The organism is Streptomyces sp. NPDC048338 (genome assembly GCF_043201055.1).
Lineage (GTDB): Bacteria > Actinomycetota > Actinomycetes > Streptomycetales > Streptomycetaceae > Streptomyces.
Map to the genome: position 1 here is coordinate 57,672 of NZ_JBICYQ010000012.1, position 57,671 is coordinate 115,342.

Annotated in this window: 45 protein-coding genes and 1 tRNA gene (1 of these 46 only partly in view); 25 read left to right on the forward strand and 21 right to left on the reverse strand. The window is 73.1% G+C overall.

Annotation, left to right across the window (positions count from 1 at the left end; all coding sequences use genetic code 11):
- Positions 1 to 2,416, reverse strand: partial view of a ricin-type beta-trefoil lectin domain protein gene (locus tag ACGFZF_RS26355; RefSeq protein ID WP_393557976.1) — the beginning only. The gene continues 5,414 nt to the left of window position 1, outside the view; the window shows 2,416 of its 7,830 coding nt (coding positions 1–2,416); the start codon lies at positions 2,414 to 2,416; its stop codon lies off the left edge, out of view.
- Positions 2,417 to 3,023: 607 nt separating this feature from the next.
- Between ACGFZF_RS26355 and ACGFZF_RS26360 the strand changes: the two genes are divergently transcribed.
- The gene (locus tag ACGFZF_RS26360; RefSeq protein ID WP_393557978.1) at positions 3,024 to 6,152 is read left to right on the forward strand and encodes a DNRLRE domain-containing protein; all 3,129 of its coding nucleotides are present in this window, start codon (positions 3,024 to 3,026) and stop codon (positions 6,150 to 6,152) included.
- 94 nt (positions 6,153 to 6,246) lie between these two features.
- Here the strand turns inward: ACGFZF_RS26360 and ACGFZF_RS26365 are convergent, their stop codons facing one another.
- Together ACGFZF_RS26365 and ACGFZF_RS26370 are read right to left on the reverse strand one after the other, a co-directional pair.
- Complete coding sequence (locus ACGFZF_RS26365; RefSeq protein ID WP_393557980.1) at positions 6,247 to 7,053, reverse strand: hypothetical protein; 807 nt, start codon at positions 7,051 to 7,053, stop codon at positions 6,247 to 6,249.
- A gap of 155 nt (positions 7,054 to 7,208) precedes the next feature.
- The gene (locus tag ACGFZF_RS26370; protein WP_393557982.1) at positions 7,209 to 8,318 is read right to left on the reverse strand and encodes a ferritin-like domain-containing protein; all 1,110 of its coding nucleotides are present in this window, start codon (positions 8,316 to 8,318) and stop codon (positions 7,209 to 7,211) included.
- 184 nt (positions 8,319 to 8,502) lie between these two features.
- Between ACGFZF_RS26370 and ACGFZF_RS26375 the strand changes: the two genes are divergently transcribed.
- The 7 genes from ACGFZF_RS26375 to ACGFZF_RS26405 all read left to right on the forward strand — a co-directional run bounded on the left by ACGFZF_RS26375 (position 8,503) and on the right by ACGFZF_RS26405 (position 14,490).
- Positions 8,503 to 9,438 (forward strand): diiron oxygenase, encoded by a 936-nt coding sequence (locus ACGFZF_RS26375; protein WP_393557984.1) that lies wholly within the window; start codon positions 8,503 to 8,505, stop codon positions 9,436 to 9,438.
- Positions 9,439 to 9,467: 29 nt separating this feature from the next.
- Positions 9,468 to 10,241 carry a TetR/AcrR family transcriptional regulator gene (locus tag ACGFZF_RS26380; RefSeq protein ID WP_393557986.1) on the forward strand — a complete coding sequence of 258 codons (774 nt, stop codon included), beginning with the start codon at positions 9,468 to 9,470 and terminating at the stop codon, positions 10,239 to 10,241.
- 10 nt (positions 10,242 to 10,251) lie between these two features.
- Positions 10,252 to 10,569, forward strand: a complete 318-nt coding sequence (locus tag ACGFZF_RS26385; protein ID WP_393557988.1) for a hypothetical protein — start codon at positions 10,252 to 10,254, stop codon at positions 10,567 to 10,569.
- Between the two features lie 203 nt (positions 10,570 to 10,772).
- The gene (locus tag ACGFZF_RS26390; protein WP_393557990.1) at positions 10,773 to 12,137 is read left to right on the forward strand and encodes an NlpC/P60 family protein; all 1,365 of its coding nucleotides are present in this window, start codon (positions 10,773 to 10,775) and stop codon (positions 12,135 to 12,137) included.
- Between the two features lie 188 nt (positions 12,138 to 12,325).
- A complete protein-coding gene (locus ACGFZF_RS26395) occupies positions 12,326 to 12,691 on the forward strand; it encodes a hypothetical protein (protein ID WP_356608272.1) in 366 nt (121 codons plus the stop codon).
- 12 nt (positions 12,692 to 12,703) lie between these two features.
- Entirely contained in the window at positions 12,704 to 13,111 is a 408-nt protein-coding gene (locus ACGFZF_RS26400) for a DUF6233 domain-containing protein (protein WP_393557993.1), read from the forward strand.
- Positions 13,112 to 13,464: 353 nt separating this feature from the next.
- Positions 13,465 to 14,490 (forward strand): NlpC/P60 family protein, encoded by a 1,026-nt coding sequence (locus ACGFZF_RS26405; RefSeq protein WP_393557995.1) that lies wholly within the window; start codon positions 13,465 to 13,467, stop codon positions 14,488 to 14,490.
- Between the two features lie 67 nt (positions 14,491 to 14,557).
- Here the strand turns inward: ACGFZF_RS26405 and ACGFZF_RS26410 are convergent.
- From ACGFZF_RS26410 to ACGFZF_RS26435, 6 genes are all read right to left on the reverse strand, one after another.
- Positions 14,558 to 14,641 (reverse strand) — tRNA-OTHER (locus tag ACGFZF_RS26410).
- A gap of 160 nt (positions 14,642 to 14,801) precedes the next feature.
- Positions 14,802 to 16,037 carry a styrene monooxygenase/indole monooxygenase family protein gene (locus ACGFZF_RS26415; protein ID WP_393557997.1) on the reverse strand — a complete coding sequence of 412 codons (1,236 nt, stop codon included), beginning with the start codon at positions 16,035 to 16,037 and terminating at the stop codon, positions 14,802 to 14,804.
- A gap of 18 nt (positions 16,038 to 16,055) precedes the next feature.
- Positions 16,056 to 16,739, reverse strand: a complete 684-nt coding sequence (locus ACGFZF_RS26420) for an ATP/GTP-binding protein (RefSeq protein ID WP_393557999.1) — start codon at positions 16,737 to 16,739, stop codon at positions 16,056 to 16,058.
- Positions 16,720 to 17,145 (reverse strand): DUF742 domain-containing protein, encoded by a 426-nt coding sequence (locus ACGFZF_RS26425; RefSeq protein WP_393558001.1) that lies wholly within the window; start codon positions 17,143 to 17,145, stop codon positions 16,720 to 16,722. Before ACGFZF_RS26425 ends, ACGFZF_RS26420 begins: the two co-directional genes overlap by 20 nt.
- Complete coding sequence (locus ACGFZF_RS26430; protein WP_393558003.1) at positions 17,142 to 17,627, reverse strand: roadblock/LC7 domain-containing protein; 486 nt, start codon at positions 17,625 to 17,627, stop codon at positions 17,142 to 17,144. The genes ACGFZF_RS26425 and ACGFZF_RS26430 overlap by 4 nt, the downstream gene beginning before the upstream one ends.
- Complete coding sequence (locus tag ACGFZF_RS26435) at positions 17,624 to 20,587, reverse strand: nitrate- and nitrite sensing domain-containing protein (RefSeq protein ID WP_393558004.1); 2,964 nt, start codon at positions 20,585 to 20,587, stop codon at positions 17,624 to 17,626. Before ACGFZF_RS26435 ends, ACGFZF_RS26430 begins: the two co-directional genes overlap by 4 nt.
- 362 nt (positions 20,588 to 20,949) lie before the next feature.
- Here ACGFZF_RS26435 and ACGFZF_RS26440 point away from each other — a divergent pair, with 362 nt between their 5' ends.
- Positions 20,950 to 21,741 carry a hypothetical protein gene (locus ACGFZF_RS26440; protein ID WP_393558006.1) on the forward strand — a complete coding sequence of 264 codons (792 nt, stop codon included), beginning with the start codon at positions 20,950 to 20,952 and terminating at the stop codon, positions 21,739 to 21,741.
- A gap of 250 nt (positions 21,742 to 21,991) precedes the next feature.
- Here ACGFZF_RS26440 and ACGFZF_RS26445 read toward each other — a convergent pair whose 3' ends face one another.
- Complete coding sequence (locus ACGFZF_RS26445; RefSeq protein WP_393558008.1) at positions 21,992 to 22,474, reverse strand: MarR family winged helix-turn-helix transcriptional regulator; 483 nt, start codon at positions 22,472 to 22,474, stop codon at positions 21,992 to 21,994.
- 222 nt (positions 22,475 to 22,696) lie between these two features.
- Between ACGFZF_RS26445 and ACGFZF_RS26450 the strand changes: the two genes are divergently transcribed.
- Together ACGFZF_RS26450 and ACGFZF_RS26455 are read left to right on the forward strand one after the other, a co-directional pair.
- Positions 22,697 to 23,533, forward strand: a complete 837-nt coding sequence (locus ACGFZF_RS26450) for a lysozyme (protein ID WP_393558011.1) — start codon at positions 22,697 to 22,699, stop codon at positions 23,531 to 23,533.
- A gap of 281 nt (positions 23,534 to 23,814) precedes the next feature.
- Complete coding sequence (locus ACGFZF_RS26455; protein WP_393558013.1) at positions 23,815 to 24,693, forward strand: lytic polysaccharide monooxygenase; 879 nt, start codon at positions 23,815 to 23,817, stop codon at positions 24,691 to 24,693.
- A gap of 175 nt (positions 24,694 to 24,868) precedes the next feature.
- On the opposite strand, the gene lon is transcribed toward ACGFZF_RS26455, so the two are convergent.
- Positions 24,869 to 27,280: an endopeptidase La gene (gene lon, locus ACGFZF_RS26460; RefSeq protein ID WP_393558015.1), complete on the reverse strand. Its 2,412-nt coding sequence runs from the start codon at positions 27,278 to 27,280 to the stop codon at positions 24,869 to 24,871.
- A 136-nt stretch (positions 27,281 to 27,416) separates the two neighbouring features.
- On the opposite strand from lon, the gene ACGFZF_RS26465 reads away from it, so the two are divergent.
- The 11 genes from ACGFZF_RS26465 to ACGFZF_RS26515 all read left to right on the forward strand — a co-directional run bounded on the left by ACGFZF_RS26465 (position 27,417) and on the right by ACGFZF_RS26515 (position 40,215).
- Positions 27,417 to 28,052 carry a GNAT family N-acetyltransferase gene (locus ACGFZF_RS26465; protein ID WP_393558017.1) on the forward strand — a complete coding sequence of 212 codons (636 nt, stop codon included), beginning with the start codon at positions 27,417 to 27,419 and terminating at the stop codon, positions 28,050 to 28,052.
- A gap of 115 nt (positions 28,053 to 28,167) precedes the next feature.
- Positions 28,168 to 28,734, forward strand: a complete 567-nt coding sequence (locus tag ACGFZF_RS26470) for a hypothetical protein (RefSeq protein ID WP_393558019.1) — start codon at positions 28,168 to 28,170, stop codon at positions 28,732 to 28,734.
- A 44-nt stretch (positions 28,735 to 28,778) separates the two neighbouring features.
- On the forward strand, positions 28,779 to 29,351 hold the full coding sequence (locus ACGFZF_RS26475) for an RNA polymerase sigma factor (protein WP_393558021.1): 573 nt from the start codon (positions 28,779 to 28,781) through the stop codon (positions 29,349 to 29,351).
- On the forward strand, positions 29,348 to 30,550 hold the full coding sequence (locus ACGFZF_RS26480; protein WP_393558023.1) for a zf-HC2 domain-containing protein: 1,203 nt from the start codon (positions 29,348 to 29,350) through the stop codon (positions 30,548 to 30,550). Before ACGFZF_RS26475 ends, ACGFZF_RS26480 begins: the two co-directional genes overlap by 4 nt.
- Entirely contained in the window at positions 30,547 to 31,344 is a 798-nt protein-coding gene (locus tag ACGFZF_RS26485; RefSeq protein ID WP_393558025.1) for an ABC transporter ATP-binding protein, read from the forward strand. The genes ACGFZF_RS26480 and ACGFZF_RS26485 overlap by 4 nt, the downstream gene beginning before the upstream one ends.
- On the forward strand, positions 31,341 to 32,657 hold the full coding sequence (locus ACGFZF_RS26490; RefSeq protein WP_393558027.1) for a hypothetical protein: 1,317 nt from the start codon (positions 31,341 to 31,343) through the stop codon (positions 32,655 to 32,657). Before ACGFZF_RS26485 ends, ACGFZF_RS26490 begins: the two co-directional genes overlap by 4 nt.
- The gene (locus tag ACGFZF_RS26495) at positions 32,654 to 33,265 is read left to right on the forward strand and encodes a hypothetical protein (protein WP_393558029.1); all 612 of its coding nucleotides are present in this window, start codon (positions 32,654 to 32,656) and stop codon (positions 33,263 to 33,265) included. The genes ACGFZF_RS26490 and ACGFZF_RS26495 overlap by 4 nt, the downstream gene beginning before the upstream one ends.
- Before the next feature lie 293 nt (positions 33,266 to 33,558).
- Entirely contained in the window at positions 33,559 to 34,224 is a 666-nt protein-coding gene (locus ACGFZF_RS26500) for a spermidine synthase (protein ID WP_393558031.1), read from the forward strand.
- A gap of 59 nt (positions 34,225 to 34,283) precedes the next feature.
- Positions 34,284 to 35,021, forward strand: coding sequence for a response regulator transcription factor (locus tag ACGFZF_RS26505; protein ID WP_147981198.1), 738 nt, complete (start codon positions 34,284 to 34,286; stop codon positions 35,019 to 35,021).
- An 80-nt stretch (positions 35,022 to 35,101) separates the two neighbouring features.
- The gene (locus ACGFZF_RS26510) at positions 35,102 to 36,139 is read left to right on the forward strand and encodes an ATP-binding protein (RefSeq protein WP_393558034.1); all 1,038 of its coding nucleotides are present in this window, start codon (positions 35,102 to 35,104) and stop codon (positions 36,137 to 36,139) included.
- Positions 36,140 to 36,420: 281 nt separating this feature from the next.
- A complete protein-coding gene (locus ACGFZF_RS26515) occupies positions 36,421 to 40,215 on the forward strand; it encodes a multifunctional oxoglutarate decarboxylase/oxoglutarate dehydrogenase thiamine pyrophosphate-binding subunit/dihydrolipoyllysine-residue succinyltransferase subunit (RefSeq protein WP_393558036.1) in 3,795 nt (1,264 codons plus the stop codon).
- A 73-nt stretch (positions 40,216 to 40,288) separates the two neighbouring features.
- Here the strand turns inward: ACGFZF_RS26515 and fxsT are convergent, their stop codons facing one another.
- The 7 genes from fxsT to ACGFZF_RS26550 all read right to left on the reverse strand — a co-directional run bounded on the left by fxsT (position 40,289) and on the right by ACGFZF_RS26550 (position 51,959).
- A complete protein-coding gene (gene fxsT / locus ACGFZF_RS26520) occupies positions 40,289 to 43,315 on the reverse strand; it encodes an FxSxx-COOH system tetratricopeptide repeat protein (RefSeq protein ID WP_393558038.1) in 3,027 nt (1,008 codons plus the stop codon).
- A gap of 47 nt (positions 43,316 to 43,362) precedes the next feature.
- Entirely contained in the window at positions 43,363 to 44,658 is a 1,296-nt protein-coding gene (locus ACGFZF_RS26525) for an HEXXH motif domain-containing protein (protein WP_393558040.1), read from the reverse strand.
- Between the two features lie 78 nt (positions 44,659 to 44,736).
- Positions 44,737 to 44,946 carry a hypothetical protein gene (locus tag ACGFZF_RS26530; protein ID WP_393558042.1) on the reverse strand — a complete coding sequence of 70 codons (210 nt, stop codon included), beginning with the start codon at positions 44,944 to 44,946 and terminating at the stop codon, positions 44,737 to 44,739.
- Between the two features lie 139 nt (positions 44,947 to 45,085).
- Entirely contained in the window at positions 45,086 to 48,151 is a 3,066-nt protein-coding gene (locus tag ACGFZF_RS26535; protein ID WP_393558044.1) for an SAV_2336 N-terminal domain-related protein, read from the reverse strand.
- Positions 48,152 to 48,158: 7 nt separating this feature from the next.
- Positions 48,159 to 49,175: an AAA family ATPase gene (locus ACGFZF_RS26540; protein ID WP_393558046.1), complete on the reverse strand. Its 1,017-nt coding sequence runs from the start codon at positions 49,173 to 49,175 to the stop codon at positions 48,159 to 48,161.
- 283 nt (positions 49,176 to 49,458) lie between these two features.
- Positions 49,459 to 51,513 carry a trypsin-like peptidase domain-containing protein gene (locus ACGFZF_RS26545; protein WP_393558048.1) on the reverse strand — a complete coding sequence of 685 codons (2,055 nt, stop codon included), beginning with the start codon at positions 51,511 to 51,513 and terminating at the stop codon, positions 49,459 to 49,461.
- Positions 51,510 to 51,959 (reverse strand): CU044_2847 family protein, encoded by a 450-nt coding sequence (locus ACGFZF_RS26550; protein WP_393558050.1) that lies wholly within the window; start codon positions 51,957 to 51,959, stop codon positions 51,510 to 51,512. Before ACGFZF_RS26550 ends, ACGFZF_RS26545 begins: the two co-directional genes overlap by 4 nt.
- 96 nt (positions 51,960 to 52,055) lie before the next feature.
- Here ACGFZF_RS26550 and ACGFZF_RS26555 point away from each other — a divergent pair, with 96 nt between their 5' ends.
- Positions 52,056 to 52,238 (forward strand): DUF6104 family protein, encoded by a 183-nt coding sequence (locus ACGFZF_RS26555; RefSeq protein WP_037695221.1) that lies wholly within the window; start codon positions 52,056 to 52,058, stop codon positions 52,236 to 52,238.
- 48 nt (positions 52,239 to 52,286) lie between these two features.
- Here the strand turns inward: ACGFZF_RS26555 and ACGFZF_RS26560 are convergent, their stop codons facing one another.
- Positions 52,287 to 53,108, reverse strand: a complete 822-nt coding sequence (locus ACGFZF_RS26560) for a hypothetical protein (protein ID WP_393558053.1) — start codon at positions 53,106 to 53,108, stop codon at positions 52,287 to 52,289.
- 149 nt (positions 53,109 to 53,257) lie between these two features.
- Between ACGFZF_RS26560 and ACGFZF_RS26565 the strand changes: the two genes are divergently transcribed.
- Complete coding sequence (locus ACGFZF_RS26565) at positions 53,258 to 54,121, forward strand: DUF4097 domain-containing protein (protein ID WP_393558055.1); 864 nt, start codon at positions 53,258 to 53,260, stop codon at positions 54,119 to 54,121.
- A 1-nt stretch (position 54,122) separates the two neighbouring features.
- Positions 54,123 to 54,998, forward strand: a complete 876-nt coding sequence (locus ACGFZF_RS26570) for a helix-turn-helix transcriptional regulator (RefSeq protein ID WP_393558057.1) — start codon at positions 54,123 to 54,125, stop codon at positions 54,996 to 54,998.
- A gap of 142 nt (positions 54,999 to 55,140) precedes the next feature.
- On the opposite strand, the gene ACGFZF_RS26575 is transcribed toward ACGFZF_RS26570, so the two are convergent.
- Both ACGFZF_RS26575 and ACGFZF_RS26580 read right to left on the reverse strand, forming a co-directional pair.
- Positions 55,141 to 56,106 (reverse strand): zinc-binding dehydrogenase, encoded by a 966-nt coding sequence (locus ACGFZF_RS26575; RefSeq protein WP_393558059.1) that lies wholly within the window; start codon positions 56,104 to 56,106, stop codon positions 55,141 to 55,143.
- Positions 56,107 to 56,313: 207 nt separating this feature from the next.
- Entirely contained in the window at positions 56,314 to 57,525 is a 1,212-nt protein-coding gene (locus ACGFZF_RS26580; RefSeq protein ID WP_393558061.1) for an NADP-dependent malic enzyme, read from the reverse strand.
- Positions 57,526 to 57,671: the final 146 nt, after the last annotated feature.

Sequence of the window (57,671 nt, forward strand, 5' to 3'; positions counted from 1 at the left end):
TCTTGTACTCGTAGGCCGTCTTCGTGCCGAAGGATCCCTCGATGTTGGGGAGTTCCTCGATCGAGGCGACGACGTACTTGTGGAACCAGTCGATGTCCTCGACCTCGGGGTCGGGGTTCCAGAACGACGGGTAGCACAGCTCGGTGTTCGACTTCAGCGCTGCGGTGTCGGTCTTGCCGGGCAGGCCGCCGGTGGCGCACTTGCCGGTGATCGGCTTGTACTTGACGACCGTCTCGCCGCCGTACTCGTTGATCACACGCGCGATGCGCAGGCGGGAGAAGCCCGGGCGCTGCGGGTTGACCGCGAGGACGCGGTTGGGCATGTCGTCGCTGTTGGACTCGAAGCGGACCGAGTTCAGCTTGACGGACGCGTCGGTGGAGCCGTTGCGGGCGTAGCCGGTGCGCTGGATCGACTCCAGCCACAGGGCCGTGTTCGGGCCGGTCTTCAGCTCCGCGAAGCTCTGGTTGAGCTGGTACTCGTCGACGACCTGACGGGCGGTGGTGTCGGTGCGGCGCTGCGCGGACGTGGTGATCTTGTCCAGGCGCTTACGGGTCCAGAACGTCGGTCCGGCGTTCCAGCACTTCTTCCCCGACTCGCAGCGAAGGTCGGCCGGGGTGTCGAACCAGATCCGGTAGTCGCCCGGGTTCTTCGACTTGAAGTTCGTCTCGGTGCAGGTCACCGCGCCGACGTCGTAGCAGCGCTCCTTGACCTCGAAACCGATCCGCGCCGGCGCGGTGGCCGAGAAGATCGAGTCCTTGCGCTGCCCGTAGTAGATGTGCGACAGGTAGCCGTCACGGTCGTAGACGACGGGCGCCTTGAAGTTGAAGTTCCGCGCGTAGTAGTTCTGGTCCTTCTTCCACCACAGCGACATGGCGTTGCCGTGGACGTCCTCGACGTAGTCGAGGCTCCAGCGCCAGCCCTGCGTGCAGTAGGAGTGGGCCCAGTCGCCCGCCTTGTAGCAGGGCTCACCGGCGTGGTTGCCGTAGACGGGGACGGTCAGCACCGAATCCGTCGTCGGGTCGTCGGCGGCGGTGCCGTTGTCGGACCAGCCCGGCAGCTTGTTCAGGCCGAAGTGGTACTTCGTGCCGTCCTTGGTGGTGACGACCCAGTACTCGCCGTCCTTGGCGCCGTTGCCCGTGGCCTGGCCCGTGACGCGCTCGATCTTGGAGCCGTCGCCGTTGCCGGTGAACCACTTGCCCTTGGACTCGTCCCAGACCAGCTCGGTGGTCGTGCCGCCGAGCGAGAGGGTGGCGTTCTCCGAGCCGTAGCAGAGGTCCGCGGTGCGGTGGGTGGCGTTGTTGGAGCCGGCCTTCTTGGAGTCCTGGCGGCAGTTGACATACGTACGCGTGATGGAGCCCGCGTTGTAGTCCCAGCCGTCACCGATCCAGGAGGCCTGGTTGTTCGTCGACGACGTACGGCCGTCCACGGACTGCGAGGAGTAGGACAGCGCGACCTTCGGCATCAGACCGCCGGCGGTCTCCGGCGTCTGCACCTGGTACGAGTAGGTGAAGGCACCCGACGAGGAACCCGCCGACCACGAACCCGACGACAGCAGCGGGGACGCGGTGAAGTCACCCTGCACCGAGGAACCGGTGTCGAGGAGGCCGACGGAGTTGCCGCCGGAGGAGTCGGCGGCCTGGAGGGCACCGGTCCGCGCGGAGGCGCTGGTCGTGGTGGCCTGCGTGCCCTCGTCGAGCAGCTTGGCGACGGGGACCGTGCCGGTGAGGATCTTGCGGGCCTTGGCGTTCTTCGCCGCGGTGGTCCTGGTGGGGGCGTCCTTCGGAGCCACCATCGTGACCGTGCTGCGCAGCCGCTCGAAGGAGTCGGCTTCGTTCTTGCCGGCCATGGGCTCGACGCCGCCGTCGTCCGCGCACTCGCCCTCGGTCGGAGAGGAGTAGACGCACTCGGGCAGCAGGACCAGGCCGAAGCGGTCGGCGGCCTGCGGACCGTAGAGGTCGGCGAACGCCGTCGTGTCGACGCTCAGCGAGACCTGCGCGGCCGGGTCGACCGTCGCCGGCGGCGTGACCTTCATGACCAGGCCGGAGACGCCCGCGTCCTGGGAGACCTCGGGAGCGGCCAGGCCCACGGTCCACTCACCCGCGAGGGTGGCCGGGTCCGTTCCCTCGGGCACACCGATGGCGATGGGGAGGTTCTTGTCGAGCGGGACGGTGTCGCCCGGCTCGGTCTCCGCCGTCAGCGTGGCCTTGCCGGTGTCGCCCACCCACGGGGTGACGTTCTTCGGGTCGTACGGGTCGACCGGGACCTCGGGCGCCAGGGTCAGCGCCTTCTCGGCGGTCGAGTCCCCGTCGGCCTCCGTGGCCTCGGGCAGGTCCGGCAGGTCGACCTGCGCGTTCTCCTGCTCGCGGCTCATGCCCGGGCCGGGGATGGCGAGCGCCTGCCCGCCCAGGCTCGTCACGGTCAGCGTCGAGGACAGCAATAGGACGATCGCCGCGCGGCTTCGCCGCCGACTTCGTCGTTGTGACTCCGTCATGGCGAGGCGTCTGCGCCCCAACCATGACAGCGAACCTGAAGCACGCATATGCGTCGACTCCCACGCAGGCAAACAGACAACGGATGAGGTGCGAACACCGGGGTGCGGAAACACCAAAAAGCACGCACCTGTCTCAGGCGCATGCGTGCGCACTCTCCGTCATGGCAACCACACAAATCAATGCCGTAAAAAGGAGCGCTCCCACGTTCAAGTGAGTTGCCTCACGCCGTAGTTCGGGCCAGAGAGCGGCACAGTCGATCTTTGCGACGGAATACGGCATACCGACCCTTCGGGTCGATAGGGGTTCGCGAAATGCCTTAAGCAAACGCAAACATGGCCACGCGTCAAGGCTTTGCCGGGCATACGTAACGACTTCATAAAGTTCTCATGTGTGGACGGGTTGTAGCGAGTGTGTGATCGTGTGCGCGCCCCGCGGCATGCCGTACGGGGCTGTCTGTGCTGTCCCCCCATCCCCTGGTCCACACGGGAGTAGACCGCCGTGTCCGCGCCGCCTCGCCTTCTCAGCCCGTTCGTGCGCACGCGCACACGGCTGTCACTGACGCTCGGCCTTGTTCTGGCCGCGCTCACCGCTGCCCTGTTGCCCTGGTGGCAACCCGACACCCCGCCCACCGCCCATGGCGGTTCGGCTACCGAAGCGAAGCCGGCCTCGACCGGCCCCCGCGACGAGGCCACCGCGATGGCCGAGGCGCGACGTACCCGCAAGCAGGTGCTCGTCGACACGGCGACCACCGCCACCGAGCTCACCTGGGCACTGCCGAACGGGCAGTTGCGCACCCGGATCCACGCGCTGCCCCAGCGGGCCAAGAACACCAAGGGCCAGTGGGCCCCCATCGACAACAAGCTGACCCGGACGAAGAAGGCCCCCCGCGGCCTCGGCATCGCGCCGGCCAACCCGGCCGTCCCGGTCCGCTTCTCCAGCGGCAGCACCGACGCGACCCGGGCCGACCGTTCGTTCGCACGCGCACCGCAGCCCGGCGAGACGACGCTGGCCGAGGTCGACCTCGGCGGCCACACCATCGCCTACACCTGGCCCGGCACCCTGCCCGAGCCGGTGCTCGACGGCCCCCGTGCCCTCTACTCCGAGGTCATGCCCGGCGTCGACCTGCTGCTCGTCGCGCGTGAGGAAGGCGGCTTCGGCCAGCTCCTCATCGTCAAGAACCGCCAGGCCGCCCAGAACAAGGCGCTCGCCACGGTCTCCTACGGACTGACGTCGAAGACGGCCACGTTCCGCCACGACTCCAAGGCCAGCCGCGTCCAGGTCCTCGACAAGACGGGCAAGGAGGTCGGCACCATCCCGACCCCCTTCGGCTGGGACTCCAGCGGCCGCGACCCCGAGCTCCCGCCCGGCCAGTCCACCCCCCGCACCGCCACCGCCACCCCGGCCGACGTGCTCAAGCTCTCCGGCCTCACCGGCATCGAGCCCGGCGCGCACTCCGCCCCGCTCCCGATCCGGCTCGACGGCGAGAACACCGGCAACGCCCACCTGCGCCTGCGGACCGCCGAGACCACCCTCTTCACCGACGAGAAGGTGAAGTTCCCGGTCTTCATCGACCCGCCGCTGAACAGCGGGTACCAGGCGTGGACGACGGCCTACCGCCCGTACCCGAGCAGCAGCTTCTGGAACGGCACCAACTTCTCCTCCGGCACCTCCGACGCCCGCGTCGGCTACGAGTCGGACACCGGCGGCCTCGGCCGCTCCTTCTGGCGCATGGGCTTCTCCAGCAGCTTCGAGGGCGCGACGTTCACGCGTGCGACCTTCAAGGTGCTGAACAACCACTCGTGGTCGTGCACCACCCGTGAGTTCAGTTTCTGGCTGACCGGTGCGATCTCCTCCGGCACCACCTGGAACGCGCAGCCGAGCTGGTCGACGAAGCTGGACGCGCAGTCCTTCGCGCACGGCTGGTCCTCCAGCTCCTGCCCGGACGAGTACGAGGCGTTCGACGTGAAGGCGGCGGCCCAGAAGGGCGCCGACAACGGCTGGTCGAACATCACCTTCGGCATGCGGGCCACCTCCGAGTCCGACACCCAGACCTGGCGCAAGTTCCGCGCCACGTCCGCGGTCCTGGAGGGTGACTACAACCGCACGCCGACCGAGCCCACCGCAGGCACGACGTCGCCCGGTGGCGACTGCGTCGTCGGCTCCCCGGGCCGGACGGTCGGCAGGACCAACATCACCCTGAAGGCCAAGGCCACCGACGCGGACAACAACCTGAAGGGTCTGCGCTTCCGCATCTGGGAGGCCGGCACCACCGCGCCGGCCGGCACCCTGGCCACCAACCTGTCCAGCGGCTACGCGTCGACGGTCATCGCCCCCACCACCACGATGCTGGTGGACAAGAAGACCTACTACTGGGACGTGCGCGCGGAGGACACCGTCGGCGCCGTGTCCACGTACTTCCCGGCCGGCACCACGCCGTGCGCCATCACCATCGACGGCTCCGGTCCGCCGACGCCCGTCGTCGACGAGGACACCACCCCGTTCAAGCGGGCCACGTCCGACGGCGCGACCTGGGCGACGGTGAAGTTCGGCGGCACCGGTGCCATGACGTTCAGCTCGCCGGGCGCGGCCAAGTTCAGCTACGCCTTCGACGGTCTGGACATCAAGTACGTCAACGCCGTCAACGGCTCGGCCACCGTGCCCGACCTGCGGCCTCCGCACGCCGGCCCGAACTGGCTCCAGCTGTACGCCTACGACTCCCTGGGGAACCCCAGCGTCCGCGGGGACTACCTGACGTACGTCCAGCCCAAGGACAACGCCGACGGTCCCCACGACGTGGGCGGCGACAGCCAGCCGGACATCCTGGCCATCAACGCCAGCGGCAACCTGTTCTCCTACTCCGGAGGACCCGGCGGCGACCTGTACGGCAGCCTCGCCGGCTCGTACAGCACCGGCGGCAAGCTGCACCCGGCGGGCCACTGGTACGACTCGGCCACCGGCAAGGCCGCGCTGATCGCCCACTACGGGGACGTGTACCCCGGCGACGGCACGACCGACCTGTTCGCCCGTACCCCGGACGGCGGCTTCTGGCTGTACCCGGGTGACGGCTACGGCAGCTTCAACGTCGACGACCGGATCAAGGTCCGGCTGCCCGCGAACGCGCCCGCGCCGTCGACGTGGACGCAGCTCAAGGCCGTCGGCGACGTCACCGGCGACAAGCTGCCCGACCTGTTCCTGAAGGCCGGCCCCGCGTTCTGGGTGCTGTCCGGCTACACCGGCGCCACGTTCCACGCGGCCACGCTGATGAACGTGGACGCCTGGGAGCGCCGGGACATCGTCAACGTCGCCGACATCAACCTGGACAGCACGCCGGACCTGCTCTGGCGGAACCTGGACAACGGCAACATGTACGTCCGCCACGGCAAGCCGGGCTCCGTCGCCGGCAGCGTCGACCTCAACTCGCTCATGCTGGCGAACAACTCCCTCAACGGGGACGTCCAGTACGGAACGAGCTGGACCGAGGCGAACGTCTCGACGGCGATCGGCATCCCCGACGTCAACGGCGACGGCATCCCGGACATCTGGGCCCGTTCGGGCGTCGACGGTCAGATGCGGGTGTACTACCCGTCGACCACCAACACCAACCCGCCGGCCAAGACGGTCCTCACGTCCGACTGGCGCACGCTCAAGGCGCTGAGCTGACGGCGGTCCGCACGACAGGAGCCCTCCGCGGGCTCCGCACGGCAGGAGCCCCCGGCGCCACGCGCGCCGGGGGCTCCCGTCGTTCCGCCGGCCGTCAGCCGGCGATCGGCTTGCGCATCTCGGCGCGCACCTTGGCGGTGGTCTCGGCGAGCGCCGCCAGGTCGACCGTCTTGGGATCGGCGGTGGCCGACTCCGCGGTGACGACGGCGACGAAGGAGGCGGTGTTGTCGTCGCCCCAGGCGCACATGGGCAGCGTGGTGCTGCCCATGACGTCCTTGGACCGGGTCACCTGGCAGGTGACGGTCACGTCCGCCCCGGCCGGGGTGAAGTCCTTGGGCGGCACGGCGAGGGTGGACTGCTTGTCGACGGCGCCCTTGAGGATCGCGTCCTTGGCGCCCTCGGGGTCCCGCAGCCGGCCGGAGAAGCCGGAGACGACGAGGACGGCGTCGTCCTCGCCCGCGTATTGCGCGATGGCCGCCTTGGCGTCCTTCACGGAGGGGTCGTAGGTGTCCTCGACCTCCTTGCCCTCGGTCTGGGAGGCGTCCTTGGTGAGCTTGTACTCGCCGTCCACCAGAGTCTTGGGCACGACCAGGCGGTGCGTGGCCTCGGGGAACGATCCCAGGGAGCCGGCGCCGGACAGGACCCGGGAGCCGGCGAAGCCGAGCCCGGCGACCACGACCACGGACCCGAGCACGATGCCGACGATCGCCCCCGTCGACATCTTCTTCTTCGGCGGCGGCCCCCACGCCCCCTGTCCCTGCGGATACCCCTGCGGAGCTCCCGGGTACTGCTGCGGGAAGCCGTGCGGGGCCGGCGGCCCGTAGGGTCCGGGCTGCTGCGGCGGCACCTGGCCGGCGTACGGGTTGTGGGGCGGGGGGTTGTGCGGAGGCGGCATGGTCATGCCGGGCACGCTACGTCACGGCGAAGGGCTCCCTGGACGGCGGGTCGGGGGACGGAGCGCACCGGGAAAGCGGGGCGCGGGGCCGGTGGCCGTGTGGCGGAATGCCGGGGTGTCCCGGCGGTGGACACCCCGAAGTACAGGTCCGGGTGGCCCTCCTACGCGCCCGCCTCGCCCTGCGCGATCGCCTCCGCGACCTCCTCGACCCGTTCCCGCTCCTCCACCGCGAAGCGCTCCCGGTCCAGTCGCTCCGCGATCTCCTCGTCCTGGGTCATCAGCAGGTCCAGGTTGGAGTCGCCGAGGTCGAAGACGCCCATGTCCAGGTACGCCTTCTGCAGGCGCGGCCCCCAGAGTCCGATGTCCTTCACGCACGGCACGATCCGGCTGAACAGCAGCTTGCGGAAGAGGTGCAGGAACTCGCTCTCCTCGCTCAGCTGCTCGGCCTCCTGCCTGGGGATGCCGAAGTTCTCCAGGACCTCGACCCCGCGCAACCGGTCCCGCATCAGGTGGCAGCCCTCGATGACGAACTCCTCGCGCTCCCGCAGCTCCGCGTCCGACAACTGCCGGTAGTGGTCGCGCAGAGCCATCCGCCCGAAGGCGACGTGCCGGGCCTCGTCCTGCATGACGTAGGCCAGGATCTGCTTCGGCAGCGGCTTGTCGGTGGTGTCGCGGATCATGCCGAACGCGGCGAGCGCGAGGCCCTCGATCAGCACCTGCATGCCCAGGTACGGCATGTCCCAGCGCGAGTCCCTGAGGGTGTCGCCGAGGAGGCCCTGGAGGTTGTCGTTGATCGGGTAGAGCATCCCGATCTTCTCGTGCAGGAAGCGGCCGTAGATCTCGGCGTGCCGGGCCTCGTCCATCGTCTGCGTCGCGGAGTAGAACTTGGCGTCCAGGTCGGGAACGGACTCGACGATCCGGGCCGCGCAGACCATCGCGCCCTGCTCGCCGTGCAGGAACTGGCTGAACTGCCAGGCGGCGTAGTGCCGTCGCAGGTCGCCCTTGTCCTTCTCGGTCATGCGGTCCCAGTGGCGGGTGCCGTGCAGGGTCAGCACGTCGTCCGGGGTTCCCAGCGGGTCGTACGGGTCGACCTCCAGGTCCCAGTCGATGCGGGTGGCGCCGTCCCACTGCTTGTCCTTGCCCTTCTGGTAGAGCGCGAGGAGACGGTCGCGGCCGTCGTCGTACTCCCAGTTGAAGCGGGCCGAACCGGACGCCGGGACAGGCCAGATGGGGTCTTCCGGGGCTTTCGTGTAGAGGTCGCGCGTCGACACTGACGACTCCTTCGTTCACCGGAGGTGGTCCTGTCCGGCAGGCTGACACCTTGGTAGACAGTCGGTCAACAAGTCGCGCACAGGGGATTGACGGGCTTACTGACGAGCAGTCTCATAAGAGGCGACCGCCGGTGACGGCCTCCCGTCACGCGACCGCGAGCCCACAGCGAGGTGCTCTCCAGCCATGACCGCACTGTCCGAGCAGGACCTCACCCTCCTCAGGGACGCCCTCGGCCCCCTCCGCGACCGGGAGCAGGTCGCCGAGCGGCTCCTGGAGTCCTCCCTCAAGCACTCCTTCGACCCCGAGACCGAACTCGACTGGGAGGCGCCGGTCGAGGAGGGCAAGTGGTTCTGGCCGCCGGAGCTGGTGTCCCTCTACGACACCCCGATGTGGCGGCGGATGTCCGAGGAGCAGCGGATGGACCTCGCCCGCCACGAGGCGGCCTCGCTCGCCTCGCTCGGCATCTGGTTCGAGATCATCCTGATGCAGCTGCTCGTCCGGCACATCTACGACAAGTCCGTCACCAGCAAGCACGTGCGCTACGCGCTCACCGAGATCGCGGACGAGTGCCGGCACTCGATGATGTTCGCCCGGATGATCGAGAAGGGCGGCGCGCCCGCCTACCCCGTGCCGCGGATCTACCACAACCTCGCCCGCGTCCTGAAGACCGTCTCCACCACCCCCGGCTCCTTCGCCGCGACGCTCCTCGGCGAGGAGATCCTGGACTGGATGCAGCGGCTGACCTTCCCGGACGAGCGCGTGCAGACGCTGGTGCGCGGCGTGACCCGGATCCACGTGGTCGAGGAGGCCCGGCACGTCCGGTACGCCCGCGAGGAGCTGCGGCGCCAGATGGTGACCGCGCCCCGCTGGGAGCAGGAGTTCACCCGGCTCAGCTGCGGTGAGGCCGCCCGTGTCTTCTCGGTCTGCTTCGTGAACCCCCGGGTGTACGAGAACGTCGGCCTGGACCGTCGCGAGGCCGTGGCCCAGGTCAGGGCGAGCGGCCACCGTCGCGAGGTCATGCAGTCGGGCGCCCGGCGCCTGACGGACTTCCTCGACGACATCGGCGTCCTGCGGGGCCCGGGACGGCGGCTCTGGAAGTCCTCCGGACTCCTCGCCTGAGCGCCGCCCGGCGGAGTTACGCTGCGGGCATGACCAGGAGCCCCGTCCCGCCCGCGTCCCCCACCCCGGCCACGCCGACCGGGCCGGCGGCGACGACGCCCGCGTACCGCCGGCTCAGCGTCGAGGAGCGCAGGATCCAGCTCCTCGACGCGGCACTGACGCTCTTCGCGCACCACGCCCCGGACGCCGTCTCGCTCGACGACGTCGCCGAGGCGGCGGGAGTCTCCCGACCGCTCGTCTACCGCTACTTCCCCGGCGGCAAGCAGCAGCTGTACGAGGCGGCGCTGCGCTCCTCGGCCGACGCGCTGGAGCGGTGCTTCACCGAGCCGCCCGTCGGCCCGCCCACCGAGCGCCTCGCCCGCGTCCTGGACCGCTACCTGGCCTTCGTCGACCAGCACGACGCCGGGTTCAGCGCCCTGCTGCGCGGCGGCAGCGTCGCCGAGACCTCCCGGACCACCGCCATCGTCGACGAGGTGCGGCGGTCCGCGGCCGAGCAGATCCTCGTCCACCTGAGCGTGGGGCGGCCCGGACCCCGGCTGCGGATGATGGTCCGGACGTGGATCGCGGCCGTGGAGGCCGCCTCCCTGATCTGGCTCGACGAGGAGAAGCAGCCCCCGGCGGAGGAGCTGCGGAACTGGCTGGTCGACCACCTGGTGGCCCTGCTCGCCGCGACCGCCGCGACGGACGGGGAGACGACCGAGGTGGTCGGGCGGCTCCTGGCACTGGAGACGCCCGAGGGGCCGGTCGGTTCGCTGGCCCGTCGGGTGACCCCCGTGGTGGGCAAGGCCGCACACCTCATATGAGACTGGTGGGGTGAGAAGCGAGAACACCCCCTTTCGTGGCGGCCCCCTGGACGGCCAGGCGCTGCCCGTCCTCGTCGGACCGACCGGACATCCGCCCAAGTGGTACGAGGTGCCGGTCCCGGACGACGCCGGCGGCCCCCCGACGGTCCACGCCTACCGCCGGGAGCCGGCCGGTCACACCAAGCGGCTCGGTCTGCAGCGGGGCTGGGTGTACGAGTACGCCCCCGAGGGCCGCGCACGCCACGAGGTGAGGTGGCCGTGGTCCAAGCCGCGGACCGCGCCGCGCCCGGAGGCGGGACCCGGCGGAACGGAGTCGTCCGGGCCGTGACCGGCCGAACCGGAAGCGACTACCGGAAGCGACTGACCGGAGGCGGCTGACCGGAGGCGGCCGGCGGTGGTCGGGGGCGGGCGGGCCGGACGGGGCGCCGCCCCAGCCGAACGAGTGAGCCCCTTGAGCCGTCTCGCCCATTTGTGGGGTTATCTGCCGGATTGACCGGCCCTCTCCCTCATCATCTCGGTGGAGGTGATGACGTGTCAGGAAGGCTGCTGCGCACGGTCTGCACGGGGATGCTCGCGGCGACGACCGCCCTGACGGGCGCCCTCACAGGAGTGGGGCCTGCCGCCGCCGATCCGGGAGACCCACCGGTGGAGGCCGCGACGGACGGACCGATGCCCCGCTCAGACTTCCCGGACCCGGCCGGACAGGCTGACCCGACCGGACAGGCGGACCCCTCCCTCTCCGGCCGTCCCGCCCCCGACGGCACCACCGGGGGCGGGACGGCCGGCTCCACCGGCGACGCCGCGGAACTCGCGCCCTCCGGCGGGGACTCCGTGGCCACGCTCCTGACCCGGCTGCACACGCTCTACCGGCAGACCGAGCAGGCCACCGAGTCGTTCAACGCCACCGACGAGGCCCTGAGGACCCAGACCGCCGACACCCGGAAGATCACCGCCGGCCTCACGGCCGCCCGCAGGGCGCTGACCCAGGGCCGTGACGCGGCGGGCAGGATGGCGAGGGAGCAGTACCAGGGGCACTCGGAGTTGTCCTCGTACCTGGAACTGCTGCTCGCCCGCGACCCTCAGCACGCCCTGGACCAAGGGCATCTGCTGGCCCGCGCGGCACGCGACCGGGCGTCCGCCCTCACCCGGCTCGAGGACGCGGAGAGGAAGGCGGACGCCCTGGCGAGCGCCTCCCGCAAGGCGCTGGACCGGCAGCAGACGCTGGCCGCGCGGCAGCGGAAGCAGCGGGACGACGTCCGGATTCGGCTCGCCGAGGTCGAGCGGCTGCTCGCGACGCTGTCGGCGGACCAGCTCGCGCGCCTGGCCGAGCGTGAGCGGACGCAGACCGCGGGCGCGCAGCGCGAACTGCTCGACTCCGGCGTACTGGACGGGACGCGGACGCCGTCCGCGGAGGGCGGGGCGGCCCTGGACTTCGCCGTCCGCCAGATCGGCAAGCCCTACTCGTGGGGCGCCGAGGGCCCGGACGCGTACGACTGCTCGGGGCTGACCTCGCAGGCCTGGGCGAGCGCGGGCCGGGAGATCCCGCGGACGAGCCAGGAGCAGTGGCGGACGCTGCCGAAGGTGGGGCTGAGCGAACTGCGCCCCGGGGACCTGGTGGTCTACTTCCCCGAGGCGACCCATGTGGCGATCTATCTCGGCGGCGGCCTGGTCGTGCAGGCCCCGCGCCCGGGCGCCCGGGTCAAGGTCTCCCCCATCGCGGCGAACCCCCTGCTCGGCGCGGTCCGCCCGGACCCCTCCGGCGTCCCGCTGTCCTCGTTCACCCCACCCGACCTCCCGGCGGGTGCCCGGGACGGCTCGGACGACGGCTTCGACGCCGGCCTCGACGCCACCCCCGACCCTGCCACCGACACCGACACCGGTCCCGGCGCCGACTGAGCGCCTCTCCCCACCCGTGAGGCGCCCCGCCCCCAAGCCCTCGCCCGGCCCCGCGGGCGGGACGGCGTGCGGCGGCGACCGGTGCGGCCCGTCCGGCAGCCCGCCGCCTCCGCCGATCGGGTGAGCGGCGCCGCATGTGCGGCGGGTCTCACCGCCACCGGTATTCGAACAGGCGTATCATTTCAGTCGTGGCTGATTCCCCCTTCCCGCAGGACCTCGTCGACGCCCAGCTCCGCCTCCACCAGGCCCGGGCCGAGTACGCGGCGCTGTGCCGCGCGCTGCCGTGGTCGGTCGAGCCGGCCGACGGCTGGCCCGGCACGAAGCACCCCCACACCGGCGAGATCACCGGCGGCCGGGAGCCCAGCCCCGGCTACACCGACGAGCAGAAGGCGGAGGTCGCCCGCCTCATGACCCTGGTACGGGAGCTGACCGTCACCGTGTCCACCCACCCGCACTGGGCCACGCTGGACGCCGGCGAGCGCATGGGGGCGCGGATGGCACTGAAGGAGCACCGCGCGGCCGAGGCCGCGCCGGTCGCCGACGCCGCGGCGTAGCGGGGGCGGGCCGTGCTGTCGATATCCGAGCGCCTGGCGAAGCAGCGCACCCTGCGCGACTGGCTGCGCTGGCAGCTCACGCAGACCGACCGGACGATCCGGGAGCTGGAGGCCGAGGAGAAGGAGGAGAAGCGCCGGAGGGACGTCGCCCGCGCCGAGATGATGTGGAAGATCCAGCCCGCGCGCGCCGTGGAGGGCGAGCCGATGCTGCACCGCGGTGGCTGCGGCCTGTACACGGGCGCCGGTCTGCTCGGGGCGGAGGAGGTCGTCACCGCGCTCCGCGAGTTCCCCGGCATGACGATGTGCGAGATCTGCAACCCCTGGGGCAGCCTCGCCGGCCTCGGGATCGAGAAGCCGCCCCCTCGGCGGCTGCCCGGCGGTGGCGCCGTCCAGGGGAACGTTCAGGGGGACGGAAGCTGACGACGAAGCGAGAGCGAACCGAAGCCCACCACAATCCCCTTACATCTCAAGGCACTTGAGGTGATCTGGTGACAGTTGCCGTACTTGACGGCATATCAAGGAACGCACCGTCAGGGCACCACCACGCCGCGTGGGTCATGAGTAAAGAAGTGGCCCCCGTGTCGACATTCTTCTTGTGAAGATTGAACACATCACAGGATGGTCACTAAGGTCGGAGCTCGAACCTTCGCACGATCGATCACCCATCCGGGGTGACGGCGAAGGACCCGCCGCGTCCGTGACCTGCACGGAGCCGGGGATTCCCTTCCCCCCACAGCCCGGTAGGCGGCTCGAGGAAGAAGGAGCTCGCCTTCGTGGCGTCCCACCGTCGACCCAAGCAGCCGAGCCGCACCCGCGTGACCGTGCTCACCGCGACCGCCACAGCAGCGGTGGCGCTGTCCTCCCAAGCGGCCCACGCCGACCCCAAGCCGACCAAGAGCGAGGTCAAGGCGAAGGTCGACAAGCTCTACCACGAGGCCGAGGAAGCCACCGAGAAGTACAACGGGGCCAAGGAGCGGCAGGACAAGCTCAAGAAGCAGGTCGGCGCGCTCCAGGACCGGGTCGCCCGCAGCCAGGACGAGCTCAACACCCTGCGCGGCGAGCTCGGTCTGCTCGCGACGGCGCAGTACCGCTCCGGTGGGCTCGACCCGTCGGTCCAGCTGCTGCTCTCCTCGGACCCGGACAGCTTCCTCGACCAGGCCTCCGCGCTGGACCAGGTGACGGTCAAGCAGGCGGAGTCGCTGCAGAGGATCCAGGCGAAGCAGCGCACGCTCGCCCAGCAGCGCCGGGAGGCGCAGACGAAGATCGCGGACCTCGCCGAGGTCCGCGACACGCTCGGCAAGAACAAGCAGAAGTTCCAGGGCAAGCTCGCCGAGGCCCAGAAGCTGCTCAACACCCTGACGGTCGCCGAGCGGGCCAAGATCACCGAGGACGAGCAGCGCGCGAGCCGGGCGGCCGGCGACCGGGTCGACCTCGGCAACGAGGTCCCCGCGTCCGCCCTCGGCGCCGAGGCGCTCCGGCAGGCCGCCACGCGGGTGGGCAAGCCGTACGTCCGCACGGCCACGGGGCCCAACTCCTTCGACTGCTCGGGCCTGACCCAGTGGGCGTACGCCCAGGCCGGCGTCCAGATCACCCGCACCACGTACACCCAGATAACCCAGGGCACCCGCATCGCGCGCAGCCAACTGAAGCCGGGCGACCTGGTCTTCTTCAGCAACACCTCGCACGTGGGCCTGTACGCGGGCAACAACACCGTGCTGCACGCCCCGTACCCGGGCGCCTACGTCCGCTACGAGTCGATGGGCACGATCGGCAGCTACCAGACCGCGGTCCGCATCTGACGTCGCCCGAACGGGCGTGGCTCGGCACGACGTGCCCCTTCCGGCGCCGCCGGGAGGGGCAAGGGAGCAGCCGTCGCCGGGATTCGAACCCGGGTTTCCGGCTCCGGGCGAACCGGCGACCGGTGTCCTCGGCCGCTGAACGACGAGGGCTGCGGCATCACCCTGCGAGGCGGCATCGGGACGGCGCACCGGGATTCCGGCGTCGGCCGGGGCCGGCCGCAACGTCCGGGGCCTGCCCCGCCCGTGAACAGGGCGCCGCCGGTGGTCGATGACCAGCGGCGGCGCCCCGTCGACAGCGGGTGGGAGACCCGTCAGGCCCCCGTGACCGAGGCCAGGTAGGCGGACGTCTTCTCCGGGTCGAAGAAGAAGTTCTCGAAGTCCGCCGGGTTGTCGAAGCCGTTCGCGAAGCGGTCCGCGACCGGCTGGAGCTGGCCCGCGGCGCCGATCAGGTTGAGGACGTGCTCCGGCGGGACGCCCAGCATCGCGTTCGTCCACTTCGTGACGTGCTGCGCGGTGTCCCAGTAGCGGTCGAACGTGGCCTGCATCCACGTCTCGTCGAACGCCTTGTCGCCGTTCTCGACGATGGAGGCGAGGTACGCGGCCGCGCACTTGGACGCCGAGTTGGAGCCCTGGCCGGTGATCGGGTCGTTGGCCACGACCACGTCGGCCACGCCGAGGACGAGGCCGCCGCCGGGCAGCCGGCCGATCGGGTTGCGCACGGTCGGGGCGTAGCGGCCCGCCAGGGTGGCGTTGGCGTCGGTCAGTTCGACCTTGGTGGCCCGCGCGTACTCCCAGGGCGTGAACTTCTCCATCAGCTCCAGCGTGAGCGCCAGGTGCTCGGAGGGGTCCTTGACGCCCTGGAAGACGTCGAGCGGGCCGCCGGGGACGCCCTCCCAGAAGAGGATGTCCGCGCGGCCGCTGGTGGTCAGGGTCGGCATGACGAAGAGCTCGCCGACGCCCGGGACGAGGTTGCAGCGCACCGCGTCGAAGTCCGGGTGCTCGGGGCGCGGGCCCAGGCCGTGGACGTAGGCGACGGCCAGCGCGCGCTGCGGCTCGCTGTACGGGGAGCGGGCGGCGTCGCGGCCGAACATGGAGACCAGCTCGCCCTTGCCGGCCGAGACCAGCACCAGGTCGTAGCTGCGGGAGAAGTAGTCCAGGTCGGAGACGGCGGCGCCGTGGATGACGAGCTGGCCGCCGCGCTGGGCGAAGGTCTCCATCCAGCCGGCCATCTTCACGCGCTGGTCGACGGACTGGGCGTAGCCGTCCAGCCTGCCGACCCAGTCGATGACGCGGGAGGAGTCGGGTGCGGCGACGGAGACGCCGAGGCCCTTGATCTGCGGGGCCTGGGACTCCCAGAAGTTGATGCCGAGGTCACGCTCGTGCTGGAGAGCCGTGTCGAACATGCACTGGGTGGACATGACCCGGCCGGACCGGATCTCGTCCGCCGTGCGGTTGGACATGAGGGTGACCTCGTACCCCTGCGACTGCAGTCCGAGGGCGAGCTGGAGGCCGGACTGGCCGGCCCCGACGATGAGTATCTTCCGCATGGCGGGGTTCCTAACGGGTTATTCAGGGGTGACTTCGAGGGCGTGCGAGACCATCGCGAGCAGGGACTCCACCACGCTGTACCGCTTGCGCGCGTCCATGATCACGATCGGTACGTGCGGGGGCACCGTCAGGGCCTCGCGGACGTCCTCGGTCTCGAACAGCTCGGTTCCCTCGAAGTGGTTCACGGCGACGATGTACGGCAGTCCGCAGCTCTCGAAGTAGTCGAGGGCCGGGAAGCAGTCCGTCAGCCGGCGGGTGTCGGCGAGCACGACCGCGCCGATCGCGCCGCGCACCAGGTCGTCCCACATGAACCAGAAGCGCTGCTGCCCCGGCGTGCCGAAGACGTACAGCACCAGGTCGTCGTCGAGGGTGATGCGGCCGAAGTCCATGGCCACGGTCGTGGTGAGCTTGTCGGGCGTCGAGGTGAGGTCGTCGGTCTCCTCGCTCGCCTGCGTCATCAGCGCCTCGGTCTGCAGCGGAGTGATCTCCGAGACCGCGCGGACGAAGGTGGTCTTGCCGACGCCGAACCCGCCCGCGACGACGACCTTGGTCGCGATCGGGGCGCGGGTGTGGTCCAGCTGCCAGTCCCGGGCGCCGTCCTCGGCCGCCGGTGCCGGCGGGCCGGCCTGGGGCTGGGCGGGTATGCCGGTGGTGGCCGGCGGATCGGAGACGGCGGAGGCGTCAGAGACGACGGAGTCCACTCAGCACCCTTTCGAGGAGCGCGCGGTCGGGCTGGCCGGTGCCGTGACCGGTCCCGTACACACGGATCTTTCCCTGGTCGGCCAGGTCGCTCAGCAGCACCCGGACGACTCCCAGCGGCATCTTCAGGAGCGCAGAGATCTCCGCGACGGTGCGCATCCGGCGGCAGATCTCGACGATGGCCCGCATCTCCGGCATCAGGCCGCGCGCGGCGGGTCCGCCGTCCGTGAGCACCCTGCGCGCGGGCGCCGCTTCGAGGGCCGCCACGAACGTCTCGACCAGGAGCACGTGCCCGAAGCGGGTCCGGCCTCCGGTGAGCGAGTACGGGCGTACCCGCGCGGGGCGACGGGACGCCTCCCCGCGGACCGGCAGCTTGTGGGCATGGAACGCCGACGGCACAGACGTCACTGGGTGCTCTCCATCGATTTGCGCAGCTCGCTGCGGAGTTCGGGGGTGAGTACATGTCCGGCGCGACCGACGAAGAGCGCCATGTGGTACGCGACGACGCTCATGTCGCAGTCGGGCGTGGCGTGCACGCCGAGCAGCGAGCCGTCACTGATCGACATGACGAAGACGCTGCCCTCGTCCATGGCCACCATGGTCTGCTTCACACCGCCGCCGTCCATCAGCCGGGCCGCGCCGATGGTGAGGCTGCCGATGCCGGAGACGATGGTCGCCAGGTCGGCGCTCGATCCGCGGGGCCCGCCGGAGCGGCCTCCCGTGGGGGTGGCGGCGCTCTGCGCAGCCGGGTCGGAAGAGAGCAGGAGCAGCCCGTCGGACGACACCACGGCGACGGAGCGGACCCCTGGCACCTCCTCGACGAGATTGCCCAGCAGCCAGTGCAGGTTGCGGGCTTCCGTGCTCAGTCCGAATGTTCCGGTCGCAGTCAACTGCGTGCCTCCTCGACTGTGTCCCCCGTCTTCTCCTCGGTACGTGCTGTGGGTGCGGCTTCGTGCCGGTCGGGCGCGGTCCCCACCTCGGTCCCGGCCTCGATCTCGGCCTCCACGTCCTGGCGGCCCTGCTCGGCGCCACGGTGGAAACCGCCCAGTCGGCGGCGCAGGGCCTCGGCGTCGACACCGCCCGTGCGGGGGGTGACGGGGGCGTCCGCCTGCCGGACTATCTGCGGGGTCCGCTTGGGCAGTCCCTTGTCGGTGAGCCGCTGGGTCTGCCGCGCGGGCGGCTGCTCCTCCACGGCACGCTCGTGGCTGTCCGGCTCGGCCGGCAGGTCGGCCAGCCGGACCTGCAGGGTCGTCTCGGAGACCGGCTCCTCGGCGACGGTGGAGGTCTCGACCTCCGGCGCGGACGCCTGGGCCGGCACGGTCACGGGAGCGGGCTCGGGCTCGGCGGTCGCGGCCGCGTCGGTCGCGTGAGCGGGCTCGGCGGTCGCGTGAGCAGGCTCGGCGTGCCCGGGAGCGTCGGCGGGTCCGGTGGTGTCGGCCGGTCCGGTGGTGTCGGCCGCCGGCGGGAGCGGTGCGGACACGTCGGTCGCGGGTGCGGAGTCGAGCGGGTCCGCCGCGGCCTCGGTGACCGGAGCCGTGCCGGCCGTGCCGGCCGCCTCGATGGCCTGTTCCGCGGCCTCGACGAACGGGTCGCGGGCCCGGGACGGCAGCGCGTTGGAGTTCGCCTCGGCCACCGAGCCCGGCAGGTTCAGGGCGGGAGCGGCGCCCGCGACCTGCACGGTCGGCGGCACGGCGGTCGGCGGGGCGGTCGGCAGCAGGGACGGCGGGAGGACGACGACGGCCGCGATACCGCCCTGCTTCTGCTCCCTGAGTTCGACCCGTACGCCGTGCCGGGCCGCGAGGAGGGCGGCGACCCGCAGGCCGAGCCCCTCCCCCTCGGTGTCGGCCGGGTCCGCCTCGGCGAGCCGGGCGTTGAGCTCCGTGAGCCGCGACGCGGTCATGCCGATGCCCTCGTCCTGGACGGAGAGCATCACCTCGCCGGACTCCAGGACCCAGCCGGAGAGCTGGACCTGGGCGTCGGGCGGCGAGAAGGAGGTCGCGTTCTCCAGGAGCTCGGCGACCAGGTGGCTGAGGTCGTCCGCGGCGAAGCCGGCGATCTGGGCGTGCGGCGGCAGGGACTGGATGGCGACCCGCTCGTACCGCTCGATCTCGCTGACCGCGGCGCGCAGGACGTCGACGAGCGGCACCGGGCCCGCGTGGCCGTGGACGTGCTCGTGACCGGCGAGGACCAGCAGGTTCTCGCTGTGGCGGCGCATGACGGTCGCCATGTGGTCGAGCTTGAACAGGGTGGCGAGCCGGTCCGGGTCCTGCTCGCGCTCCTCCAGCTTCTCGATGACGCCGAGCTGGCGCTCCACCAGGCCGAGGCTGCGCAGGGAGAGGTTGACGAAGGTGTGCTGGACGCTGTCCCGGAGCCGGGTGAGCTCGGCGCTGAGCAGGGCGGTCTGGCCCTGGAGTTCGGCGCGCTGGGCGGCGAGGTCGACGGCGAGGGCCTCGCGGGCCCCGGCCTGGTCGGCCCGCTCGCTGTCGAGCTGCTCGGCGCGCAGGGCGAGCGCGGCCAGCTTGCCCTGGAGGGTGTTGAGGGACCGTACGACCTGGGCGAACTCGTCGTTGCGGCCGGTGAAGCGGACCGGCTCCTCGGTCTCCGGGGCGGCGGAGAGGCGCGCGGCGCCGATGCGGAGGACGGCGAGCGGCCGGGTGAGGGTGCGGGCGACGAAGGTGGAGATGCCGACGGCGACCAGCAGGCAGCCGCCGAGGAAGGCGATGCGCAGTTCGAGGGCGGTGACGTCGTCGTCGCGGAGCTGGGCGAGCCGTTCCACCTGCTCGGTGGCGAGGGCGGACTCGACGCCGCGCATCTGCTCGATCCGGGCGGAGAGCGCGGCCTCCAGCTTCTCGGGGTCGGTCTTCCGCTCGGACGTGCTGAGTTCGGGCTGGTCGGCGAGGCGGGTCAGGTGACGCTCGGCGTTCTTGACGTCCGGGCCGGTGACCGTGGCCGCGAGGGAGTCGCGGGCGGACGCGGTGGCGGACTGGTCGAAGTCGGCGAGGGCGGCCTGCTCGCGCACCCGGGACTGCTGGGCGGCGGCGGTCAGGGCGTTCCGCTGCCGTTCGGCCTCCTCGGCGCCTTCGGCCCGGTCGGGCACGTAGGTGCCGCTGATCGGGTCGTAGTGGGTGCCGGTGGACTCGGGCTGGGGGACGGCGAGCGCGGCGAGGAGGAGTCCGCGGACGGCGGAGGCCTGCTCGACGGCGCGGCCGAGGTCGCCGGGCGCGCGGGTGGCCTCGGCGGCGCGGGCGGGGGTCTTCTCGGCGAGCTCGTCCGCGAGCGCCTGGAGTTTCCCGATGACGTCGCTGTAGGCGCGGTGGGCCTCCAGGGCGGTGCCCTTGCCGGTGAGCGCGGCGCGCCGGATGGAGGTCAGGCCGGCCAGGTCGCGGCGGAGCTCGGTGGTCGCGGCGGGCCGGATCTCGTCGATCTGGCGGTCGACGCGTGCCGAACGCGTGCTGGTGACCTGGCGCTTCTTCTTGTCGTCGGTGTCCTGCTCGTCCCGGCCCGCCGCGATGTACGCCACGACCTCGTCGCGCTCGTCGGCGAGGGAGTGGGCGAGGGTGACCGCCTGGCGGTCCAGTTCGGCGAGGGTGACCAGACGCTGGGAGTCGGTCAGTTCGCCGGAGGCGGTGAGGACGGCGGGGGCGCCGGCGGCCAGCACGGTGACGCCGACGAGGGCGACCCCGGCGACCAGGCGGTTGCGGACGCGCTTGGGGCGGCCGACGGGCGGGGCCGCGGGTACCGCGGAAGCGCCGGGGCCCGCGGCGTTGCCCGTGGTCAGCGGGTCACCAGGGGTCCGGCTCGGCGTGCCGTTCTTGGTCCGAGGCCGCTTCTTCTGCACCGGTGCTCGCATTCTCGACTCGTCCACCCATGAAGCAGGGGTGACGACCGGTCACCACTCAGAGCGCCCCCACCCCTGGTATGGCTCTCGACCATTCCAGCGCTTCTGGGAAGGGGACGCGCATCGGCCGCTCCGCCACCCGAACGAGTGAACAACACTCATGAGTTGGCAAACAACTCCCCATGGAGGTGGCCGAGGCCGTTCTCGGGGGGCCGGTTGGATCTTCCGCGCGGGCTTTGGCAGGATGCCCGCCCGCAGCTTCTCGGACGGGGTGGTTCCGCCCGGCGGGACGACGCCGACCGCTTGGTACAGGCCAGATTCGGCCGTCTGGAGACGCTGTGAAGGAGTGATGCAGGCCGGGCAGACTGAGGATCATGCGCACCGAAGTGGTCACCCTCCCCGGCAGCCCCGAACGCCCCAATGAGGACTGGGCAGCTGCAGCTCTGCCGGGTCCCGGCGGCGGCGGGACGGTCGTGGCGCTCGACGGGGTGACTCCCCCGGCCGGTGATGACGGTTGTGTGCACGGTGTCCCCTGGTTCACCGCCCGCCTGGGTGGCGCTTTGACCGAACTGTCCGCTTCGCGGCCGGACTTGACGCTGACCGAGATTCTGGCGCTGGCCATCCGGCGCACCGCGGAGGCCCATCGCGACACCTGTGACCTTTCTCACGTGCGCACTCCCCAGGCGACGGTCGCCCTGGCCCGGTGGGACGCGGACACGGTCGAGCACCTGGTCCTGTCCGACGCGGCACTCCTCCTGGAGGCGCCGGACGGGGCCGTGCGGGCCGTGCTCGACGACCGCCTGGACCGCGTGCCGCCCGAGGTCCTGCGCTCTTCGGCGGCGACGGACCGGCTGCGCAACCGGGAAGGCGGCTTCTTCACGGCGGCGGCGGATCCGGCGGTGGCGGACCGGGCGGTGACCGGGACGACACCCCGCTCCCGGGTACGGGCCCTGGCCGCGCTCACGGACGGGGCCACCCGCTGGGTGGCACCCTTCGCGGAGGGCGACTGGGCGGACTGCGCCGGGGTGCTGCGCACGGAGGGGGCGTTCGGGCTGATCCGGCGGGTCCGGGCGCGGGAGGCCGCGGACGGGGCGGCCGGCGTCACCCGGCGCGGGAAGCCCCACGACGACGCGACGGCGGTCTACGCCGTCCTCCAGGACCTCTGACCCGGCAAGATCGGCAAAACGCCCCCTAGGGCCTGTCTTCAAAGTCCCTCCCCCTGGGCTTCGCCCGGGAGGTGCCCCCAGCTCGCGGCGTCCGGTACCGCGCTCCCCCGTGGCCCTTCGGGCACGGGAGGGGCCCCCACGCTGCGTTGTCGAAGCGTCCGAGTACGTCCAGTACGCGGACGCTCCTCCGCCTTGCGATGCACGGCACCGGACACCGCGAGCCCGACCGGCGCTACTTTGAAGACAGGCCCTAGGCCTCCGCGCGGGAGTTCAGCTGGTGCAGCAGCCGGGCCAGTTCGGCGACCTCGCCGCGGTCCCAGTCCGCGAGCTTGCGGACGTAGCGCCCGCGCCGGGCGTCGCGTACGTGCCGGAAGCGGTCCCGGCCCTCCTCCGTGAGCCGGACCAGGGAGGCGCGTCCGTCCGCCGGGTCCGGGTCGCGGGCGACGAGGCCGAGGTCCTCCAGAGCGCGCAGCTGCCGGCTCATGGTCGCCTTGCCGACGCCGAAGTAGCCGGCGAGGTCGGTGGCGCGCTGCGGGCCGGTGTCGTCGAGCCGGACGAAGAGGCCGTAGGCGGCGGGCTCCAGTTCGGGGTGGACCTCGCGGGCCATCTCGCCCGACTGCGCGCGGGCACGGCGCAGAAAGACCGCCAGCTCACGCTCCAGGGCGAGGAACTCCTGGTCCACACCACTCCTGGAGGCGGACTCGCCTTCACTCGCCGTACCGCTTCCGTGCACGTCAGCCCCCTCGCGCGGGTTTCCCGTCGCTGAAAGTTTCTTCCCGGCGGCGGTCATCGCCGCAGCTCCTTCAGTATTTCGCAGGAGTAGACCAACGGCAGCACCCGGACCCCCTTCCGCCGGGTGGGTCTACGTGCGTAGCGTCATCCCCGGCTCGCTGACATGTCCACACCAGGGACCTGTCGACATCGCTCCCCCCACTGACCTGTTCGGAGGCACGCTATGCCCGCGCACAGATCCAGAACGACTCTCGCCGGTGTCGCCCTCGCGGCGCTCGCCCTCCTCCTCCCCGTCGCCGCGTCGGGCTCCGCCAGTGCGGCGCAGGACCCCGGCGCCCGCCAGGTCCCCGCCCGCGGGACCGCGTACATGGGCATGGGGGTCCTCCAGCACGACGGCCAGGGCGCGCAGCCCGGCGGGATCTCGATCCAGGCCGGCCAGACGGAGGGCGTGGACGTCTCCAGCCACCAGGGGAACGTGGCCTGGTCGACGCTGTGGAACAGCGGGGTGAGGTGGGCCTACGTCAAGGCGACGGAGGGCACGTACTACAAGAACACCTACTTCTCGCAGCAGTACAACGGCTCGTACAACGTCGGCATGATCCGCGGCTCGTACCACTTCGCGACGCCCGACACGACGACGGGCGCGGCGCAGGCGGACTACTTCGTGAACAACGGCGGCGGCTGGTCCAAGGACGGCAGGACGCTGCCCGGCGCACTGGACATCGAGTGGAACCCGTACGGCGCCACCTGCTACGGCAAGACCCAGTCCGGGATGGTCGCCTGGATCCGCGACTTCGTGAACCGGTACAAGGCGCGGACCGGCAGGGACCCGGTGATCTACACCGCGACCAGCTGGTGGACCCAGTGCACCGGCAACTACGGCGGCTTCGCCACGACCAACCCGCTGTGGATCGCGCGGTACGCCTCGGCCGTCGGCGAACTCCCGGCCGGCTGGTCGTACTACACGATGTGGCAGTACACCTCGACCGGCCCGACGGTCGGCGACCACAACCACTTCAACGGCGACCTCTCCCGGGTCCAGGCGCTGGCCAACGGCTGACGCCCCGCTGCCGGTACGACGTGCCGACGGCGACGGGCGACCGACGGCGACCGAGGGGCGCCGGCGGTCGGCCACGGGGGTACGGCGTCGGTCCGACGGCGGCCTCCCGGGTGTGCGACACACCCGGGAGGCCGCCGTTCCGCGATTCCCCGATCCACCCCCTTGCTCATTGGTATGGACCAATGCGAGGCTCTGGGGCGGCGCTTACGGGTCCCGACTTCCGTGCGCTGATCGGTCGTTGCTCGTCCCGTACTCCCCCACGCACGAGAGAGAGCCCCCGCATGCCGTCCCTCCGCGTCCGTCCCGCCCACCGTGCCGTCGCCGCCGCCGCCCTGTCCGCCGCCGCGCTCGTCCCGCTCACCCCGTCCGTGGCGAGCGCGCACGGTGCCGTCTTCAACCCGGTGAGCCGGGTCGCCGCCTGTTACGCGGAGGGCCCCGAGACACCCAAGTCGCAGGTGTGCAAGGACCTCGTCGCCGACTCCGGCACCCAGCCGCTGTACGACTGGAACGAGGTCAACATCGCCAACGCCGACGGGCAGCACCAGGCGCTCATCCCGGACGGCAAGCTCTGCTCGGCGAACCGCGCGAAGTACCGCGCGCTCGACTGGGCCCGCACCGACTGGCCCTCGACGGCGGTCGCGGCGGGCTCCTTCGACTTCCGGGTCCGGGTGACGGCACCCCACTCGGGGACGATGACGGTCTACATCACCAAGCAGGGCTTCGACCCCACCCAGCCGCTGAAGTGGTCGGACCTGGACGCGACGCCGGTGGCCACGTACGCCACGACGCGGACGTCGGCGGACGGCTACTACCACTTCACCGGGCAGCTGCCGACCCGCACCGGACGCCACATCGTGTACAAGGTCTGGCAGCGCAGCGACAGCCCGGAGGCCTTCTACAGCTGCTCGGACGTCACCTTCGGCGGCGGGGCGACGGCGGCCGTGGCGCCGACCGAGTCGAAGATCGCGGCCGGGGCGGAGCGCTCGACGGTGAGTCACGCGGGCCACGGCGGCGACGAGCAGCCCCCGGCCCTGACGGCCGACACCGCCGGTACCGCCGGTTCCCCGCTCCCCCTGGCCCTCACGGGCGCGGGCGCCCTGACCGCGTTCGCGGTGAGCGGCCTGCTCCTGTCGCGCCGCCGCCCGTCCCGGGAGTCCTGACCCGCACGGGCGGGAGCCCGCCGGGCCCGTCCCGCGGACCGCGGACCGTGGGCCGTGCGCCTTGGACCGCGGACCGTGGGCCGTGGGCCGGCCGGGCGGCGCGGTCGCCACCGGCGCACGGCGGTGGGGCACCCCCCGAGGGAGTGCCCCACCACCGTCGCTCGCGGGCGGACCGTCAGGCCGCCGCGCTCACCGGCACCTCGGCCGGGGTCAGGGCGATCTCCAGGACCTGGCGGACGTCGGTCACCGGGTGGACCTCCAGCTTCTCCAGGATCTCCGCCGGGACGTCGTCCAGGTCGGCCTCGTTCCGCTTGGGGATCACGACCGTCGTCACGCCCGCCCGGTGGGCCGCCAGGAGCTTCTGCTTCAGGCCGCCGATCGGCAGGACCCGCCCGGTCAGCGACACCTCACCGGTCATCGCCACGTCCGTGCGGACCAGCCGGCCGGAGAGCAGCGAGGCCAGGGCGGTCGTCATCGTGATGCCCGCGCTCGGTCCGTCCTTCGGGACCGCGCCGGCCGGGAAGTGGATGTGCACGCCCCGGTCCTTCAGGCCGGTCACGGGCAGCTCCAGTTCCGCGCCGTGCGAGCGGAGGAAGGAGAGAGCGATCTGCGCGGACTCCTTCATCACGTCGCCCAGCTGGCCGGTCAGGGTCAGCCCCGCCGCGCCCGTCTCGGGGTCGGCCAACGACGCCTCGACGAACAGGACGTCGCCGCCCGCACCCGTCACGGCCAGCCCGGTGGCCACACCCGGAACGGACGTGCGGCGCTCGGCCGGGTCCTGCGCCGACTCCGGCACGTGGTGGGGCCGCCCGATCAGTGTGCGCAGGTCGTCCGGCGCGATGCTGAAGGGCAGTTCCCGGTCGCCGAGTTCGTGCTGTGCCGCGACCTTCCGCAGCAGCCGGGCGATCGCCCGCTCCAGGGTGCGGACGCCCGCCTCACGGGTGTACTCGCCGGCCAGGCTGCGCAGGGCGGCGTCCTCCAGGACGACCTCGCCGGGCTCCAGTCCCGCGCGCTCCAGCTGCCGGGGCAGCAGGTGGTCACGGGCGATGACGACCTTCTCGTCCTCCGTGTACCCGTCGAGCCGCACCAGTTCCATGCGGTCGAGCAGCGCCTCCGGGATGGCCTCCAGGACGTTCGCCGTCGCCAGGAAGACGACGTCGGAGAGGTCGAGTTCGACCTCCAGGTAGTGGTCGCGGAAGGTGTGGTTCTGGGCCGGGTCCAGGACTTCGAGCAGGGCCGCGGCCGGGTCGCCGCGGAAGTCCGAGCCGACCTTGTCGATCTCGTCCAGCAGGACCACCGGGTTCATCGACCCGGCCTCCTTGATCGCCCGGACGATCCGGCCCGCCTGCGCGCCCACGTAGGTGCGCCGGTGCCCACGGATCTCGGCCTCGTCCCGTACGCCGCCGAGGGCGACGCGGACGAACGTGCGGCCCATCGCGTGGGCGACGGACTCGCCGAGCGAGGTCTTGCCGACGCCGGGCGGGCCGACGAGGGCGAGCACGGCGCCGCCGCGCCGGCCGCCGACCACACCGAGGCCGCGCTCGGAACGCCGCTTGCGTACGGCGAGGTACTCGGTGATCCGCTCCTTCACGTCCTCCAGGCCCGCGTGCTCGGCGTCGAGGACGGCCTTGGCGCCCTGGATGTCGTACCGGTCCTCGGTCCGCTCGTTCCACGGCAGTTCGAGGACGGTGTCGAGCCAGGTGCGGATCCAGGAGCCCTCCGGGGACTGGTCGCTGGACCGCTCCAGCTTCTCGACCTCCTTGAGGGCGGCCTCCCGGACCTTCTCGGGCAGGTCGGCCGCCTCCACCCGGGCACGGTAGTCGTCGGACTCGTCGCCCTCGCTCTCGCCGTTCAGCTCGCGCAATTCCTTGCGCACGGCGTCGAGCTGGCGGCGCAGCAGGAACTCGCGCTGCTGCTTGTCGACGCCCTCCTGGACGTCCTTGGCGATGGTCTCGGCGACGTCCTGCTCGGCCAGGTGTTCGCGCAGCTGGGCGGTGGCGAGCTTGAGCCGGGCGACCGGGTCGGCCGTCTCCAGCAGTTCCACCTTCTGCTCGACGGAGAGGAAGGGCGAGTAGCCGGAGTTGTCGGCGAGCGCCGAGACGCCGTCGATCTGCTGCACGCGGTCCACGACCTGCCACGCGCCGCGCTTCTTGAGCCAGCTGGTGGCCAGCGCCTTGTACTCCTTGACCAGATCGGTCACGGAGCCGGGCAGCGGGTCGGGCAGGACCTCCTCGACGGCGGTGCCCTCGACCCACAGGGCCGCGCCGGGGCCGGTCGTCCCCGCGCCGATCCTGACGCGGCCGCGGCCGCGGATCAGCGCGCCGGGGTCTCCGTCGGAGAGCCTTCCGACCTGCTCGACGGTGCCGAGGACGCCGGTCCCCGCGTAGGTGCCGTCGACGCGGGGCACCAGGAGGACCCTGGGCTTGCCGCTGCCGGAGCGCGCGGCGGCCTGGGCGGCCTCCACCGCGGCGCGGACGTCGTTGTCGGACAGGTCGAGCGGAACCACCATGCCGGGCAGCACGACTTCGTCGTCGAGCGGCAGCACAGGCAGTGTCAGCGTCGAGTACTCCGTGGACTCAGGAGCCATGATCTCCCCTTCGGCAGTCAAGTTGAGCTATGTCGACTCAATGCAGGTGAGCCCGCGAATGTTCCCCAGGCCGCGTTCGCTCTGAGCGATCACTTCCCCGCTCGCCGTGAACAGCGGATGTAATGACTGTATGGATATGGGAGCTATTACATCCGCGTGGGTGGCCGGCTGGACCGTCTCCCGCGGCACGCCCCCCGCCGTCGCGCGGCCGTGGGGCTACCGGATCGACGTGGGCCTGCCGAAGCACGTCCTGCGGCACGTGCTGCCGGCGCCCGACGCCTCCTCGGTGGGCCGGCTGTGCGCGGGGATCACCGAGCCGTACACCTGGCTGAAGGTCATGGCGGCGCCGGAGGAAGTCGCCGAGTGGATCACACCGGGATGGACCGTGCCCGACGATCCGGGCTTCATGATGTGCAAGCACCTGCACGCCCCCGGGCGGGAGAGCCGGCCGCCCCTCCCGGACGGGTACACGCGGACGACGGAGACCCGGGACGGTGTGGTCCGGGTCAGGATCCTCGCCCCGGACGGCACCCTGGCCGCGCGCGGCCAGATCGCCCCCACAGGGGAGACGGCGGTCGCCGACCAGATCGAGACCGACCCCCGCCACCGCCGCCGCGGCCTCGGCGCCCAGGTCATGCACACCTTGGAGGCGGCCGCCGCCCGGGCGGGCGCGGTGACGGGTGTCCTGTCCGCGACGACGGACGGGCTGGGGCTGTACACGTCGCTGGGCTGGCGGTACGAGGGGCCCCTGACCGGGATCGTCCGCGACTGACACGGCGACCGCGAGCGACGGGAGCCGACCCGAGCCCGGCCCCCACGGGGCGGGGCGGCGACCACGGCGCGCCGCGCCCTGGCCAAGCGGAACCGGGGCGGGCATGATCAGGTGCATGGCGACCGGGAGCACGAGGAGCAGGCGGCGCACGGCAGGCCGATGGGCCGCGACCGCAGTACTGGTGGCGCTGACGGCACTCACCGGCTGCGGGCCGGACACGCCGCCGGCCCCGTCCGCCCCGACGTCCGGCACGAGCACCGCGCCGCCGCCGACCTCGCCCCCGTCACCCCCGACGCCCTCACCGGACGGCACCTCGAAGAACAGCGAGGAGCCCGCGCCCCGGGAGGTGCTGGTCGAGCTGAACGTCACCGGCGGCTTCGCGGGCGTGCAGAACCAGCTGATCGTGCGCTACGACGGCTCGTACACGACCCGCTCCGGCACCGAGCCGCCGCGTACCGGGCGGATGGAGCCGGCCGAGGTCGCCGAACTGCGCGCCGCCTTGGAGGACCCCGCCTTCGCCGCGGTGCCCGCCCGGCCGACCGGCGAGCCGGTGCACGACGGCTTCCAGTACGTCGTCACGTACCGGTACCGGGTGGTCGTCGCCACCGACGGCGACCGGCCGCCCGCGCTGCGGCGGGTGTTCTCGGCACTGCCGGGCGGCGGGCCGCCGACCTCCCCCTGACCCGGGGCGTGAACCGGCGGGGCCGCCGCGGGCGATAGAGGGGCGTGAGACTGTTGCGCCCCGCAGGGGGAGACGAGGACGACTCGGCGCTGCTGCGCGCGGTCGCCCGGGGGGACGCCGAGGCGCTGGCGGTGCTGTACGACCGCCACGCGGGCTGGCTCCACGCGCGGCTCGCCCGGCGCTGCCCGGACGACGAGACGGTACGGGAGGTGCTCCAGGACACCTTCGTGACGGTGTGGCGCTCCGCGGGCTCGCACCGCGGGCGGGGTGAGGCGGGCGGCTGGCTCTGGGTGATCGCCGCGCGGCGGCTGGTCGACGCCCGCCGCGCCCAGGCCCGCGTCCCGCGCACGGACCCCGAGCCGGTGGCCCTCGCGCCCTCCGCGGAGGACCGGGTGCTGGCGGGGCTGGAGTACGGCGACGTCGGCGCCGCGCTCGACCGGATCTCGCCGGAGTTGCGGGAGGTCCTGCGGGCCACCGTGGTGGACGGACTGACGACGCGTGAGGCGGCCCGGCTGCTCGGAATACCCGAGGGCACGGTGAAGACCCGCGCCCTGCGGGCCCGGCGCGAACTGCGTGCCGCCCTCGGCACCACCCACCCCCTGGGAGGCACCGCATGACGACGCCCTGGCACGTGACCGAGGACCTGGCGAACCGTTACGCCCGGGGCTCGGCCCCCGAGCCGGACGCCTGGTCCGTGGAGAAGCACGTCGAGACGTGCGGCGCGTGCGCCGTGCGCGTCTCGGACGCGGTCCGCGCGGGGGCGGCGGGCCCGGCCCTGGCGGACCTCCGCGCGGCGCTGCTGGACGAGGTCCGGAGTGAGGCCGCCACGACACCCGCCCGCGCGGGCCGTCTCCGGGCCCGGATCCGGGCCGCCGGCGGCGGCGGCGGTTCGAACGCTCCGGACCGACGGGACGAGCCCGCCGGCGCCCTGGTGGAGAGGGCCGCCCGGCGCTCGGCCGAAGGTCCGGGGCGAGCGGCCCGCGGGGCCGCCCCCGCCGCCGGGGGCACCTCCGCCGCGGACTCGGCGGCCGCCGTCGTGCCGGGGCACGGCAGCCGTGCGTCCGCCGCCGGACCCGCCGGGCGGGTGCCCGGCCGTGCGGCGGCCCCGGGCGGCACGCCCACGCGAGCCGCCGCACCGGCCGACCGCGCCTCGCCGGAGCCCGCCGGCCGCACCTCGCGGCGGCCCGCCGGACCCCGGCCCCCCACCCGGCTCGCGCGCGTCGTCTGGGCCGCCGGGCCCGCGCTGCGCGGTGCATGGCTGGGGTCGCTGGTCGCCGTCGCCGTGGCCGCCCTCGGGCTGGCGTACGGCGCGGGCTTCCGGGACGTCCGGCCGCTGCTGCTCGCCGTCGCCCCGGTCCTCCCGCTCGCCGGGGTGGCCCTGTCGTACGGCCGGCACGCCGACCCGATGGACGAGATCGTCGCCGCCACGCCCTCCGGCGGGCTGCGCCTGCTGCTGACCCGGACGGCCGCCGTCCTCGGCGTGAGCGTGCCCCTGCTGACCGCCGCGGGGGCGCTGCTGCCGGCCGCGCCCGGGGTGCCCGGGGCGGCGGCCTGGCTGCTGCCGGGTCTGGCGCTGGCCCTCGCGACGCTCGCCCTCGGCTCGTTCGTGGGGTGCCGGGCCGCCGCCGCCACGCTCGGCGGCGGCTGGCTGCTCGCCGTCGCCGGGCCCGTACTCGGCCGCCCCGGGGCGACCGCCGAGCTGGCCCGGCTGCTCTCCGGCCCCGCCGTCCAGGGCGCCTGGGCCACCGCCGCCGTCGTCTGCGCCGGGCTGCTCGCCCTGCGGCGGCGCTCCTTCGACCACCTGGGGAACCTGTGATCCCGACCGTCTCGGTGACCGGGCTGACCGTCCGGCACCGCCGTACCGTCGCGCTCGACGCGCTGGACCTGACCCTGGGCCCCGGTGTGCACGGACTGCTGGGCCCCAACGGCGCCGGCAAGACCTCCCTCATCCGGGTCCTGGCGACCGTCGCCGCACCCTCCGCGGGCCGGCTGGAGCTGCTCGGCCTGGACGCCGGCGCCCATCGGACCCGCTCCGAGATCCGGCGCCGACTGGGCTACCTGCCGCAGGAGTTCGGCTATTACCCGGGCTTCACGGTCCGCGAGTTCGTCGCGTACGTCGCCTGGCTCAAGGAGATGCCCGCCGCGCGCGCCGCCGAGGCGGTGCGGCGGGCCGTCGAGCGGGTCGGGCTGGGCGACCGGACCGACGCGAAGCTGAAGACCCTGTCCGGCGGCATGGTCCGCCGCGTGGGCATCGCCCAGGCGATCGTGAACGAGCCGGAACTGCTGCTGCTCGACGAGCCGACGGCGGGCCTCGACCCCGAGCAACGGGTCGAGTTCCGTTCGCTGCTGCGGGAGTTGGGCACCACGGCGACGGTCGTGGTGTCCACGCATCTGGTGGAGGACGTGGCGGCGGCCTGCTCGGAGGTCACCCTGATCGAGGCGGGCCGGGTCGCCTTCCGGGGCTCGACCGCCCGACTGTCGGCCCTGGGCGAGGAGACGGACGGTCCCGGGGACGGCACCCACGCGATCGAACGCGGCTACACGAACGCCCTGCGGACCCATCGGGCCGCCGTCCCGTCCGTCCCCGCGACGCGGGGCGGTGCCCGGTGAGCGCCCCGGCGGCCGCTCCTCCGCGCACTCCCCCGCCCGCGCCCGCCCCGCTCCCGACGGAACTGCGGCGCGGTCTCGGTCCCTGGCTCGGGCTCACCGTCGCCGCGCTGGTGCTGGCCGGGATGTACGGCAAGGGGCCCGGCTGGCAGGGGCGCTGGACCGACACGACCGACATGCTGCACGTCACCACGGGCCTGCTCGGCGGGCCGCTGGTCCTCGCCGCGGGCTGTGTGATCGGCGGCCGGGAGCGGCGGCGCGGCACCCTGGAGCTGCTCGGCTCGGTGCCGCGCGACCCGGTGCGCCGTGCCCTGGTGGCCGCGGCACCGGCCGCGGCGTGGCCCGCGGCCGGCCACCTGGTGGCGGCCCTGGTGTGCCTGGCCACGACATGGCCGTACGCCGGCGGAGCCGGGCGGCCGTTCCTGGAACTCGTCCTCGCCGACACGGTGGCGCTCGCCTCCCTCGGTGTCCTCGGCCATGTCGCCGGCCGGCTCGTGGGCGGGCGGCTGACCGCTCCGCTGCTGGCGGTGGTGGGTTACGTGGGGCTCGCCGTCGGTTCGTACACCGACTCCGGCGCGCGCTGGCTCGGTCCGGCGGCCGAGCACCGCTACTACTGGGACCAGCCGGTGGGGTGGTTCGCGCCCGCCTCGGCCGCCTGGACCGGTGGGCTGGCCCTGGCCGCACTGGTGGCCTGCGCGGCCCACCGCGGCCGGCCCCGGCTGTGGGCGCTCGTCCCGCTCGCGGTCGCGCTGGCCGCCGGGGCGGCGGTCCTGCGGCTGCCGGCCGACGGGCCGTGGCGTCCGGACCCGGCCGCCGCCCGGCTCGTCTGCGACGGCGGTTCGCCGCAGGTGTGCCTGCCGGCCGTCGACCGCGCCCTGCTGCCGCAGGTGTCCGCGGCGCTCGCACCGCTGAACGCCCGGCTCCACGGGCTGCCGGGCGCGCCCGTCCGCTGGCGGACCGGACCGGGTGAGCCGGGGCCCGGGGACAGGTCGCTGCCGGACCCGGCCGAGGAAGCCACCCGCGGCCGGCTGGACCACCCGGACCAGTACGTGAACGCGGTCGCCCAGTGGCTGATCTCGGAGACCTGCCGGCCCGGGGATCCGGTCGGGGGGCCCGGCACGGAGCAGGCCGCCCTGGTCCAGCTCGCCGTCCTCGAATGGCTGGCGCCGGCACCGGACGGGTACGGCGTCGACAGCGCCCCGGCGCGGCCGTTGGTCGACCGGCTGAAGGCGAAGTCGCCCGAGGAGCAGCGCAGGTATCTCGCGCGGTTCCTGGCGGCCGACCGCTGCGATCCGGCGGAGGTGCCGTTGCCGTGACCGGACGGATCCTGAACGGTCCGGTGCTGTACGCCCGTTCGCGAGGAGTCGTGGGAGCGGCGGCGACGCTCGTCGGCACGGCGGCGGTCGCGGCCTGGGTGGCCGCCTGGCTCCGGACCCGGGCCGGCCTGGACCCCGCGGCCGGGGCGTCGCTGGCGGCGCTGGCCCCCTTGCTGGCGGCGGGTGCCGTCGGCACGAGCCTGCACGGGTGGAGCGAGGACCTGGACCGTACGGCGGTACGGCCCTGGTGGCCGCGGCGGGCCGCCCACCTCGCTCTGCTCACGGCGCCGGCGGTGGCACTGCTCGCGCTCGCCGTCCTCCCCGGATACGCGGAGGGTTTCGGCGTCGCGGCGATGGTGCGCAACACGCTGGGCTCGGTGGGGGTGACGGCCGCGGCGGCCGTGCTGGTCGGGGCGCGGCTGAGCTGGCTGCCGATGACGGCGTACGTCGGCGCGTGCCGGCTGGCGGGGACGGACGGCGGAGCGGGCCTGTGGTTCTGGCCGGTGCTGCCGGAGACCCGGCCGGGGGCGTGGCCGGTGGCCGTCGCGCTCTTCGCCGTGGGGTCCGCGGTGTACGTGGCGCGGGGCGCCCGGCGCTCCGGACGGTGACCGCGCCCGGGGACGTTCTGCCTCGGTCGCGGACTCGGTCGTGTCCTCGGCGCGCCGCGAACTGAACCGGATCGAGTGGTACGTGACGCACGGGGCGCCGCGTCCGTGACGTCGCCGCCCCGCCCCTGACCACGGCGCCGGGCCCGCCACGTACGGCTCCCGCGCCCCTCGGGGCCGTTCCGCGCCACCGCCCGGCACCACGGGCGCCCGGAAAGGTGGTTGTCCGGCCGTCCCCGCCCGGCGAGGATGGCCGCACGTCGTCCCGCCGAGCCGAGACCGGAGTGAGCGCCACCATGCCGACCCCCGTCACACTCGACCGCCGCGAAGGCCCCTACGGGGAGGTGGTCCTGCGCCGGCGCGACGACCACTTCGAGATCATCGCCAACGGCACGTTCCTGATGGACACCTCCGACGGCCGCTCCGAGCGGCTGCTGATCGACGCCGCGATGGACGCCCTCGGCGGGCGCCACGGGGCCTCCGTGCTGATCGGCGGTCTCGGCGTCGGTTTCTCCCTCGCGCACGCGGCCGCCGACCCGCGCTGGGGCCGGATCGTGGTGGTCGAGCGGGAGCAGGCCATCATCGACTGGCACCGTGAGGGCCCGCTGGCCGCCCTGTCCGGCGAGGCGCTGGGCGATCCGCGCAGCGTGATCCTGCACACGGATCTCGTGGAGTACCTCCGGACCTCCCCCGACACCTACGACGCGCTCTGTCTGGACATCGACAACGGACCGGACTGGACCGTCACCGAGGACAACGAACACCTGTACTCCGCCTCGGGGTTGGCGGCCTGCGCGGCCCGTCTGAACCCCGGTGGAATCCTCGCCGTGTGGTCCGCGCGACCGTCGGCCGATTTCGAGGAGTCCTTGCGGAATGCCGGATTCAACGGGGTACGGACGGAAGAGATCCCCGTTGCCCGGGGCGTCCCGGACGTGGTGCACCTCGCCGTACGTCCTGCGTAGCCGGGATGCTCCCGCTGCCTCTAGGCTGCTGGCCGACCATCAGCGAGCGAGGCGGGGCAATGGAGCAGACACACACCACTCAACACGGTGCGGCGGCCACTCCGGGCGCTCAGCGGCGGGTACTGGTCGTCGAGGACGACACGACGATCGTCGAGGCGATCTCCGCCCGGCTGCGGGCGGAGGGCTTCCTCGTGCAGACGGCGACCGACGGCCCGGCCGCGGTCGACGCGGCCGAGGCATGGCAGCCGGACCTGATGCTGCTCGACGTGATGCTGCCGGGCTTCGACGGCCTGGAGGTCTGCCGCCGGGTCCAGGCCCAGCGGCCGGTGCCGGTGCTGATGCTCACGGCACGTGACGACGAGACGGACATGCTGGTCGGCCTCGGCGTCGGCGCCGACGACTACATGACGAAGCCGTTCTCCATGCGCGAGCTCGCGGCGCGGGTCCACGTCCTGCTGCGCAGGGTGGAGCGGGCCGCGCTGGCGGCCGTCACCCCGCGGAGCGGGATCCTGCGCCTGGGCGAGCTGGAGATCGACCACGCGCAGCGCCGGGTCCGGGTCCGGGGCGAGGACGTGCACCTGACCCCGACCGAGTTCGACCTGCTGGTCTGCCTGGCGAACACCCCGCGCGCGGTCCTCTCCCGCGAGCAGCTGCTCGCCGAGGTGTGGGACTGGGCGGACGCCTCCGGCACCCGGACCGTGGACAGCCACATCAAGGCGCTGCGCCGGAAGATCGGGGCCGAGCGCATCCGCACCGTGCACGGCGTCGGCTACGCGCTGGAGACCCCCGCGCCATGAGCCGGCGGGGGCCGCGCACCGGGCGCGGGGGCGCGGACGGGACCGAACGGTCCGGCGGCCGGCGGATCACGATCTCGATCATGACGAAGCTGGGCGCCCTGGTCGTCGGGGCCGTCCTGCTGACCACGGGCCTCGCGCTGGTGGCGATCCGGACCTCCACGGAGTTCCGCTACATCACGATCTTCGCGATGATCGCGACCCTGCTGATCACCCAGTTCGTGGCCCAGTCGCTGACGGCGCCCCTGGACGAGATGAACACGGTGGCGGGGTCGATCTCCCGCGGCGACTTCAGCCGGCGGGTGCGCGGCGCGGACCGCCGCGACGAGCTGGGCGACCTCGCCTCGACGATCAACCGCATGGCGGACGACCTGGAGGCCGCGGAACGGCACCGCAAGGAGCTGGTCGCCAACGTCTCGCACGAGCTGCGCACCCCCATCGCCGCGCTCCGGGCCGTCCTGGAGAACGTCGTGGACGGCGTCTCCGAGGCCGACCCCGAGACCATGCGGACGGCTCTGAAGCAGACCGAGCGGCTCGGCAGGCTCGTGGAGACGCTGCTGGACCTGTCACGTCTCGACAACGGTGTCGTCTCGCTGAAGGTACGACGCCTGGAGGTCTGGCCGTACCTGTCCGGAGTGCTCCGGGAGGCCAACCTGGCGGCGTCGCAGCGCGGCCTGTCCTCCAGCTCCGGCCTGCACAACCGCACGGACGTCCATCTGCACCTCGACGTGTCCCCGCCCGAGCTGACCGCGCACGCGGACGCGGAGCGGCTGCACCAGGTGGTGGCGAACCTGATCGACAACGCGGTGAAGCACTCGCCGCCGCACGGCCGGGTGACCGTGCACGCCCGGCGCGGGCCCTGGCCGGACTCCCTGGAGCTGGAGGTCGAGGACGAGGGTCCCGGCATCCCCGAGGCGCTGCGGCACACCGTCTTCGAGCGGTTCAACCGGGGATCGGCGGGGGGCCAGCCGGTCCCGGGCAGCGACGGCGGCACCGGGCTCGGCCTGGCGATCGCCCGCTGGGCGGTGGATCTGCACGGCGGAACCATCGGAGTGGCCGAATCGTCACGCGGCTGCCGCATCCAGATCACTCTTCCGGGCAGCGTCCCGGTGCGGGATTGACGTAGGGTTCGAACCGGAAGCACACGTTCTGCGTGTACCTGTACAGGACACGGCCAGGACGTGATCAGGGATGCGGGCCAAACAGGGCCGCAGCCGCCACCTCGCGTACCCGCGAGAGGGCAGAACCACGCTTGTTTCCCGCCAATCCATGCCCCGAAACACCCCGTCAAGTGTGACTTGCGCGACGTTGGAGTGCCCGGCCTGCACCTCTCGGCCAGGGAGGCGTAGCCTTTATTTCCGCTGTCCATCACCTTGTGAAGCGGAAGAGGGCGGTTACCGCCGTGTCGTCTCAGTCCCCCAGTAACTCGAGCATCTCCACCGACCAAGACGGGCGGGGTCAGAACCCCGCGACCGCCTTCGGCGCCAATGAGTGGCTCGTCGACGAGATCTACCAGCAGTACCTCCAGGACCCGAATTCGGTCGATCGTGCCTGGTGGGACTTCTTCGCCGACTACAAGCCCGGCTCCTCGGACACTCCCGCCGCCGCGGGGGCGGCCGGAGCCGCGCCGACCCCCACGACCACTCCGAGCGCGCCCGCCGCTCCGCAGGCGGGCACCGCACAGGCCGCGCCTGCCGCGGCCCCCGCGCAGCCCGCCGCCGCCGCTCCGGCGCCGGTGAAGGCCGCTCCGGCCCCGGCGCCCGCCAAGGCCGCGGCGCCTGCCGCGCCCGCCGCCAAGGCCCAGGCCGCCCCGGCCGCCGAGGCGCCCGCCGGTCCCGAGCTGATCACGCTGCGCGGCCCCGCCGCCGCCGTCGCGAAGAACATGAACGCCTCGCTGGAAGTGCCGACGGCCACGTCCGTCCGCGCCGTCCCGGTGAAGCTGCTCTTCGACAACCGCATCGTGATCAACAACCACCTGAAGCGCGCCCGGGGCGGGAAGATCTCCTTCACGCACCTGATCGGCTACGCGATGGTGCAGGCGATCAAGGCCATGCCGTCGATGAACCACTCCTTCGCGGAGAAGGACGGCAAGCCGACCCTGGTCAAGCCGGAGCACGTGAACTTCGGGCTCGCGATCGACCTGGTGAAGCCGAACGGCGACCGCCAGCTCGTCGTGGCGGGCATCAAGAAGGCCGAGACCCTGAACTTCTTCGAGTTCTGGCAGGCCTACGAGGACATCGTCAAGCGCGCCCGCGTGGGCAAGCTCACGATGGAGGACTTCACCGGCGTCACGGTCTCGCTGACCAACCCCGGCGGACTCGGCACCGTCCACTCCGTGCCGCGTCTGATGCCCGGACAGTCCGTGATCATGGGCGTCGGCTCGATGGACTACCCGGCCGAGTTCCAGGGCACCTCCCAGGACACCCTGAACAAGCTGGGCATCTCGAAGGTCATGACCCTGACCTCGACGTACGACCACCGCGTCATCCAGGGCGCCGCCTCCGGCGAGTTCCTGCGCATCGTCGCGAACCTCCTCCTCGGCGAGGACGGCTTCTACGACGAGATCTTCAAGGCCCTGCGCATCCCCTACGAGCCGGTCCGCTGGCTCAAGGACATCGACGCCTCGCACGACGACGACGTCACCAAGGCCGCCCGCGTCTTCGAGCTGATCCACTCCTACCGGGTCCGCGGCCACGTCATGGCCGACACCGACCCGCTGGAGTACCGCCAGCGCAAGCACCCCGACCTGGACATCACCGAGCACGGCCTCACCCTGTGGGACCTGGAGCGCGAGTTCGCCGTCGGCGGCTTCGCCGGCAAGTCGATGATGAAGCTGCGCGACATCCTCGGCGTCCTGCGCGACTCGTACTGCCGCACCACCGGCGTCGAGTTCATGCACATCCAGGACCCGAAGCAGCGCAAGTGGATCCAGGACCGCGTCGAGCGCTCGCACTCCAAGCCGGAGCGCGAGGAGCAGCTGCGGATCCTGCGCCGCCTGAACGCGGCCGAGGCCTTCGAGACCTTCCTGCAGACCAAGTACGTCGGCCAGAAGCGCTTCTCGCTGGAGGGCGGCGAGTCCGTCATCCCGCTGCTCGACGCGGTCATCGACTCCGCCGCCGAGTCCCGCCTGGACGAGGTCGTCATCGGCATGGCCCACCGCGGCCGCCTGAACGTCCTCGCCAACATCGTCGGCAAGTCGTACGCGCAGATCTTCCGCGAGTTCGAGGGCAACCTCGACCCGAAGTCGATGCACGGCTCCGGCGACGTCAAGTACCACCTGGGCGCCTCGGGCACCTTCACCGGCCTGGACGGCGAGCAGATCAAGGTCTCGCTCACCGCCAACCCCTCGCACCTGGAGGCGGTCGACCCGGTCCTGGAAGGTGTCGTCCGCGCCAAGCAGGACGTCATCAACAAGGGCGGCACGGACTTCACCGTCCTGCCCGTCGCCCTGCACGGTGACGCGGCCTTCGCCGGCCAGGGTGTCGTCGCCGAGACGCTGAACATGTCGCAGCTGCGCGGCTACCGCACCGGCGGCACGGTCCACATCGTCATCAACAACCAGGTCGGCTTCACCGCCGCCCCGGAGTCCTCGCGTTCCTCGATGTACGCGACCGACGTGGCCCGCATGATCGAGGCGCCGATCTTCCACGTGAACGGCGACGACCCGGAGGCCGTGGTCCGCGTCGCGCGGCTCGCCTTCGAGTTCCGCCAGACGTTCAACAAGGACGTCGTGATCGACCTCATCTGCTACCGCCGCCGCGGTCACAACGAGGGCGACAACCCGCAGTTCACCAACCCGCAGATGTACAACCTGATCGACAAGAAGCGTTCGGTGCGCAAGCTGTACACCGAGTCGCTGATCGGTCGCGGCGACATCACCCTCGAAGAGGCGGAGCAGGCGCTCCAGGACTTCCAGGGCCAGCTGGAGAAGGTCTTCGCGGAGGTCCGCGAGGCCACCTCCGCCCCGGCCCCGGCGCACGTCCCGGACCCGCAGCCCGAGTTCCCGGTCGCGGTGACCACCGCGGTCTCCCAGGAGGTCGTGAAGCGGATCGCCGAGTCGCAGGTCAACATCCCGGAGCGGATCACGGTCCACCCGCGCCTGATGCCGCAGATGCAGCGTCGCGCGGCCTCCATCGACGACGGCACCATCGACTGGGGCTTCGGCGAGACGCTCGCCATCGGCTCCCTGCTGATGGAGGGCACCCCCGTCCGGCTGTCCGGCCAGGACTCGCGCCGCGGCACCTTCGGCCAGCGTCACGCGGTCCTGGTGGACCAGGAGACCGGCGAGGACTACACCCCGCTGCTCTACCTCACCGAGGACCAGGCCCACTACAACGTCTACGACTCGCTGCTCAGCGAGTACGCGGCGATGGGCTTCGAGTACGGCTACTCGCTGGCCCGCCCGGACTCCCTCGTGGTCTGGGAGGCCCAGTTCGGTGACTTCGTCAACGGCGCGCAGACCGTCGTGGACGAGTTCATCTCCTCGGCCGAGCAGAAGTGGGGCCAGACCTCCGGCGTCACGCTGCTCCTGCCGCACGGCTACGAAGGCCAGGGCCCGGACCACTCGTCCGCCCGCCCGGAGCGCTTCCTGCAGATGTGCGCCCAGGACAACATGACGGTCGCCATGCCGACGCTGCCGTCGAACTACTTCCACCTCCTGCGCTGGCAGGTGCACAACCCGCACCACAAGCCGCTCATCGTCTTCACCCCGAAGTCGATGCTGCGCCTGAAGGCCGCGGCCTCGAAGGTGGAGGAGTTCACCACCGGCGGCTTCCGTCCGGTGATCGGCGACGACACGGTGAACGCGGCCGACGTCCGCAAGGTCGTCTTCTGCTCCGGCAAGGTCTACTACGACCTGGAGGCCGAGCGTCAGAAGCGCGGCGTCACGGACACGGCGATCATCCGGCTGGAGCGCCTGTACCCGCTGCCGGGTGCCGAGCTCCAAGCCGAGATCGCCAAGTACCCGAACGCCGAGAAGTACCTGTGGGCGCAGGAGGAGCCGGCGAACCAGGGTGCCTGGCCGTTCATCGCCCTCAACCTGATCGACCACCTGGACCTGGCGGTCGGCGCCGACATCCCGCACGGCGAGCGCCTGCGCCGGATCTCGCGTCCGCACTCCTCGTCCCCGGCGGTCGGTTCGGCCAAGCGTCACCAGGCCGAGCAGCAGCAGCTGGTCAACGAGGTCTTCGAGGCCTGATCGACGGCATCCGCACGAACGGAGGCCCGGCACCCCGCGAGGGGTGCCGGGCCTCCGGCGTTCCGCGGTGACCTCAGCCGAGGTTGGCCTCGAAGTCCCAGTAGGGACGGTTGCGCTGGCGTGCGGAGAGGGTGTGCGGGTGCTGCGCGCCCAGGGTCCGGGTCAGGGTGAGGAGCGCGTCCTCCTCGATCTTGCCCGCCTCCTCGACCTCGCGCAGACCGCGGAGGTCGGTGGCGAGGGCGACCTGGCAGGAGAGGGTCAGGGGGTGTTCGTTCCCCAGGGCGTGCCGGGCCCGCCGGAGGGTGTCCCGGCTGAGTTCGGCGGCGTCGGACACCCGGCCGTTGAAGTTCCGGGCGGCGGTGGCGTTGAGGGCGCAGCCCAGGACCCAGGGGTGGTCCGGTCCCAGGGAGGCGGTCAGTCCGGCGAGCGCACCCTCCAGCATGGCCATGGCGTCGGCACGTTCGCCGGAGGCCTGCATGACGAGGGCGACGTTGGCGAGCACGCCGGCGGCGACGGGGTGGGCCGGGCCGAGGAGCGCGCGGTAGCCCGCCTCGGCCTCGGTGCTGAGCTCGCGCGCGTGGGCGAGGTCGCCGTGCTCCCGTGAGTAGTTGGCGTAGTTGTTGATGGCGGACAGGGTCACGTAGTGACCGCGGCCGTGCACCTGCTCCAGCTGTTCGAGCAGGCTCGCCATGGTGGCGCCGAGGTCCTGCTGGAAGCCGCCCTCGCGACGGCGGCACAGGGCCAGCTGCGAGCGTGCGTAGAGGGTCTGGAGGTGCTGGGTGCCGAGGACCTGGACGTGGACCCGGACGTTGGCCTCCTGGCGCGCCAGGGCCTCGCGGTAGTGGCCGAGCAGGCGGAGGTCCTGGGCGACGGCGTTGCTGGAGTTGAGGCTGTGGGCGTGGCGGGCGCGCAGCAGGCGCTCGCTGCGGTCCAGCGACTCGACGTCGCTGTCGTACGCCTCCTGGTAGCGGCCGAGCATCCGCAGCACGACGCCCAGGTTGTGGCGGGCGACGAGGGTGAGGAACTCGGTGTCGCCGAGGAGCCGTTGCGACTCGGTGAGGCACTCGCGCTGGATGCGTTCCGACTCCCGGTACTGCCCGAGGAAGCGCAGGTCGCTGGCGATGTTGACGGCGGAGCGCAGGGAGCCCAGCGCGTTGCGGTCGGTGGCCGCGTCGAGCTTCTCGCGCAGCGCCAGGTCGAGTTCGTAGGCGCTCCGGAAGCGGCCGAAGGAGCGCAGGATGTTGCCCTCCTGCGTGGTGAGGTCCAGCATGGCCGGGTCGAGCGGGTCCATGAACGTGGACCAGCTCTCCCTGATCTTCTCGGCGAGGCGGACGCCGGCCCGGAACTCGGCGCTGCGGAAGCAGTAGTGCAGGCAGTTGAGCACGGCCGTCTGGACGCGCGGGTTCCGGCTGCTGAGCGCCCCGGAGGGTTCCAGGTGCGGCAGGAGTTCGGCGTACCGGGGCCACTGCCGGCTGTCCATGGGGTTGCCGGGGTCCGCCTCGGCGAGCAGGGCGCGGACGGCCTGGCGGTGGGAGTCGCGGTGCTCGCCGTCGGTGAGCCGGGCCACGATGTCGTGGACGAGCCGGTGCATGTGCACGGACTCCTGGTGCGGTCCCACGTCGACGCTGCTGGCGGGGCCGCGGGACTCCCGGGTGAGCACGGAGTAGTTGACCAGCGTGTCCAGGGCCCGCGTCCAGGCGGGCAGGTCGGCGGCCATCCACCGCAGGTCCTCGGGCAGTTCGGCCTGCGGGTACGCCCGGACGATGCCGAGCGGGATTCGGCCGGGGGCGAAGGAGGCGCACAGGCTGAGGACGTCGATGGCCTGCGGCTGGGAGCGTCGGAGCCGGTTGATCAGTATCGACCAGGAGGTCAGGGAGGCGTTGGGGAAGCCGTCACCGGCCGAGGGCTCGTCCACGGTGGACAGGCGTCCGTCGCGGACCATGCGCAGGTACTCGGGCACCTCCATGCCGGACTCGCCGAGCCAGGAGGCGGCCTGGACCAGCGGCAGCGGGACGTCGCCGAACTCGGCGGCGACCTCGTCGGCCTGGGGCGCGGTGATGTGCGGGGCCCGGCGCATCAGGTAGGCGGTGGACTCGGCGCGGTCGAAGCTGGGGACCTCGACGACGTCGGTGTAGTCGCCCCAGCCGCGGTTGCGGGAGGTGATCAGCACGTGTCCGGGGCCGTGCGGCAGCATCACCTGGGCGCCGTCGGTGTCGTCCCAGCCGTCGAAGATGACGAGCCAGCGGGAGTGCGGGTCGCCCCGGCGCAGTGCCTCGCGGACGGCCCGGATGCGTTCGCCGGGCTCGTTGCCGCTGGGCAGGCTCAGTTCGGCGGCGAGTTCGCCGAACCGGTCGCGCTGGACGTTGCGGTCGTCGGAGTTGACCCACCAGATCACGTCGTAGTCGGGGCTGAAGCGGTGCGCGTACTCGGCGGCGATCTGGGTCTTGCCGATGCCGGACATGCCGAGCAGGGTGCAGGCGGCGTTGCCGCGTTCGGCGTCCATGAGCCGTTCCTGGAGGACGGTCAGGAGGTCGTCGCGGCCGGTGAAGCGGGGGTTGCGGCGGGGGACCTCGCCCCAGACCTCGGGCGGGGTGTCGGGGTAGCGGAGCAGCGCGCCGGGGGGCAGCCGGCGTGCCGCCGAGCGGCGGGGTTCGATGCCGAGCCGGCTGAAGAGCCGTGCTTCGGCCTCCTCCTCGCCGACGCCCCAGAGGCTGACCGGTTCGAGGACGGCGGTGGCCGGGAGCAGCGGCCGGTTGGTGAGGTTGACGGCCGCGAAGCGGTCGGCGTGGGCGGCGACGAAGCCGCGCAGCACGTCGTTCCACTCACCGGCCGGGCGCGGTCCCAGCTCGAAGAACCAGTCGTTGAGGACGAGGAGCACCTGGCCGCGGGCGAGCAGCAGGTCGTCGAGCGAGTCCTCCAGGGCCACCTCGCGCGGCGGGTCCCAGCGCTGGAGCGTGGCGCGTACGCCCTGCGCTTCGAGCCGCTGGTTGATCCAGGCCGCCCACGGCCGGTGGTAGCCGGGAAAGACCACGAGGACGTGGTCGGGTGCCGCCCTGCCGCCGTGTTCCACCGCTCCCCCGCCCGACCGCTGTTCCGCCATCTGTCACGTCTCCCGTCCCACTCGCGCGCAACGCAGTGTAATACAGGCTATACGCAGTGTGACTGCGCTCGATGAGGGGGCCGCCCGCCGAGGCTCGCGTGGTGCTCGGCCATGCCGATCGCGAACTCCCGCCCCTCCGTGGTCAGTTCATCGGATTGAACCAGGATCGCCAGCGCTTCGCCCACCTGATCGTGGATGTCGTCGAACTGCTGCCCGGCATGCCGGCGCCAGGACCCCGGGGCCCGCGGGGAGGCGGCGGCCCGCCGCCACAGGTCGGCCAGGGCCAGGTGCGCGTAGGCACCCTGGAACACCCCGGCGACCGGCCGCGGATCGGGGCGCCAGCCGACCCGGTGCAGGGCGGTCCGCCCGGACGCGTACAGCGGGACCAGTTCGTGCAGGGTGGCGAGCTTGCTGTGGTGGATCTCGTGCACGAGCGTCTCGGCCAGGTCCGGCGCGCCGGACGCCGGGGACGTCAGGACGGCGCCGGGTGCGGCGCTCATGGTGGCGCCGACGGACCGCGGGCCGGCCGGTTCGAGCGGCACGAGGGCGCGGACGGCCCGGCTGATCTCGGCCGCCCGGTCCGCGTCGACGCGCGCCAGCAGGTCCTGGGCCGCCCGCCAGTGCGCCGCCCAGCCGGGCCGGTCCGTCGCGGCGTGGTCGGTCGCGGTACGGACCGGGTCGCCGAAACCGCCGGGCGGCACCCGGTAGGGGTCCAGGTCGTCGAGTCGGGCGGTGGAGCCGGGCAGTACGGGCAGCCCGGCCCAGTCGGGGCCCCGGCCGACGAGGGTGCCGCCGCGGTGGTCGGTGAGGAGCAGGACGGTGGGGGCGGCGTACGGGGCGCTCTCGTCGTACAGCCGGACGACCCGGGAACGGGCCCGGATCCGGACGGGACCCGGGCCGCGCAGCCGCAGGCGCCCCACGCCCGGCAGCGAGAGCAGGCCGTCGGGCGCCTCGACGGCCAGGTCGAGCGGGCGGCCCGCCCGCAGCGCGGCGGTGACGGCCAGGCTCTCCAGGCGGCCGAGGTGGCGGTCGAGGGACGGACCGGTCCGCCCGGTGAGCGCGACGGCCAGCCACAGCCCGGTCGTCGGGTAGTCGAGGACGTCCCGGACGACCGCGGGACTGCGTCGCTCGACCTGTTCGAGCAGTCGCCAGGAGGTCTCGAACCGGCGGAACACGTCGGGGTCGACCGACTCGCGCTCGCCGCGGGCCCGGACCAGCAGGGCCTTGAGGAGGACCAGGCGGCGCGCGTGCAGGGCCGAGCGCAGCAGGGCGGCCCCGGCCGGCGCGGGCCGGGTCCGCGCCAGTGCGCCGAGCGCCGCGGCGGACGGCGGGACGGAGCTCATCCCCGCCTCCTCACGGCGGCGGCCGGAGGCCGTCGCCGAGATCTGACCGGAAACCGCCGGTCGGTGCGGGGCCGCCGATCAGTGGTGGGTGCCTCCCGCTCCCGCCCCCTCGGCCCAGAACTCGACGAGTTCGCCGCACCGGAGCAGCACGCGCTCGACGGCGGCTTCGAGCTCCGGATCCTCCGTGCGGCGCAAGGTCCGCAGGTCGACGGCCGTGAGATCGGGAAGGTGCGGAGATCCACCGGCATCCCGGTCGACACCGGACGCCCACTCCGTGTGCTGCAACACCCTCGGCTCCTCCTCACCGACCCTTGTCCCCCACGGTCGTAGCGGCGCAGCGGTTCTTCCCGACGCCAGGAAGTCAGAAACCCGTTCGACTCAACTGCGCCCATTCACGCCCCCCGTTGTCCGGCCGTTCCCCTGCCGCCTATCCGGTGGCCCCGCTCCAGGTCCACCACGGCGGCGTGATCCGGCGACGGGTGTCGCCGGAGAGCTGTGCCTGGTACGTCCCCTGCTGTGCCGTCACCTCCGCGAGCTGTGTCCGGGTCCGTTCCACGTCGTTCCAGTCCACCTCCACCAGCGCGGACACCAGCCGCTGCCACTGCTCGGCCGCGGCCCGCAGCACGGCCCCCGCCCGCGCCGTCCGGCCCATGAGCCGCAGGACCGCGCCCTGGGCGTGCAGCGCGCGGGCCCCGGTGACCGAACCGGGGGTGTCGCCGTGGGCGGACCGGGCGTCCTCCCAGGAGCGCTGGTACGCCGTGAGCGCGTCGCCGAGCACGCCGTCCCGCGCCACTTCGCTCAACTCCATTCTCACCCGCCCCAGTTGCAGCCACACCTCGGCGCGCAGCGCGGGGTCGCGGACCGTGCGCACGGCCTGTTCCAGGAGATGGCGGCTCTCGTAGAGGTCGGGCAGGAAGCCCGCCCGGTGGAAGCGCAGGGCCAGCACGCTGCCGATCAGGACCAGGGCCCTCGCCCGCTCGGGCGCGTCGGCGGGCAGACCGGTGAGCGCCTCGCGCAGCACGCCCTCGGCCCGGTCGACCGCCGGCGTGCCGCCGTCGGCCGCGGCGCGCCGCAGCAGCGACTCGCCCCAGGCCATCAGGAGCCGGCCGCGCTGCGCGCTGTCCGCGGGGGCCAGCAGCGCGGCCGCCTCGTACGCCGCGTCGGTGGCCGGCCCGTCGCCGGCGGTGTCCTGGAGCCGGGCCCGGGCCGTGGTCCAGCGCAGCCGCAGCGCGACCCGGTCGTCGAGCAGCGATCCGGCCCGGTCCAGCACGGGGGCGATCGCGTCCGGCTCGTGTCCGGCGAGACCCATGGCGTCGGCCAGGTCGAGCAGCGCGGGGCCGGTCTCCCGCAACGCGACGGCCGCGGTCAGCGCGGTGACCGCGCCGGGGCCGTCGCCGCGCGCCAGCAGCAGCCGCCCGCGGCGCAGGTGCAGGGTGTGGTGGTGGCTCTCGGGCCAGTCGCGCGGGTCCGCCGCGAGCGCCGCGAGCGCGGCGTCCAGGTGCGCGGTGTCGTCGGTGTCGCGCCACAGGGCGTGCCGGACGACGGCGAGTTCGAGCCGGGCCTGCGCCCCTTCCTCCTCGTCGGTCCCGGCCAGCCCCGCGGCTCCCTCCAGTACGGTCACGGCCCGCCGCAGCAGTGCGCCGCGCCGCTCGGTGCCGCGTACCGCGGCTGTCCCGGCCTGCGCGTACAGCACCTTCCCGAGCACGATCCGGGCGGGGAGGTCGTCCTCCGCGAGGGCCGCCTCGGCGCGCTCGCGGGCGGCGGCCAGCAGCGAGGGGTCGGACTGGGTGCGCCACTGGTCGAGCAGCCGGCGGGCCTCGGCCAGCGGCTCGGGGGTGACCAGGTCGGGATGGTAGAAGCGGAGCACCCGCGCGGGGATGCGCGCGAAGAGCTCCGGCTCGGGGCCGACCGGCCCCGTCGGCTCGTCCGTCTCCTCGGTCGGCGCGGCCGTGTCCTCGTCGGCGGCCTGCCCGGCCAGCCGGGCGGCGGCCAGGGCCGGGAAGTTCCGCATGCCCTGACCGAAGTTGCGCTCGACGTACTCGGAGCAGTGCTTGAGGACGAGGGCGGCGGCGCTGCGGTCCAGGGATCCGAGCAGCTGCTGCTGCACACCCGGCGGGTAGCTGTAGCAGGGGTACGGGGTGGGCCCGGGCAGCTGCCGCAGCAGGCCGCTCAGCAGGACCTCCGCGAGCTCCATGGGGCCGGTGTCGGGGAGCATCGCACGCTGGACGAGCTGCATGACGGGAAGGGTCAGGGGGGCGGCGGCGAGATGGACGGCGAGTCGCAGGGCGCCCGGTGAGGCGCCGGCGCGGAAGACGCGCAGCAGGTCGTCCTCGCGGGGGGCGCGGGCGGGGGCGTCCGCGGCGGCGGCGTCCCCCGTCCGGACGGCGTCGGGACCGATCCGGGCGGCCCAGCCCCGTACGGCTCCGGTGCCCTGGCCGCCGAACAGCCGCGCCCAGGAGGCGAACGCCTCGGGGGTCGGCGTCAGGACGGGCACCGCGCGGGTGTCCTCCGCGACGGGCTCCCAGGGCTCCTCGTCGGGCTGGAAGAGGGTGTGTCCGCCGGGACCCGAGGGGCGTAACAGGGTGCCGGGTTCCACGGTCAGGGCGGTACGCGGCCACAGCCGCGGAGGCAGCGGCTGGACGAGGGCGAGCGGCGAGCTGCGGGGCCACTGGTGGATGAGCCGCTGCGCAGCGCCGCGCCGCCAGAGCGGGCCGACGCAGTCGCTGACAATCAGGGTGAGGCGGCGGCCGGTGGGGTCGTGGAGCTGGTCGCCGGGGCGCAGGCGGGGCCGTCCGTCGGGTCCGGAGGTCGTGGTGACGCGCGGCGGCCCCTCGCCCGTGTCGTACAGCCGGTGCACCTGGACGTCCCGGAAGGCGCCGGACTGCTGGCAGGCCTGGCGCAGTTCCTCGACCATCCGGGTCCAGACGACCATGGCGGGGCCGGTGTCCATGAGGAGCTGGATGTCGGGTCGGCGGCCGGCGGCGGGACGCAGGACGGGCGTGAGGATGCCGGCGGCGGCGCTGCGCTCGGCGGTCGCCTCCTCGTCGAGGACGCCCTCGCCGGGCCGCACGGGGAACAGCGCGTAGTGCCGGAGCGGGCGCAGCGCCTTCTGCAGCCCGAGGAGGCCGGGCAGGGCGTTGGCGCCGGGTGCGCGGACGGGCAGGGCGGCGCGTCCGCCCGTGCCGCCGCCGGTGGGGCGGGCGCCGCCGCGGGGCATGTGGAGACCGACGGTGTCCGGGCCCGGCCCGGAGAGCCGGGGGGCGGACTCGCCGTCCCGGTCCGGTCCCTCCAGGTCGGGGACGGCCGGTTCTCGTCCCTCCCCCGGTGGTTCGGGCACGGCGGGGTCCACCGGCGGACCCGTGGCCGGGTCCGGCGCGGCGGCGCCCGGCAGCCACTGGGCGAGCCAGACGACGTCGGCCAGCTCCTCGGCGGTGGGGTGCTGGCCGCCGGCCCGGAGTCTGCGCGTGAGTTCTTCCAGATGCATCCGGTGCATCCGGCCATCACCTCGGCTGATCGAGCGGCTGCATGAGCATGTCCGCGATACGTTCCCTGGTCACCCGCTCGGCGCGGGGGGCGTGCTGGGTCAGGTAGATGGCGTTGAGGAGCTGGTCGGTGGCGATGACCTCGCCGGGCTCGCGGTTCAGGAAGCGGCTGACGAGGGTCTGTTCGCCGGCCGCGGCGTCGGCACCGAGGTGCGCCTCGATCATGGCGCGGAGCTGCTCCTCGCCCGGCGGCTCCAGTTCGAGCCGGATGCAGCGGCGCAACAGGGCCGCGGGGAAGTCGCGTTCGCCGTTGGAGGTGAGCACGATGAAGGGGAAGGTGGAGCACCGGATCCGGCCGCCCTGCACCGGGACCTTGCGGCCGTCGTCGGTGAGCACCTCGACCACCGGTTCGCGGTCGGCGAGGCGCTCCAGCTCCGGGACGGCGAACTCGCCCTCCTCCAGGGCGTTCAGCAGGTCGTTGGGCAGGTCGAGGTCGCTCTTGTCGAGCTCGTCGATGAGCAGCACCCGCGGCTGGTCGGAGGGGAGCAGCGCGGTGCCGAGCGGACCGAGGCGGATGTACGAGCCGATGCCGGCGGGGGCGGCGGCGGCGGCGGTCGAGCCGGGGGCGCCGGTCTGGGCGCGCTCCAGCTGGACGTCCTGGAGGCGGCCGATGGCGTCGTAGCGGTAGAGCCCGTCCTGGAGGGTGGAGCGGCTGACGATCGGCCAGCGCAGGACGCGGCCCAGGCCCAGTTCGTGGGCGACGGCGTGGGCGAGGGTGGACTTCCCGGTCCCGGGGTTGCCGGTGACGAGCAGCGGGCGGCGCAGGTACAGGGCGGCGTTGACGGCGTCGGTCTCGGCGGGGCGGGGGTGGTGGTTCTGGACGAGCCGGCGGCGCACCCCGAGCCGCCGGTCGGATCCGGCCAGGGTGTCGTCGGCGCCGCCGGCCGAGAAGTCGCGCCAGGGGGGTGGCGGAGGCAGCCGTCTGATCTCGTCGTGCGGGTGGCCGGCACCACGGTAGATGCGCCAATCGTTCACGATGGACTCCTCCTGGCTGTGGTGGGGTGGCCCGCCCTGTCGACCGTACGTCCCGGGCGGGTCGCGCGGCCCTCGAATCGGTCCGGTCGTCCGGGAGTTCGGCGGTTTCGTGCCGTCGGTGCGAAGCCTGGTGCGAGGCGTGGTGCGGCTGCGGAGACGGGGGCGTGCGGCCCGGGAGGGACGGCGGCCGGCCGCCGGTTCGTGGCGCGCGGGGGCGTGGCGCCCGGTCCGGGTGCCGGCCGTGCCGCGGGGGCGCGGAGGGTCCGCCGTGTGGTCCGTCCGGTCAAGGGGCGCCCTCCTCGCCGAGGATGTCGGGACCCTGGAGCGGAGGGGCGTGCGGCGGGCGGTCGGGCGGGTCGACGAGGACGGCCAGGTGCTCGGCCCAGGCGTCGGCGGACCGCTCCCCGGGGTCGGCCTCCTCGTCGCCGGCCCTGATCCGCAGGGTGCGGACCGGCCGGTGCAGCCCGTCGGCACGCCCGGCCGCGGCGAGCAGCCGGCCCGCCTGTTCGTGGAAGTCGGCGCAGTCGCCGTCCGGGTGCGGTCCCGTCCGCCACAGGGCGAGCGGGTGGCCGGCGGCGAGCGCCGCGGCCATGGCCCGTTTGCCCTCGCCGACGCCGACCCGGCCGCAGAAGACCGGTACGGCCCCCTCGTCGGCGTCGAGGAGGCGGGCGAACGCCTGCCGTGGGGTCTCCCGGCGCACGTGCGGGGCGTGCGCCTCGGCCCCGGCGGCCGGCACCTCGGCGCGCAGCGGGATCGCCCGCAGGGGGCCGTGCTCGGCGGCCCGCCAGCGCTTGAGCCACTCGTGCGACGGGGGTGCGGTCCGGCGGCCGGCGTGGCGGACGACGACCGTCCGCTGCTGGCCCAGGGTGAGCGCGTACGCGCCGAGGAGTCCGTCGTCGGGCGTGAGCCGCCATCCGTCGATGGCCAGGTCGAACAGGTCGAGCGGCAGCACCGCCTCCACGGCCGCCAGGTGCTCGCCGCTGTCGCCGTGGCTCAGCGCGTCGGCGAGCGGCCCGCGCAGGGTCTCCTCCAGCCCCTCGCGCTCCACGCCGTGGTCGTCGTGGTGCAGGGGACTGACCGTGCGTCCGTCGAAGAGGAGCTTGATGCGCCACGGGAAGCGCGTGCCGTAGTGCGGGGTGTCGATCTCCACCAGGACGTCGGCGCGGGCCCCGGTCTCCCGTACGGCGACGGGGGCGGCCGCGGGCTGGTCGGAGGTGAGCAGCTGGGCGATCTCCTGCTGGATGGCGGGGTGCGCCTCGACGGCCTCGTCCTCGATCCAGCGGACCAGGCTCTCCACGGCGGGGCTGTCGCCGTGCAGGTCGGTGACGTGCCGGGCGACCAGCGTGGCGTAGAGGAAGACCGCGTTGAGGCCGAGGTCCTGGATCGCCTCCTGCACCGGGTCGCGCAGCTCGTGGAGGAGTCCGACGCCTTCCCGCCAGGTGCGCGGGTCGGCTTCGAGGACGGACTGGAAGTCGTCGTGCAGGACCCGTCGTTTGACCTCGTCGACGAGGTGCATCACCTCGCCCGGCCCGGCGGGGGGCGGCAGTTCGGCGAGCCGCCCGTACAGGTGGATGCGGCGGCCCGGTCCGACGCCCTGGGTGGTGGGCGGCCGGAGCCGGATCTGCGCCCGGGTCCAGTCCGGGTGCCCGGCGAGCGAGCGGTAGCGGCCGAGGTGGTGGCGGTCGTGGTCGCGCATGACCTCGTGCAGGATCGCGCCGCCGGGCGCGTCGTGCAGCTCGCGCAGCGCGGTGATCGGGACGGCGGCGCCCTCGTCGGAGCCGCGGCCCTTGTTGAGGCCGATGACGGCGCCGCGCGCGAGATCGACCACCGGCCCGCCGGACAGGCCCTCCACGGGCAGGGTCCAGCGCAGCAGGAGCGCCCCGCCGTCGACGGCGTGCGCCTCGCCGACGGCCTGGCGGATGCCGACCCGGCCGGTCTGCCGGGACCAGCCGTGGAGGCTGACCGGGACCGGCCGGGTGATGACGGGCGGCCGTTCGCTGAGCCGTACGCAGGAGACGTCGGTGGCCTCGGGGACGCGGACGAGCGCCAGGTCGGGGAAGTCCCAGTGGCCGAGCTCCTGTTCGGGCCGCTCGGGGCGCGGCTTGGCCAGCACCACCTCGCCGGTGGCCGCCCTGCCCTGCCAGGTGAGGCCCACGGCCCGCTCGTGTCTCCACACCGCGCTCCCCCCCTTGGCCACGACGTGGGCGCAGGTCAGCACCCAGCCCGGGGCGATGAAGAATCCCGTGCCCCAGTACCGGTCGCCGTGCGGGTCATACCCGTCTCCGGGCGCGGCGATGCGCACGAGCGCGGGGCGCACGAGCGCGTCGAGGGCGCTCATGCGGATCCGTCGGCCGCCGGACGGTGGGGCGGGACGGTGTCGGGCGCCGGGCCGGGCGCGCCCTGGGCGGGGATCGTCGCGCCGGCCGCGGCCGGGCCTGCGCCCGCGGGGGCGACGGGACCCGGTTCGGTCCAGGTCAGCGAGACGGAGACGGACGCCTTGCCGCCGCCGTCCGCGAGGACGCCGATCACCTTGCCCGCCTGCGCGGACAGTTCGATGCCGAAGCTGACGGCCACCTCGACCGGCGCCTGCGGGTCGAGTCCGGCCCGCAGCGAGCCGACGACCCCGCGCACGACGTCCGTGAGTCCGCCGGCCATCGAGACGACCCGGTCCCCGATGCCGGTGTCCTGGAAGCCGCCGCCGCGGCCCAGCTCCTCCGCGTCGCGGACGCGCGCCCAGACATGTGTGCCGTCGTCCAGTCGTATCCGAGCGATCCCGTACGTCACAGCGGCCCCCCGCTCCCCGAAACGATGATGAAGCAGGCTAGTCCCTGCCCGGGGCGAGCGCGAGGGGACGCGGAGGCCACGGCCTATCCTGATCGCATGTACTTCACTGACCGTGGCATCGAGGAACTGGAGAAGCGGCGCGGCGAGGAGGAGGTCTCCTTCGAGTGGCTCGCCGAGCAGCTGCGGACGTTCGTCGACCTCAATCCCGACTTCGAGGTGCCGGTGGAGCGACTCGCCACCTGGCTCGCCCGGCTGGACGACGAGGACGAGGACGAGTAGCACCGCGGGGACGGGCGGGGCGTCCGCCTCGCGGCCGGCGGGAGCCGGTCAGAGTCTGCCCGGCCGCAGCCGGTCGTATGCGAGCCCGAGCGCTCCGCGTGCGACCAGGATCGCGCCCGCGGTGACCCAGCCGCCGCTGTGGCGGCGGATCCCCCAGGCGAGCATCGGCACCCCCGCGCCGAGCTGGAGCGCGGACAGCATCCGGGCCTTGGGCCCGCGCAGGAACGGGCCGACCCGGCTGCCCTCCACGGCGTCGAGCTCGGCCCGTACGGCGTCGCGCCAGCCGGACCATTCGAGCTGTTCGGCGCCCTGGGCCAGGGCCACCGAGCGAAGCCGGTCGGCGCTGTCCCCCGGGACCACTCCGGTCGGCAGGTCGAGGCCGATCCGGGCGAGGACCGCGACGAGGCCGGCGAGCCGGGCGTGGGCGTCGGTGTCGCGGCCGGTCTCGGTCAGGGGTTCCAGGGCCTGCACGTCCAGGACGGGGTCGAGGGCGAGACGGGCCGCGAAGGTGCGCATGGCCTCGTCCTCGCCGACCGGGGTGCCGTCCGCGAGCCAGGTGTAGCCGACGGTGCGGCGGAACCCGGCGGCCAGGGTGAAGCCCGCCCGGTCCGCGTCCCACCAGAGCGCGAGGACGGGCCAGGTCGCGGCCGAGACGGCCAGCGCGGTGGCCCAGCCGGTGACGACGCGGTCGACGGGTTCGCCGCCGTGCAGCCAGGGCTTCCCCTCCGGGACGAGGACGCTCCAGTCCTCTCCCGCCGGAGCGAGGAGGAGCTCCTCACGCAGCAGCTGTGCCGGCGGGCGGACCGCCGACGGCTCGGCGCGGCACAGCAGCAGCGCGCCGACGGGGCTCGATCCGGAGGTCGCGTTCATGGGCCATACGCTAGGCCAATTTGTCCGCATAGGTGCATGAATGCGGCCGGTGCGCGCCCTTCCGACAGGGGTTGACTTCCCCGCACCGCGATATATCGTCTTTACGAGAGACGCGATATGTTGCGTCGTCGAAACGGGAGGTCAGCACGATGACAGAGTGGTCCGTCGCCGAGCCGAGGAAACTCACGCTGACCGATCCCGTCGCACGGCTCCGGGTGCGCGTCGTCAACGGCACGGTGAACGTCGTGGGCACCGACGAGGGTTCCGCCCGCCTGGAGATCTCCTCCATCGAGGGCCCGCCGCTGATCGTGACCCAGGAGGGGTCGACCCTCACCGTCAGCTACGAGGACCTGCACTGGAAGGGCTTCCTCAAGTGGTTCGACCGCAAGGGGCACCGCCGCTCGGCCGTCGTGTCGGTGGCCGTCCCGGCGGGGACGGACGTCGAGGTGGGCGTGGTCGGCGCCGGGGCGGTGATCTCCGGCATCAGGGGACGTACGGACGTCCGCGGCGTCACGGGTGACACCACGCTCGTCGGGCTCTCCGGCCCGGTCCGCGTGGAGAGCGTGGCCGGCGACCTGGAGGCCCAGTCCGTCACCGGCGCCCTGCGGGTCAACTCCGTGACCGGAGACGTGACGGTGATCGAGGGCGCCGGCGGGTCGGTGAAGGCCGACACGGTCAGCGGGGACATGGTCATCGACCTCGACGCCGCGGACCCGGAGGCACCGCCCGCCGACATCAGGCTGACCAGCGTCTCCGGCGAGGTCGCCATCCGCCTGCCGCACCCGACGGACGCCCGGGTCGAGGCGAACACGACCAGCGGCTCCGTCTCCAACGCCTTCGACGACCTGCGGGTCGGCGGACAGTGGGGGGCCAAGAGCATCACCGGCACGCTCGGCGAGGGCCGCGGCACGCTCAAGGCGACCACGGTCTCCGGATCGATCGCCCTGCTGCGCCGCCCCGAACCCGCCGACGACGCCGACGCCGCCCCCTCCGCATCCGGAAAGGTGCTCTGACATGCCGCCCGTCTTCGCCCACGGCCGCCTGCGCCTCTACCTGCTCAAGCTCCTCGACGAGGCCCCGCGCCACGGCTACGAGGTCATCAGGCTCCTGGAGGAGCGCTTCCAGGGGCTCTACGCGCCGTCGGCGGGCACCGTCTACCCGCGGCTGGCCAAGCTGGAGGCCGAGGGACTGGTCACGCACGCCACCGAGGGCGGGCGCAAGGTCTACTCGATCACCGACGCGGGTCGCGCGGAGCTCGCCGGGCGCGAGGGCGAACTGGCCGACCTGGAGCTGGAGATCCGCGATTCGGTCTCCGAGCTGGCGGCGGAGATCCGCGACGACGTGCGCGGGGCCGCGGGCAAGCTGCGCAGCGAGATGCGCGCGGCCGCGAGCGAGAGCCGGACCCGCGACTCCTCCTTCACCGACGTCAAGGAGGAGCTGCGCCGTGCGAAGCAGGAATGGCGGGAGCAGACCCGCCAGGCACGCGCGGAGGCCCAGTCGGCCCGCCGCGAGGCGCGCGAGTTCCAGCGGATCGCCAAGCAGGTCCAGGAGCAGGTCCAGGACCACTTCGCGCGGGGCGACTGGCCCACGGGCGTCCGCGAGGGCCTGTCCGAACTCAGCGCACAGCTCGGCGGCCTGATGGGCGGGGGCGCCGCGTCCCGGCCTCCGTTCGTGAAGCAGGACCCGGCCGCCGCGCCGGAACCGGAATGGGCGAAGGACACCGCCTCCACCGGGGACCCGGCGCGCGACCTGGACCGCCTCCTGGACCGGTTCCGCGACGACATCCGGGACGCGGCGCGCGACCACGGCGTCACGGCGGCCCAGCTGTCGGAGACCCGCCGCCGGCTGTCCACAGCGGCGGCGCACATCACCGCCCTGCTGCGCCCCTAGGGGTGCCGCGCCGTCCGTGCCGGGGCTGCCACTCCGGCACGGACGGACGGGCTCGGCCCCCGCGTGACGAGGACCGCCACGCGGGCGCCCGGGCCGCCGGCTCCTCGGGGCGGGAGATCCCGTCAGCGGATCCGACGCACCATCAGGAGGACGTCAGGACGATCTTCCCGAAGACGTCGCCGGAGGCCAGCTTCTCGAAGCCCTCGCGGGCCCGGTCCAGCGGCAGCACCTCGTCGATGACGGGACGCAGGCCCGTGGCGGCGCAGAAGGAGAGCAGGTCCTCCAGCTCGTCCTTGGAGCCCATGGTCGAGCCGACGACCTTCAGCTCCAGGAAGAAGATCCGGGTCAGCTCGGCGTGCGAGGGGCGGTCGCCGCTGGTCGCACCCGAGATGACGAGCGTGCCGCCGGGGCGCAGGGACTTGACCGAGTGCGACCAGGTGGCGGCGCCGACGGTCTCGATGACCGCGTCCACCCGGTGCGGGAGCCGCGCGCCCGGCTCGTACGCCTCCAGCGCGCCGAGCTCGACGGCCCGCTTGCGCTTGGCCTCGTCACGGCTGGTGGCGAAGACCCGCAGGCCGGCGGCCTTGCCGAGGGCGATCGCGGCGGTGGCGACGCCGCCGCCCGCGCCCTGGACGAGGATCGAGTCACCAGGCCGCACACCAGCGTTGGTGAAGATCATGCGGTAGGCGGTGAGCCAGGCCGTGGGGAGGCAGGCGGCCTCCTCGAAGGACAGCTCTGCGGGCTTGGGAAGCACGTTCCAGGTGGGCACGGTGACGCGCTCGGCGAAGGTTCCCTGGTAGCGCTCGGTCAGGATGGAGCGGGGCTCGTCGGGTCCCACGCCGTGGCCGGTCTGGCCGATCACGGAGTGCAGGACCACCTCGTTGCCGTGTTCGTCGATGCCCGCGGCGTCACAGCCGAGGATCATCGGCAGCCTCTCCTCGGGCAGGCCGACCCCGCGCAGCGACCACAGGTCGTGGTGGTTCAGCGAGGCGGCCTTGACGGTGACGGTGGTCCAGCCGGGACGCACCTCGGGCTCGGGGCGCTCGCCGAGTTCGAGGCCGTTCAGGGGCTGGTCGCGGTCGATTCGGGCGGCATAGGCAGCGAACATGGCCACGACCCTAGGGGGCGGCGCTCGCGTGGCGGAACCACGCACCCGTGTGACGCATGTCCCTCGGCCGCCCGCCCCGCGGCGCCTGCCGAGACCCCGGCCTCGGCCGTCGCACGCCCACCCCCTCACCCACGCGGAAGGGCCCCGCTCCGGTTCAGGTGAACCGGGGCGGGGCCCTTCCGGGTGGAACGGTGTGCGCCGGCCGCGTCAGCGGCGGGCGACGCCCTCCGCGCGCGCGGCGGCGGCGACCGCGGCTGCGACGGCCGGGGCGACACGCTCGTCGAACGGCGACGGGATCACGCAGTCGGCGGAGAGCTCGTCCGCGACCACGCCCGCGATCGCGTCGGCCGCGGCGATCTTCATGCCCTCGGTGATCCGGGAGGCCCGGACCTGGAGGGCGCCCGCGAAGATGCCGGGGAACGCGAGGACGTTGTTGATCTGGTTCGGGTAGTCCGAACGGCCGGTCGCCACGACGGCCGCGTACTTGTGCGCGACGTCGGGGTGGACCTCGGGGTTCGGGTTGGCCATGGCGAAGACGAAGGCGTTCGGCGCCATCGAGGCGACCGCGGCCTCCGGGACCGTACCGCCGGAGACGCCGATGAAGACGTCCGCGCCGGCCAGGGCGACCTCCAGCGAACCGCTGAGGCCCGCCTTGTTCGTGATCTCGGCCAGCTCCCGCTTGACCGAGGTCAGGTCGTCGCGGTCCCGGCTCACGATGCCCTTGCGGTCGGCGACGGCCACGTCGCCGAGCCCGGCCTCCAGGAGGAACTTCGCGATGGCGACCCCGGCCGCGCCGGCGCCGGAGATGACTCCGCGCAGGTCACCGAGGGTGCGACCGGTCAGCTTCGCCGCGTTGCGCAGTGCGGCGAGGGTGACCACGGCCGTGCCGTGCTGGTCGTCGTGGAAGACCGGGATGTCGAGGCGCTCCTGGAGCTTGCGCTCGATCTCGAAGCACCGCGGCGCCGAGATGTCCTCCAGGTTGACGCCGCCGAAGGACGGCGCGAGCCGGACGACGGTTTCGACGATCTCGTCGGTGTCGGTGGTGGCGAGCGCGATCGGCACCGCGTCCACGCCTCCGAACTGCTTGAAGAGGATGGCCTTCCCCTCCATGACCGGAAGAGAGGCTTCCGGTCCGATGTCCCCGAGTCCGAGCACGGCCGTCCCGTCGGTCACGACCGCGACGACCTGGGACTTCCAGGTGTAGTCGTGGACCAGCTCGGGCTGCTCGGCGATCGCGGTGCACACCTTGGCGACGCCGGGCGTGTACGCGAGGGACAGGTCGTCCTTGTCACGCAGGGGCACGGTGGCCGAAATGGCCATCTTGCCGCCGCGATGGAGCGCGAACGCCGGGTCGAAAGGCTCCTCGGGAGCCCCGTCCGTACCGTTCTCGCTGCGAGGATTGACGATCTCCGCTGCCATTGGGTTGACCCCTTAAGTCTTCATCGTTTGAGGGTTGCCACTCCGGGTTAAGGAGGGGTGGGCGGAACCCGCGGCCGCCGTGTCTGGCAGCCGCGCGGGCGCGCCGCACAACGCGCCCTGAGCCCCGGATGAGGGGTGTAAGGATC

What these genes read in the sequence shown, in the direction of transcription:
- ACGFZF_RS26435 (WP_393558004.1), bottom strand. Translation starts at nt 20,587, where the DNA reads ATGCGAGCACCGGTGCAGAAGAAGCGGCCTCGGACCAAGAACGGCACG.
- ACGFZF_RS26375 (WP_393557984.1), top strand. Translation starts at nt 8,503, where the DNA reads ATGACCGCACTGTCCGAGCAGGACCTCACCCTCCTCAGGGACGCCCTC.
- ACGFZF_RS26570 (WP_393558057.1), top strand. Translation starts at nt 54,123, where the DNA reads ATGCCGCCCGTCTTCGCCCACGGCCGCCTGCGCCTCTACCTGCTCAAG.
- fxsT (WP_393558038.1), bottom strand. Translation starts at nt 43,315, where the DNA reads ATGGCGGAACAGCGGTCGGGCGGGGGAGCGGTGGAACACGGCGGCAGG.
- ACGFZF_RS26535 (WP_393558044.1), bottom strand. Translation starts at nt 48,151, where the DNA reads ATGCACCGGATGCATCTGGAAGAACTCACGCGCAGACTCCGGGCCGGC.
- ACGFZF_RS26545 (WP_393558048.1), bottom strand. Translation starts at nt 51,513, where the DNA reads ATGAGCGCCCTCGACGCGCTCGTGCGCCCCGCGCTCGTGCGCATCGCC.
- ACGFZF_RS26465 (WP_393558017.1), top strand. Translation starts at nt 27,417, where the DNA reads ATGGGAGCTATTACATCCGCGTGGGTGGCCGGCTGGACCGTCTCCCGC.
- ACGFZF_RS26455 (WP_393558013.1), top strand. Translation starts at nt 23,815, where the DNA reads ATGCCGTCCCTCCGCGTCCGTCCCGCCCACCGTGCCGTCGCCGCCGCC.
- lon (WP_393558015.1), bottom strand. Translation starts at nt 27,280, where the DNA reads ATGGCTCCTGAGTCCACGGAGTACTCGACGCTGACACTGCCTGTGCTG.
- ACGFZF_RS26365 (WP_393557980.1), bottom strand. Translation starts at nt 7,053, where the DNA reads ATGACCATGCCGCCTCCGCACAACCCCCCGCCCCACAACCCGTACGCC.
- ACGFZF_RS26450 (WP_393558011.1), top strand. Translation starts at nt 22,697, where the DNA reads ATGCCCGCGCACAGATCCAGAACGACTCTCGCCGGTGTCGCCCTCGCG.
- ACGFZF_RS26580 (WP_393558061.1), bottom strand. Translation starts at nt 57,525, where the DNA reads ATGGCAGCGGAGATCGTCAATCCTCGCAGCGAGAACGGTACGGACGGG.
- ACGFZF_RS26470 (WP_393558019.1), top strand. Translation starts at nt 28,168, where the DNA reads ATGGCGACCGGGAGCACGAGGAGCAGGCGGCGCACGGCAGGCCGATGG.
- ACGFZF_RS26575 (WP_393558059.1), bottom strand. Translation starts at nt 56,106, where the DNA reads ATGTTCGCTGCCTATGCCGCCCGAATCGACCGCGACCAGCCCCTGAAC.
- ACGFZF_RS26415 (WP_393557997.1), bottom strand. Translation starts at nt 16,037, where the DNA reads ATGCGGAAGATACTCATCGTCGGGGCCGGCCAGTCCGGCCTCCAGCTC.
- ACGFZF_RS26440 (WP_393558006.1), top strand. Translation starts at nt 20,950, where the DNA reads ATGCGCACCGAAGTGGTCACCCTCCCCGGCAGCCCCGAACGCCCCAAT.
- ACGFZF_RS26480 (WP_393558023.1), top strand. Translation starts at nt 29,348, where the DNA reads ATGACGACGCCCTGGCACGTGACCGAGGACCTGGCGAACCGTTACGCC.
- ACGFZF_RS26565 (WP_393558055.1), top strand. Translation starts at nt 53,258, where the DNA reads ATGACAGAGTGGTCCGTCGCCGAGCCGAGGAAACTCACGCTGACCGAT.
- ACGFZF_RS26560 (WP_393558053.1), bottom strand. Translation starts at nt 53,108, where the DNA reads ATGAACGCGACCTCCGGATCGAGCCCCGTCGGCGCGCTGCTGCTGTGC.
- ACGFZF_RS26555 (WP_037695221.1), top strand. Translation starts at nt 52,056, where the DNA reads ATGTACTTCACTGACCGTGGCATCGAGGAACTGGAGAAGCGGCGCGGC.
- ACGFZF_RS26505 (WP_147981198.1), top strand. Translation starts at nt 34,284, where the DNA reads ATGGAGCAGACACACACCACTCAACACGGTGCGGCGGCCACTCCGGGC.
- ACGFZF_RS26380 (WP_393557986.1), top strand. Translation starts at nt 9,468, where the DNA reads ATGACCAGGAGCCCCGTCCCGCCCGCGTCCCCCACCCCGGCCACGCCG.
- ACGFZF_RS26500 (WP_393558031.1), top strand. Translation starts at nt 33,559, where the DNA reads ATGCCGACCCCCGTCACACTCGACCGCCGCGAAGGCCCCTACGGGGAG.
- ACGFZF_RS26525 (WP_393558040.1), bottom strand. Translation starts at nt 44,658, where the DNA reads ATGAGCTCCGTCCCGCCGTCCGCCGCGGCGCTCGGCGCACTGGCGCGG.
- ACGFZF_RS26510 (WP_393558034.1), top strand. Translation starts at nt 35,102, where the DNA reads ATGACGAAGCTGGGCGCCCTGGTCGTCGGGGCCGTCCTGCTGACCACG.